The sequence below is a fragment of the Empedobacter brevis NBRC 14943 = ATCC 43319 genome (assembly GCF_000382425.1).
In the GTDB taxonomy this organism is placed as follows: domain Bacteria; phylum Bacteroidota; class Bacteroidia; order Flavobacteriales; family Weeksellaceae; genus Empedobacter; species Empedobacter brevis.
In genome coordinates this window covers 1-57671 of the sequence record NZ_KB908291.1, presented here as the reverse complement: position 1 = coordinate 57671, position 57671 = coordinate 1, and the positions used below count along the sequence as shown (strand labels likewise).

Annotated in this window: 53 protein-coding genes and 1 pseudogene (1 of these 54 running past the window's edge); 27 read left to right on the top strand and 27 right to left on the bottom strand. The window is 31.7% G+C overall.

The genetic code is table 11. The features are described 5' to 3' along the window. Both H277_RS0100290 and H277_RS0100285 read left to right on the top strand, forming a co-directional pair. Positions 1–29, top strand: the 3' end of a protein-coding gene (locus tag H277_RS0100290) for an alanine dehydrogenase (protein ID WP_019973553.1). It extends 1177 nt beyond the left edge of the window; only the last 29 of its 1206 coding nucleotides appear in the window; its start codon lies beyond the left edge, outside the window; it ends in the stop codon at positions 27–29. Between the two features lie 17 nt (positions 30–46). Further along, complete coding sequence (locus H277_RS0100285) at positions 47–406, top strand: hypothetical protein (RefSeq protein ID WP_146810278.1); 360 nt, start codon at positions 47–49, stop codon at positions 404–406. A 275-nt stretch (positions 407–681) separates the two neighbouring features. On the opposite strand, the gene H277_RS0100275 is transcribed toward H277_RS0100285, so the two are convergent. Together H277_RS0100275 and H277_RS0100270 are read right to left on the bottom strand one after the other, a co-directional pair. Further along, entirely contained in the window at positions 682–1896 is a 1215-nt protein-coding gene (locus H277_RS0100275) for a porin (protein ID WP_019973550.1), read from the bottom strand. A 70-nt stretch (positions 1897–1966) separates the two neighbouring features. Then, positions 1967–2497: a YqiA/YcfP family alpha/beta fold hydrolase gene (locus H277_RS0100270; protein WP_019973549.1), complete on the bottom strand. Its 531-nt coding sequence runs from the start codon at positions 2495–2497 to the stop codon at positions 1967–1969. A 676-nt stretch (positions 2498–3173) separates the two neighbouring features. Between H277_RS0100270 and H277_RS0100265 the strand changes: the two genes are divergently transcribed. Both H277_RS0100265 and H277_RS0100260 read left to right on the top strand, forming a co-directional pair. Next, complete coding sequence (locus H277_RS0100265; protein WP_146810277.1) at positions 3174–3722, top strand: hypothetical protein; 549 nt, start codon at positions 3174–3176, stop codon at positions 3720–3722. A gap of 171 nt (positions 3723–3893) precedes the next feature. Then, positions 3894–5771, top strand: coding sequence for an AAA family ATPase (locus H277_RS0100260; protein WP_019973547.1), 1878 nt, complete (start codon positions 3894–3896; stop codon positions 5769–5771). 171 nt (positions 5772–5942) lie between these two features. Here H277_RS0100260 and H277_RS20285 read toward each other — a convergent pair whose 3' ends face one another. Beyond that, positions 5943–6215 (bottom strand): hypothetical protein, encoded by a 273-nt coding sequence (locus H277_RS20285; RefSeq protein WP_169337504.1) that lies wholly within the window; start codon positions 6213–6215, stop codon positions 5943–5945. On the opposite strand from H277_RS20285, the gene H277_RS20610 reads away from it, so the two are divergent. The 9 genes from H277_RS20610 (at position 6111) to H277_RS0100200 (ending at position 14245) form a co-directional block, all read left to right on the top strand. Then, entirely contained in the window at positions 6111–6872 is a 762-nt protein-coding gene (locus H277_RS20610) for a DUF3667 domain-containing protein (protein WP_081623177.1), read from the top strand. The two genes, H277_RS20285 and H277_RS20610, sit on opposite strands and share 105 nt — an antisense overlap. A gap of 509 nt (positions 6873–7381) precedes the next feature. Continuing rightward, complete coding sequence (locus tag H277_RS0100245) at positions 7382–7900, top strand: TPM domain-containing protein (RefSeq protein WP_019973544.1); 519 nt, start codon at positions 7382–7384, stop codon at positions 7898–7900. 139 nt (positions 7901–8039) lie between these two features. After that, positions 8040–8366 (top strand): hypothetical protein, encoded by a 327-nt coding sequence (locus tag H277_RS0100235; RefSeq protein WP_019973543.1) that lies wholly within the window; start codon positions 8040–8042, stop codon positions 8364–8366. After that, on the top strand, positions 8363–8851 hold the full coding sequence (locus tag H277_RS0100230; RefSeq protein WP_019973542.1) for a hypothetical protein: 489 nt from the start codon (positions 8363–8365) through the stop codon (positions 8849–8851). Before H277_RS0100235 ends, H277_RS0100230 begins: the two co-directional genes overlap by 4 nt. A 6-nt stretch (positions 8852–8857) precedes the next feature. Next, complete coding sequence (locus H277_RS0100225) at positions 8858–10297, top strand: S41 family peptidase (RefSeq protein ID WP_019973541.1); 1440 nt, start codon at positions 8858–8860, stop codon at positions 10295–10297. Positions 10298–10528: 231 nt separating this feature from the next. Continuing rightward, complete coding sequence (locus H277_RS0100215) at positions 10529–11065, top strand: hypothetical protein (protein ID WP_019973539.1); 537 nt, start codon at positions 10529–10531, stop codon at positions 11063–11065. A 163-nt stretch (positions 11066–11228) separates the two neighbouring features. After that, positions 11229–12221 carry a phosphotransferase gene (locus tag H277_RS0100210; protein ID WP_019973538.1) on the top strand — a complete coding sequence of 331 codons (993 nt, stop codon included), beginning with the start codon at positions 11229–11231 and terminating at the stop codon, positions 12219–12221. A 203-nt stretch (positions 12222–12424) separates the two neighbouring features. Further along, positions 12425–13525, top strand: a complete 1101-nt coding sequence (locus tag H277_RS0100205) for an alpha/beta fold hydrolase (RefSeq protein ID WP_019973537.1) — start codon at positions 12425–12427, stop codon at positions 13523–13525. Positions 13526–13813: 288 nt separating this feature from the next. Beyond that, positions 13814–14245: a universal stress protein gene (locus H277_RS0100200; protein WP_169337505.1), complete on the top strand. Its 432-nt coding sequence runs from the start codon at positions 13814–13816 to the stop codon at positions 14243–14245. A gap of 408 nt (positions 14246–14653) precedes the next feature. Here H277_RS0100200 and H277_RS0100195 read toward each other — a convergent pair whose 3' ends face one another. Continuing rightward, a complete protein-coding gene (locus tag H277_RS0100195) occupies positions 14654–17536 on the bottom strand; it encodes an alpha/beta hydrolase family protein (RefSeq protein ID WP_019973535.1) in 2883 nt (960 codons plus the stop codon). A gap of 120 nt (positions 17537–17656) precedes the next feature. On the opposite strand from H277_RS0100195, the gene H277_RS0100190 reads away from it, so the two are divergent. Together H277_RS0100190 and H277_RS18375 are read left to right on the top strand one after the other, a co-directional pair. Then, positions 17657–18598 (top strand): MBL fold metallo-hydrolase, encoded by a 942-nt coding sequence (locus H277_RS0100190; RefSeq protein WP_026357315.1) that lies wholly within the window; start codon positions 17657–17659, stop codon positions 18596–18598. 151 nt (positions 18599–18749) lie between these two features. After that, a complete protein-coding gene (locus H277_RS18375; protein ID WP_019973533.1) occupies positions 18750–19184 on the top strand; it encodes a hypothetical protein in 435 nt (144 codons plus the stop codon). A gap of 134 nt (positions 19185–19318) precedes the next feature. On the opposite strand, the gene H277_RS0100180 is transcribed toward H277_RS18375, so the two are convergent. The 6 genes from H277_RS0100180 to H277_RS0100155 form a co-directional block, all read right to left on the bottom strand. Further along, positions 19319–20131, bottom strand: a complete 813-nt coding sequence (locus H277_RS0100180; RefSeq protein WP_019973532.1) for a purine-nucleoside phosphorylase — start codon at positions 20129–20131, stop codon at positions 19319–19321. Further along, on the bottom strand, positions 20115–21155 hold the full coding sequence (gene lpxK, locus H277_RS0100175; RefSeq protein WP_019973531.1) for a tetraacyldisaccharide 4'-kinase: 1041 nt from the start codon (positions 21153–21155) through the stop codon (positions 20115–20117). Before lpxK ends, H277_RS0100180 begins: the two co-directional genes overlap by 17 nt. 117 nt (positions 21156–21272) lie before the next feature. After that, positions 21273–21890, bottom strand: a complete 618-nt coding sequence (locus H277_RS0100170) for a DUF4230 domain-containing protein (protein WP_019973530.1) — start codon at positions 21888–21890, stop codon at positions 21273–21275. Then, entirely contained in the window at positions 21883–22434 is a 552-nt protein-coding gene (locus H277_RS0100165; protein ID WP_019973529.1) for a TlpA family protein disulfide reductase, read from the bottom strand. The genes H277_RS0100170 and H277_RS0100165 overlap by 8 nt, the downstream gene beginning before the upstream one ends. Positions 22435–22470: 36 nt before the next feature. Beyond that, complete coding sequence (locus tag H277_RS0100160) at positions 22471–23628, bottom strand: M14 family zinc carboxypeptidase (protein ID WP_019973528.1); 1158 nt, start codon at positions 23626–23628, stop codon at positions 22471–22473. Between the two features lie 17 nt (positions 23629–23645). Beyond that, a complete protein-coding gene (locus H277_RS0100155; RefSeq protein WP_019973527.1) occupies positions 23646–24770 on the bottom strand; it encodes a hypothetical protein in 1125 nt (374 codons plus the stop codon). 207 nt (positions 24771–24977) lie between these two features. Here H277_RS0100155 and H277_RS0100150 point away from each other — a divergent pair, with 207 nt between their 5' ends. Next, positions 24978–25667: a zinc metallopeptidase gene (locus tag H277_RS0100150; RefSeq protein ID WP_019973526.1), complete on the top strand. Its 690-nt coding sequence runs from the start codon at positions 24978–24980 to the stop codon at positions 25665–25667. Positions 25668–25721: 54 nt separating this feature from the next. Here the strand turns inward: H277_RS0100150 and H277_RS0100145 are convergent, their stop codons facing one another. The 3 genes from H277_RS0100145 to H277_RS18370 form a co-directional block, all read right to left on the bottom strand. Then, positions 25722–27497, bottom strand: a complete 1776-nt coding sequence (locus H277_RS0100145; protein ID WP_019973525.1) for an AMP-dependent synthetase/ligase — start codon at positions 27495–27497, stop codon at positions 25722–25724. Between the two features lie 121 nt (positions 27498–27618). Further along, positions 27619–27855, bottom strand: coding sequence for a hypothetical protein (locus tag H277_RS0100140; RefSeq protein ID WP_019973524.1), 237 nt, complete (start codon positions 27853–27855; stop codon positions 27619–27621). Position 27856: 1 nt separating this feature from the next. Further along, the gene (locus H277_RS18370) at positions 27857–29308 is read right to left on the bottom strand and encodes an MATE family efflux transporter (protein ID WP_019973523.1); all 1452 of its coding nucleotides are present in this window, start codon (positions 29306–29308) and stop codon (positions 27857–27859) included. Positions 29309–29442: 134 nt separating this feature from the next. Here H277_RS18370 and H277_RS0100130 point away from each other — a divergent pair, with 134 nt between their 5' ends. Then, positions 29443–30408, top strand: coding sequence for an NAD(P)H-dependent flavin oxidoreductase (locus H277_RS0100130; RefSeq protein WP_026357314.1), 966 nt, complete (start codon positions 29443–29445; stop codon positions 30406–30408). Between the two features lie 8 nt (positions 30409–30416). Then, a complete protein-coding gene (locus tag H277_RS0100125) occupies positions 30417–31280 on the top strand; it encodes an acyl-CoA thioesterase (RefSeq protein WP_019973521.1) in 864 nt (287 codons plus the stop codon). Between the two features lie 88 nt (positions 31281–31368). Here H277_RS0100125 and H277_RS0100120 read toward each other — a convergent pair whose 3' ends face one another. Genes H277_RS0100120 through H277_RS0100110 form a run of 3 tightly spaced genes read right to left on the bottom strand, consistent with a single transcriptional unit; the run spans position 31369 to position 35317 of the window. Further along, a complete protein-coding gene (locus H277_RS0100120; protein ID WP_019973520.1) occupies positions 31369–32928 on the bottom strand; it encodes an efflux MFS transporter permease in 1560 nt (519 codons plus the stop codon). 6 nt (positions 32929–32934) lie between these two features. Then, positions 32935–33984, bottom strand: a complete 1050-nt coding sequence (locus H277_RS0100115; protein ID WP_019973519.1) for an HlyD family secretion protein — start codon at positions 33982–33984, stop codon at positions 32935–32937. Between the two features lies 1 nt (position 33985). Next, a complete protein-coding gene (locus H277_RS0100110; RefSeq protein ID WP_244874860.1) occupies positions 33986–35317 on the bottom strand; it encodes a TolC family protein in 1332 nt (443 codons plus the stop codon). Between the two features lie 163 nt (positions 35318–35480). Between H277_RS0100110 and H277_RS0100105 the strand changes: the two genes are divergently transcribed. From H277_RS0100105 to H277_RS0100095, 3 genes are all read left to right on the top strand, one after another. Then, the gene (locus H277_RS0100105; protein WP_019973517.1) at positions 35481–36290 is read left to right on the top strand and encodes an AraC family transcriptional regulator; all 810 of its coding nucleotides are present in this window, start codon (positions 35481–35483) and stop codon (positions 36288–36290) included. A 65-nt stretch (positions 36291–36355) separates the two neighbouring features. Then, positions 36356–36883 carry an NADPH-dependent FMN reductase gene (locus H277_RS0100100; RefSeq protein WP_019973516.1) on the top strand — a complete coding sequence of 176 codons (528 nt, stop codon included), beginning with the start codon at positions 36356–36358 and terminating at the stop codon, positions 36881–36883. 91 nt (positions 36884–36974) lie between these two features. Continuing rightward, positions 36975–37520, top strand: coding sequence for an NADPH-dependent FMN reductase (locus tag H277_RS0100095; RefSeq protein WP_019973515.1), 546 nt, complete (start codon positions 36975–36977; stop codon positions 37518–37520). Between the two features lie 76 nt (positions 37521–37596). On the opposite strand, the gene H277_RS0100090 is transcribed toward H277_RS0100095, so the two are convergent. The 4 genes from H277_RS0100090 to H277_RS0100075 all read right to left on the bottom strand — a co-directional run bounded on the left by H277_RS0100090 (position 37597) and on the right by H277_RS0100075 (position 41276). Next, positions 37597–38652 carry a T9SS type B sorting domain-containing protein gene (locus tag H277_RS0100090; RefSeq protein WP_146810274.1) on the bottom strand — a complete coding sequence of 352 codons (1056 nt, stop codon included), beginning with the start codon at positions 38650–38652 and terminating at the stop codon, positions 37597–37599. 5 nt (positions 38653–38657) lie between these two features. Then, positions 38658–39440, bottom strand: a complete 783-nt coding sequence (locus H277_RS0100085; protein WP_019973513.1) for a hypothetical protein — start codon at positions 39438–39440, stop codon at positions 38658–38660. A gap of 49 nt (positions 39441–39489) precedes the next feature. After that, complete coding sequence (locus H277_RS0100080) at positions 39490–40755, bottom strand: hypothetical protein (protein ID WP_019973512.1); 1266 nt, start codon at positions 40753–40755, stop codon at positions 39490–39492. 104 nt (positions 40756–40859) lie between these two features. After that, positions 40860–41276 carry an OsmC family protein gene (locus tag H277_RS0100075; protein ID WP_019973511.1) on the bottom strand — a complete coding sequence of 139 codons (417 nt, stop codon included), beginning with the start codon at positions 41274–41276 and terminating at the stop codon, positions 40860–40862. A 127-nt stretch (positions 41277–41403) separates the two neighbouring features. Here H277_RS0100075 and H277_RS0100070 point away from each other — a divergent pair, with 127 nt between their 5' ends. Together H277_RS0100070 and H277_RS0100065 are read left to right on the top strand one after the other, a co-directional pair. Next, the gene (locus tag H277_RS0100070; RefSeq protein ID WP_019973510.1) at positions 41404–41781 is read left to right on the top strand and encodes a VOC family protein; all 378 of its coding nucleotides are present in this window, start codon (positions 41404–41406) and stop codon (positions 41779–41781) included. A 41-nt stretch (positions 41782–41822) separates the two neighbouring features. Beyond that, positions 41823–42290 carry a DUF6265 family protein gene (locus H277_RS0100065; protein ID WP_019973509.1) on the top strand — a complete coding sequence of 156 codons (468 nt, stop codon included), beginning with the start codon at positions 41823–41825 and terminating at the stop codon, positions 42288–42290. Between the two features lie 3 nt (positions 42291–42293). Here the strand turns inward: H277_RS0100065 and H277_RS0100060 are convergent, their stop codons facing one another. Continuing rightward, complete coding sequence (locus H277_RS0100060) at positions 42294–43490, bottom strand: Pycsar system effector family protein (RefSeq protein ID WP_019973508.1); 1197 nt, start codon at positions 43488–43490, stop codon at positions 42294–42296. Between the two features lie 24 nt (positions 43491–43514). Here H277_RS0100060 and H277_RS0100055 point away from each other — a divergent pair, with 24 nt between their 5' ends. The 4 genes from H277_RS0100055 to H277_RS0100040 all read left to right on the top strand — a co-directional run bounded on the left by H277_RS0100055 (position 43515) and on the right by H277_RS0100040 (position 53142). After that, on the top strand, positions 43515–47237 hold the full coding sequence (locus tag H277_RS0100055) for a metallophosphoesterase (RefSeq protein WP_019973507.1): 3723 nt from the start codon (positions 43515–43517) through the stop codon (positions 47235–47237). 389 nt (positions 47238–47626) lie between these two features. Continuing rightward, a complete protein-coding gene (locus H277_RS0100050) occupies positions 47627–50371 on the top strand; it encodes a TonB-dependent receptor (RefSeq protein ID WP_019973506.1) in 2745 nt (914 codons plus the stop codon). An 11-nt stretch (positions 50372–50382) separates the two neighbouring features. Further along, positions 50383–51600 (top strand): DUF4876 domain-containing protein, encoded by a 1218-nt coding sequence (locus H277_RS0100045; protein ID WP_026357312.1) that lies wholly within the window; start codon positions 50383–50385, stop codon positions 51598–51600. Positions 51601–51615: 15 nt separating this feature from the next. After that, positions 51616–53142 (top strand): DUF6850 family outer membrane beta-barrel protein, encoded by a 1527-nt coding sequence (locus H277_RS0100040; protein WP_019973504.1) that lies wholly within the window; start codon positions 51616–51618, stop codon positions 53140–53142. A 79-nt stretch (positions 53143–53221) separates the two neighbouring features. On the opposite strand, the gene H277_RS18365 is transcribed toward H277_RS0100040, so the two are convergent. From H277_RS18365 to H277_RS20280, 6 genes and pseudogenes are all read right to left on the bottom strand, one after another. Next, positions 53222–53602: a hypothetical protein gene (locus H277_RS18365; protein ID WP_019973503.1), complete on the bottom strand. Its 381-nt coding sequence runs from the start codon at positions 53600–53602 to the stop codon at positions 53222–53224. A gap of 5 nt (positions 53603–53607) precedes the next feature. Further along, positions 53608–53748, bottom strand: coding sequence for a hypothetical protein (locus H277_RS20110; RefSeq protein WP_019973502.1), 141 nt, complete (start codon positions 53746–53748; stop codon positions 53608–53610). A gap of 102 nt (positions 53749–53850) precedes the next feature. After that, complete coding sequence (locus H277_RS0100025) at positions 53851–54228, bottom strand: DUF2750 domain-containing protein (RefSeq protein WP_019973501.1); 378 nt, start codon at positions 54226–54228, stop codon at positions 53851–53853. 705 nt (positions 54229–54933) lie between these two features. Continuing rightward, positions 54934–55794 (bottom strand): annotated as a pseudogene (locus tag H277_RS18360) (RHS repeat-associated core domain-containing protein); the annotation flags it as partial. A 735-nt stretch (positions 55795–56529) separates the two neighbouring features. Then, on the bottom strand, positions 56530–56883 hold the full coding sequence (locus H277_RS0100010; RefSeq protein WP_019973498.1) for a hypothetical protein: 354 nt from the start codon (positions 56881–56883) through the stop codon (positions 56530–56532). Continuing rightward, positions 56880–57671, bottom strand: a 792-nt coding sequence (locus H277_RS20280; protein ID WP_033422489.1) for an RHS repeat-associated core domain-containing protein, incomplete at its 5' end; no start/stop codon positions are given. The genes H277_RS0100010 and H277_RS20280, both read right to left, overlap by 4 nt.

Genomic DNA, 57671 nt, shown 5'->3' with positions numbered 1-57671 from the left:
TTCACGACATTAATTTATTGATCATATGACGTTTACGCAAAGATTTATGAAATATTTGCTGGGAGTTGGAATAGGGATGGTTTTCGTTGCTATGGCATTCGGTCCTCGTGCATTCTCATGTAACTATTTTCCAAATGCAAGAGTTTTAGATGAAGCTTATTCTAAAAGGTTATCGATTTCGCCAGAAGCTCAAGCATTTTTAAAAGCCGAGAATTTAGATTCAACATTCTTAAAAAAAGAATTATTCAAAAGAAGTAAAGTTGACTTCGACAACTCTAAAAAAGATCAGGTTCCGTGTAGAGAATACCTGGCAAATTACAAAAGCAAAGACAATTCAAAAGAGTATGATTTTGTTCTTGAAATTTGCAAAGAAGATTCGAAATTAGTTTCAATTCAAAAGAAATAGCAAAAGCCTCTCAATTGAGAGGCTTTTTATATACTATTCTTTGTTCTTAATTTAAAAACTGTAAAAGGATTAATACTACGATAAAAATGATGATTGATACAATAAGTACATCCTTAAACTGTACTTTTTTTGTCCCAAACTCTACATTTCTGTTTAGGCTTTTTTTCTTTTTATTGGCTGGCATTGGTTGGTATTTGTACCACAAATTTATGCAAATAATTCAAATATCATACTATTATCTTATTGTAAAATAGTTATAAGCACAATATAATATCCTAAATCCCAATTTCTATTTGTAGCCTGGCATACCAATTATTTTTCTTTTCCAGATTATAAAATTTTTGCTGCTCATAGGCTACTTCTGCCTGTAATTTAAAAGCATGCTCCCAAATGTATTTCGTTAATCCCAGACTATATTCGTTGGTATTTGGCGCAAATTCAAAAATTTTATTATCCACTTTTTGTATAGAATATCTTCCGATTACTTCCCAATGTTTAGGAAATGTATATGATCCCTGGAAATCCATTCCGTGACCATTGTACACATAATTAAAATCTGCAGGATCTTCCGGATTGTAAAAAATCGTTTGATCTGAATTCCTATTCAAGTAAGCATACATAAGACTCCAACCACGATACTTGAACATCGCATCAAAAAATAACGATTGAATATTTGCAGTCCCAAACAATTCATCTCCTTGCTGTCCTTTCGTTTTATGTGCATTATTATTGTAACTATACGCTCCTGAAAGCATCAATTTTGGTGTTTGTTCGTGCGATAAATCTCCTTCATAATTACTTCCGTCGTTTGTAAAAGCTCCGAATGGGAATAATTCTACTTTTCCTGTATATGCTAAACCTGTATCATCAAATTTTGTCCAGTTTCTCCCCTCTCCTGTGGAAACAGCTCCTCGAAAAGTATATGAAAAATGATCTTTCGATTTCTTAGAATGTTGAAACTGGAACCCGAAATCGCGGTCGATATTAAAATCTGCGTTATTTATAGAACGATCTGTTAACTGAAGTGCTCCGGAAGAGTTGATACGTTGTCTATTTCCCGGCAGTTTAGTTTGACCAAATCCAAAACTCCAGCGGTTATTCGGATTATAAAAGATCATGGCATCGCGAATAATATTTGTATTCTTACCTTCTTCTGCTTCTCCTACATCTCCTGATGCGAAAGAAAGCTGCAACGAATATTCGAATTTAGGACTCCCTATATAACCATCTAATCGAAGTCGTAAACGTCTTATTTGTGCGTCAATTTTATCTTCTTCATCCTGATTGTCAATATACGTTACCCTATTCTGCATTCTGAATCGAATATTTACCTGATAAAGACTATCGGGAGAAGTGATTCCTAACCCATCTCCATAACTATAATATGGTGACATTAAGTTTTTATATTCCTCCGTCTTAATCGTATCTTTCTTCTGAGCAAAAAGACTACAAGACATTAAAAAAAGTGGCAAGATTAAATAATACTTCATGATATAGCTTACTGCTTTAATTTTGGTGCAAAAATGCAAGTAATAAAATTAAATAATTGTAAAGAGTAAATTAAATTAATGTTAACAATGACTCGAAATTACGAATACGATGATCATCATCCACTTCTATAATTTTGATTTGTTGAGGAAATATATGTTGCTGAATTTCAAAAAATTCTTTCATTTTTTCGAAATCTAGCACTTCATCATGAACAGACAGAAAAACTTTTGTATGCTCGAAACGATTCATATCAACCAAATATTGATGTAGGTTTTCAGGAAAATTATCTTCACGTTTCACAGATACATCAATCAAAGGATTCAACAAAACCAATTCACTTGATTTTCCATTCTCCTTTAGTTTTTGTTGTAACTGCCAACCGAAATTTCCTCCTGTAGAACTTCCGACAATCGTTAAATCCTTAACCAATCCTTTTAAATGGTCATAAGCTTCGAGTAAAATAGCTGATATGTTATCATCAACTTTCCATTCTACACAGGTTGCAGAAGGATGAATTTTTAAAATAGATTTGAATTTAGTAGAATTGGCAGAACTATTTAGTCCATGGATATAAACAATTTGTCGGCTATTCGTATTCATATTCAGCTTAATTAAACCTTTAAATTAAAAATTTTCTATACGTTAATCAAAATTGGTCTGTAAATTTAACAATATAATCGTGTTGCAAGAAATTCTTTCATTAAAAAAGTAACCGTTTTGATCGCTTTTAACTATTTATTCAAACTGGTTAATATATTCATTTAGAATTACACCTTTTATTCTTCCAACAATTCAAAGTTGAATTGCTCATCAATCCTAAATCGTCGGAGTTTCTTCATTCATTTTCAATTTAGTTTTAGTCATTGAATGTTTTTAAATCGTTTCAAATGTTTCATTTTTTATTCATCATTACTTTTTACTTGACTAAAAAAGTAACCAAAAAGTCAAGGCTGTAAATCTCTATCACTAAAAACATTTCCATTCCACTAAAAATTTAAAAAAACCTACGGGCTAAAACCTTTTTAACATTCCACACAAACATTTTCTTCACGTGAGAATTTTAAGACCGTTTTTTTAATCCTTTTTTCAATAATACGTTTTCTTGTCATTCTGAGCTAGCTGGAGAATCTTATACATTTGTCACATTGAGTTTGTCCATTTCAAATAGAATTCTGTGTCCAAAAAGATGAAACCAAAGAAAAGTCTATACAGAATACGCAGTTAAAATTACACTGAAAAACAACAATATACGCTAATTTTAACAAAATATTAAAAAATGATACTCGATATAAAAACTTTCGTATATTTGGGTGTTAGCCGTAATTTTATGACAAACTTAGATCAAATTGATTATTTGAAAATTTTCACAATAATTTCTCCTTTTATTGCAGCATTTATTGCTGCGAGATTAACATTTTTCTTCACACTAAAATCTAAAAAATTTGATATTCTTTATGCAAATAAAATTCCTGCATTTAAAAATATTAATGAGAAATTAATTGAATATAAAATATTCTGTTTAGGTAGAGTTGCATATTTTGAAGGAAATGAATTATCTCCATATTGGAGCGAAGATATTGGAGCTTTTGAGTTTAGAAAAAGTATTACAAAAATATATGAAGAAAATTCAATTTTTGTTTCCAAGAAAAGTAGATTATCAATTGAGAACTTAATCAACAATCTGAGTTTATTATGCAACATGGAAATTCAACTTGTAGATAATGTTTTAGATGAAAGAATTGATTTGAAGGAAACTTACTTTAATGCATATATCGAAGTTGAAAAATTGATACAAATCCTTTATAACGAACTAAATTTAAAGTAAAAACTACGGCTAACATTGTATTGGCAAAATGCGGGCTGAACAGCTTCGTATCAACGGAAGTGCAAAATTCAACTTTCGTTCTTCGTATCAGCATTAGTGCTAAAAATCCCGCCCATCGCCAATACGCAGCCCGTTATCGGCAATTAAAAACGAACAAAACCCAAAATTGAAATGGAGCAACTTTTAGAAGATCTAATAAAAGAATCAACCCTTCATAAAGAAATTTATAATCAATTAGAAATTGATGAAAAGAAATTAAATATTTTTGACACAATTGTTGAAATAGCTATCAAAATTAAAACTCAACTTTTGCAACAAAATATTGATACATCATACAGACAACTGTATAATAATCAAATCTCAGCAATTTTAAGTCAACTACAATACAGAGATCACGCTAATTCAAACTTTGTAATTCATCAAGACGAACATTGGAAGCAACAAAATAAAAATAGCTTTACTCAATATATTTACGATTCAATTAAAGGTTTAACCGATGGGTTTAATTTTCAAATTGATTTTTTTGAAAAAATAGGAAATTTTGATTCTAATATTGTAATTGTTGGAGCTAATGGAAGCGGTAAAACCTCATTATCAGAAAAATTAAAACAATATCTAAACAATAATGGTGTAGTAATTTCAGCTCAAAGAATACTTAAATTACCAACATTTGAAAATATTGGTAATCCTGAAATTACTGCTACCAAACTTAAAGAAGAACAATTAAGAGGTAAAACCTACAAAAATACTGACGATTTTAGATACATTGCAAATGAATTTGAGATCGTTCTAAAACATTTATTAGCAGAAAATATTTCAATCGGAAATAAATACCGAAAACAAGCCATTGAAAATACAAAAAATGAAAAACCAATTGACTCTCCACAAAACACAAATTTAGATGCAACAATCGAAATATGGAATTCACTAATTGAACATAGATATTTAGATTGTGAAGATGGAATAAATATAAAAACGTATGTAAAAGAAACAGATACTCCTTATCCAAGTATTCAGATGAGTGATGGAGAAAAAGTTCTTTTATACCTGATAGCACAAGTAATGTTAGCTCCCGTGAATGGTTTTATTGTAATCGATGAGCCAGAAATGTATTTACACAAAACAATCTTAAAGAGATTGTGGAATATATTAGAATCAAAACGTAATGACTGTCTATTTATTTATTTGACACATGATTTAGATTTTGCAACAAGTAGAAATACAGCAAAAAAAATATGGATAAAATCATATAAATACCCAAACTATTGGGAAATCGAAAATATAGAATCAGAGGAAATTCCTCAAGCTCTACTTTTCGAACTTTTAGGTAGCAGAAAAAATATTTTATTTTGTGAAGGAATCAAAGGTTCTAATGATGAAAAAATATATTCAATGCTTTTTCCAGATTATACAATTACACCTGTTGGTTCTTGTTTCAATGTAATTAATCACACAAAAGCTTTTAATAAATTAAACAATATTAATACTTCCGCAATTGGACTTATAGACTCTGATCATCATTCTGTTGAAAGATTAGATAAAATTAAATTAGAAAATATTTATAGTTTTTCAGTCTCGGAAGTTGAAAATCTATTTCTCGATGAAGAATTTCTAACAAATCTTTCAACACATTTAATGACAGATCCTGAAAAAATCAAACTTATTAAAATAGATGTAATTAAAGAATTAGAAAAAGAAAAAGAATTACAAATCTCTAACTATATTTCCACTAAAATAAACAACATATTTACTGATTCAGATTTGACTAAAGGAAATACTATTCAAAAAGTTAAAGAAAACTATCAAATATTTTTAGACGCTATTAATATTGATAGTTTTTATGAACAAAGAAAAACTGAAATAGAGAAAATAATCACAGATAACAATTACGAAAAAACAATTTCAATTTACAATAATAAAGGATTAAAAAAAATTGTATCAAGACACTTAGCTATAACTGACTTTACGGAAAGATGTTTCAAATTCATCCAAAATAATCCTGACCAATTAAATATTTTGAAAAAGTATTTTCCATCTGAAATAATTTAACTGCCGATAACAAGGGTTTTGCGTCAGGCGGGCTGAAAGTAAACTTTCAGCCCATTTTTTTTCACTCGCAAAATTGCTTTTCTTAAAACAATAAACTAAATTAGTTTTCGAAAAGAGCAATTTGCTTGAACGGACGAACTTGAACTTCGTTCAAATTCTCTCCCGTTCTTCTCAAAGCCCCGAATCGTTGTAGGTAATTTTAACCAAAAAGCCGTTGACAACAGTGAAAAAAGAAGAAAATAAAAACAAATTTTGGAAAACGGCACTTGGAATTACAACAGGAATTATTCTTGCAAAAATATTTTTTGAATATCTTTGGCCTATTATTTTTAAATAGAAATGTCCAATAGTAATCATATCTGTAAAAATTGTAATAATAATTTTAATGGTAATTTCTGCAACTTTTGCGGACAAAGTTCTCACATTCACAAAATAAATTTTCATTTTGTAATCCACGAAATTCAACATTCAATTTTTCACGTTGATGGAGGTATATTTTACACTATTAAAGAATTATTTAAAAGACCAGGAAACTCGATAAGGGAATATATTGATGGAAAAAGAGTAAAACACTTTAAACCTGTCACTTATGTTATTATTCTGTCAATTATATATTTATTTTTGGAGCACAAAATAAACAAAAATCCTTTTATTGAAGATGGATTATTGGGAATTGTTGATGGAATTAAAAATGGGAGAAATATTAATGAAGAAAGTTTTAAGATTTTTGAATGGCTAATTCATAATTATGCTTATACAGCACTTTTATTAATTCCATTTTTTTCTTTATCATCATTTATTTCTTTTAGAAAATCAAAATTTAACTATTTTGAACATTTACTGTTAAATACATTTCTATTTGGGCAAGTCACTTTAATATTTTTACTAACAATTCCTCTATCTCTACTTTTTCCAAATAATTCAAAGACAGAGATAATCAGAGTAGTTTTTTCGATAATTTTTACTTTTTGGGCATATTTTCAATTTTTCAATAATCTCAACAAATTTTCAAGAATTTTAAATACAGTATTGACTTACTTAATTTTTATATTTTTAACCACATTAATTTTGATAATGTTAACACGAATAGCTATAGTCTAAAAATACTGCAACAAACATCGTATTGGCGCAATGGCGGGGTTAAGTGCTAAATTCAGCTTTTGTACTTTTTTCGCCGCCCAATGTGTTTCATTTTTTATTCATCATTACTTTTTTACTTGATTAAAAAAACATTTCCATTCCACTAAAAATTTAAAAAAAACCTACCGGCTAAAACCTTTTTAACATTCCACATAAACATTTTCTTCACGTGAGAGTTTTAAGTCCATTTTTTAAAATCCTTTTTTCTGTAATACGTTTTCTTGTCATTCTAAGCTAGCTGAAGAATCTTATACATTTGTCACGTTGAACTTGTACATTTTAAATAGAATTCTGTGTCCAAAAAGATGAAACCAAAGAAAATTCTATACAGAATACGCAGTTGAAATTATACTGAAAAACAACAATATACGTTGATTTTAACAACATATTAAAATGGTACTCCATATAAAAACTTTCGTATATTTGGGTGTTAGTGGAAATATTTGAACAAAAATTCCGCACAAATCAAAATGAAGAAATTTTTCCCAATATTTATTGTTATACTTTTTGTTTTCGGTTGTAAAACAATCCAAAATGAAACTCAAAAAACAGATTCCCAAAAGACTCTAATAAAAAATGAATTCCCAAAACCATTGGGTTATGTTTCTGATTATGAAAAAGTTTTAACAAATGAAGAGCTAAATAAACTTTCAAAAATTTTGACTGAATATGAAAATACTACAACAAATCAAATAGCAATTATTTCAATTTCTAAAAACTTGAACGAAAATAATTTTAATCAATATGCACTTGATTTATCAAATAATTGGGGAATTGGAACGGCTGAAAAAAATAATGGACTAACAATCGTTTTTAGTAAGCATTTGAGAAAAATCAGAATTTGTACAGGAACAGGGACAGAAAAAATTTTAACGGACCAAATATGCGAAAAAGTACTAAATGAAAAAATATTACCTGAATTTAAGAACGATGATTATTATTCAGGATTGATAAATGGAATAAACGAATTTATAAAGTTGTGGAAATAAAAATACTGCCACTAACATCGGTTTGGCGAAATGCGGGGTTAAGTGCGAAATTGAAAGTTTTCGTTTCCTTATCCGCCAAAAGCTGTTTGCTTTTTTTTAATTTACCAAAAGTCTCCCAGCTTAAATAACAATACAGAAAATGGGACATAAAGTAGTTTGTTTAGATTGTAAAAAATCATTTAGTCAAGGAACTGACTTCAATGACAGAAAGGAAGCTAATTGCTCTGATTATGGAAAACCAATGACACTTTTGCCTCATAGGTTTAGACCGCCTAAAAAGATAGAAGACAAAAAATGGGAGGTCGTTAAGTTTCTAATTGACAATGGATTTTATTATCAGTACATATACGAAATAGTTGAAAATAAAAATGGTGTAACGAACTATCAGAATTATACAAAGTATCCTGACAATCTTCGAGACGCTAAGGAATTTGTTGAACAGTATAAAGACCAAGCACGAAAATGAATGAACGAAAGCTAAATCAAGAAGAGAAGCAAATAGAACTTCAAAAGTATCGTGATTTGGTTTTAGCGACACTTGACTATTACCTGGAAAACAAAGTAATGCAAATCAAGACCGCTGACTTTGATTCTGATGAACACTATAAAGGACTTAAGATACAAACCGAAGAAAATTTTCAAAAAGGTCGACTAACACGACTAAAACAATGGTTTCGGGATTTGACAGAAATGCAAGTAGAAACGGGCGACTTGAAATTCAACAAGTATCTGCAAGACAAGACCAAATATGATGTTGATATTTTTAACTCTTATTTCCTGCGTGTTGATAAAGTAATAGTAAAAGGTAAAATCACAACTGACAATCAATTCTATGACATAACGATAATAGTTGACCAGCTTTGTCAAACTGCCCCAGTTGACAATGAAAAAATAGAAACACTAAATAGACTTTTAAGTGAATATGAACAACGAAAAACAGGAAAACCGTAGCGTAAAATGAATTTAAAATTCCTAATACCGATTATAACACTAACAATCAATTTTGCTTTTGCACAAAATGCAGAAGTGAAAAACGTTTTATTAGAGAAAACATTAAAAAAAGACAGTATTATTTCTGAATTTACAGAACTGTACAATCTGACAAACACCATTCATCCAGGGCAATTTATGTTTTGTTCTAAAAATGAATTTGATAAAACCTATTTGAATTTAAAAAACTCAATTAAATCTGACCTTTCAGTTGTTGAATATTATAAATTAACCGCCACTTTAATGGCAAAAATTAAAGATGGTCATACGGCAGTTGACAGAACCCAAATCATTAAATTGCTAAATGACCGATTGGTATTTCCATTCAGTGTCTATAAAATCAATAACAATTATTATTTGTATAAATCTACTTCCGAAAACAACGAATATGTTGGTTTGCAAATCGTGAAAATTAACGGGAAAGAAATCAATTCAATCGTCAAGGAAATTCGGAAATTTACTCATCTTGAAGGCGAAAATGAGACCGGATTGAATACTCGTTTTAATCATTTCCCTTTTTACTATTTCATTTTTAATCAAACTGATAAATTTCAGATTGAATATATAGACAAAAATAATCGTAAACAAAAGAAAGTATTAAAGGGAATTACTTTTGAAACGTACACAAAAAGTATTGCTGAAAATATTACACCATTACAAACAGAATTTAAAACGAACAATCTTGCAGTTTTAAAATTTCATTCGTTTGCAAATGGTTACGATGAAACTAACAGAAAAATAGCAGAAAAACAATTGGATAATTTTTTTACACAATTAGACAGTTTAAAAACTAAAAATTTAATAATTGATTTAAGAGATAATAGTGGTGGTTCTGCTGATATTGCAAGTTATCTTTTCTCCTATTTAACCAACAAACCTTTCTATTACCTTGATTATCAAGGAGCAAAATACAACACTGTAAAAGACTGGAAGCATTATGCACAAAATCCAACTAATATTGAGGAAATAAATTTGACTGAAACGAAACTAAAAAACGGTCTCAATTGCTATACAGAAACTAACAGTACAAATTGGTGGTTTCAACAACAGCAAAGCAAATCCAATTCTTACAAAGGCCATATCAGTGTATTAATAAATGGCGGATGTTTTTCTACAACAGGGCATTTATTAGCGTTGTTGAGAGAATATAAAATAGGGAAATTTTATGGCGAATATTCTCAAGGTAATAACTATAGCAATGCAGGTGGACAAGCTTTTGTTTTACCTTATTCCAAAACATTAGTTTGGATACCAACTTTTCAATACAAAATGAAAACACCCAATTTTGAATATGACACAAAAGGAATTAAACCTGACATTGAAATACAAATTGAACCTACCGATTTGAAAACAAAATTTGACAGGCAAATGGAATATGTAATAAAAAAAATTGAACAGAATAAATGAACGAACGCCTAACAACAATTTGGCGAAATGCGGGTTTAGTGGAAAATTCAACATTTGTGCTTTCTATCCGCGAAAACCGTTTTTCTTTTGCTTTTTTTGTAATTTAGCAAAAAGAAAAAATGGTTTTGCTTACCGTGTCGTCTAAATCGAAACTTTGATCTTCGATTTTCCGCCACTTCGCAAATCCCCTATCCATTGTCTGTAATCTAAAAAAATTTTCGAAATTAAATTATGTACACTTTTTCTGAATACTTTTCTGAGTTTGTAAAATCTTATAAACCTAAAACTGAATCTCAATATTTTCTAAAAATATTAGAATCTATTCAAATTAATTTTGATTATAACTATTTTAATAAAATTGTTGATCAAAACGGAATTGGCAACCTAAATGATATTAAATTTGAATCTTTAGATCTACTAATTTCTTATGCAGATTTTATATTAGAAGATAATGTAATTTCAGATACTGAAATACAAGATTTCACTTTTCTAAAAAGAATTTTTAAGATTAAAGAAGGTGATTTTAAAAAATATAAAAATTTAGAAATGAATGAAATTCTGAAAAAAGAATTTATCAGAATTTATTCAGACTATTTCGTTAATGAAAAAGAAGCACTTTTAAATCTCAATCTTCAATCTCTTTTTAATTTAAGCTACGACGAATTTGAAGAAATAAAAAAAGATGAAATCATAAAATCGTTAATTCAAGGCGCTAATCCGAAAGATTTAGACATTGCGAAATTGCCAAAAGGATTTACTATTATTTAGACTACAGCTAACATGGTATTGGAAAGATTGCAAATTTTATGGTAAACTCATGTTTCCTTTTCGCAAGATTTTTTATCTTTAACAGAAGATAATCGGTTACGAAGTTCGAACCTCGCAAAACCCCGAACCATTAGTCTCAATTATAAACAAATTCAATCTTTAAATGAAAACTTTCCCGGTAATAGCTTCAACATTATCACAAACCGAATTAGGAGAATTTATTAATGAAAAGTATCAATTAAAGGACCATTTCAATTGTAAACTTTTTAGAACCGGAGTAAATCATACGTATTTTTTATCCAATGTAAATACAAAATACGTTGTTAGAGTTTATTGTCACAACTGGAGAACAAAAGCTGAAATCCAAGAAGAGTTAGACCTTTTAAATTCACTTAAAAAATACAATCTTTCGGTTTCAACCCCGATTCCCGATAAAAATGGAAATTTAATTCAAGAAATTCTTGCTCCAGAAGGTTTACGATATGTAGTGCTGTTCACATTCGCAGAAGGCGAAAAAATGCGTTTTATGACCAATGAAACGTGCTTTGCAGTTGGTTCAATGATGGCAAAAATTCATAATGTAACGGCAACAAAAAAAATCAACAGAATCAATTATAATTCCGATGTTCTTCTATACAAAGCTTATGAGAAGCTAAACCTGTTTTTTTCGGAAAATTTAGATGAAATGATCTATTTAAAACAAATCTCTTCAAAAATAGCAAAGCGTTTTAAAAAAATCCATTTATCTGAACATCAAAAAGGCATCGTTCACCTTGATATTTGGTACGATAATTTGAGTGTAAATAAGGAGAATGAAATTACAATTTTTGATTTTGATAATTGTGGAAATGGTTCTTTGATCTTAGATATTGGCTATTTTTGCAAACAATTATTTTTCATTGAAACGGATAAAAACAAATATGAAACAAAAGTTGAAAGTTTCTTAAACGGTTATAAAAAAGAAAGAAACTTATCTGGGAAGGAACTCGATTTAATCCCTGAATCCGGAGCTTCAATTTTTGTATTTTATCTTGGTGTCCAAGCTCAAAGATTTGATTGGTCAAATATATTTCTAACAGAAAATTATCTTAAAATGTTTGTTGGAAGAATAAAAAATTGGCTGGATTATTACGAAGAAAAAAATAACTGCAGCTAACATGGTATTAGCAATAGGCAGGGTGAAGTGAAAAATTGAAAGTTTCTGCCTCTTTATCCGTCAATACAGCAAACCATTATCTTTTTACATGAAATAGTTTTTTGAAATTTAAGAATCTTAGAGTATATATTATTTAGACGATACTTTAAAACGTATTATACAAGAAAAATAAGTAGATTTATTAAAATTTAATTATACTTTCAATGGGATATAAAACGAAATCAACTACTCAGTTTTTTATTGCTTTTGCAATTTTCTTCATCACTTTTTCTGTGTATGGGCAAACCAAAAAAGATTCATTAAATCAGATGACTCTTTTCAATACATATAAACTTGAGTTTGAAAAATATGAGCAACAATATGGAAAATACATACAGACTAAAAATGCCAAAATGCATTATTTGGAATGGGGAAATCCTAAAAATCCTACGCTAATTTGGATTCATGGTACGTACAGCAATGCGTATGAGGTCTATGAAATTGCTGAGGAACTTGTAAAAATGAATTTACATGTGATTGCGATAGATTATTATGGTCATGGTTTTACAGAAATTCCGAAAAAAAATGTCAGCATTTATGAGGTTGCAGATGATATCAAATTTTTGATGGATGAGCAAAAAATTAAACAAGCAATTATTGGCGGATGGTCAAGAGGCGGAACAATTTCCTCCGCTTTTTATGACAGTTATCCAGCATCTGTACAAGCTTTAATTTTAGAAGATGGCGGTTCTGTTGCATGGGATCACAATGTTAAAGCATCAGAAATACAAAAAGATATTGAGGAAATAAAACAATATTACAGTTCTAAAAAACCATTGGTTTTTAATTCTGAGTTTGAAGCCTATTGGTACATGTACAACAACTGGAGTATAAAAGGAAAGCAAGGTGAAAAATTGAAAAAAGAGATGTTCACTTCATATGCAAGGATTAAGAAAAATGAACAGGGTAAATTTGAAATAAATCCTGGAGCAGAAAAACTTACCGGGGAAAATACTGCCGAAGAAAATATAGCCATTATGTACACGCCTTTTACTTCAAAAACTGCTTTCGGAGCATCTACACACCAATTGAATCCGAAAATTATTTATCGAAATTTGGATAAACCGATGTTAATTTTTGATCCGATTAGTCGCAATGATTGGTTTGATTTTAAAAGTGAAAATGAAAAACTCACAAAGGAACATCCACAATTTATTACCCACAAAGTGTATGAAGAAACATGGCATGGAGTAAAAGATCAAAAAACGCAGGAAGTTTTGAGTGATATTAAACTATTTTTGAAAAAAAATAAGCTCATAAAATAAAACAGAATTCTAAAATAAAGAAAGACCTCTTTTAAAACGATTTAAAAGAGGTCTTTTTGTTTTTACGTGAGACTTTCATTTATTAAGAAACGTTTTCTCATCAGTTAAATCCTAAGCTTTTATAATAAACTTTCAACAAAAATTAGAACAACTATATTGTTGGGGTATTTATCATTCAATCAATTGATTTTGAAATAATTTAAGATAATTTTAAAACTGTTTATGGTAATTTTTTAAATGAATGGCTTTATTTTTAAGAAAATAGAATTTAACAAAAAAAAATTACAAATGAAAAAAGCATTGATAACATTAGATTTGAGGAAAAACAGCGATAAATTAGTACAAGCAGCAATTGAATGGGCAAGAGCTTTTGATGCACACATCATTTTATTGCATGTGGAATTGGTGGATTCTGACAACAAATCACTTGATACTTATTCGCATGAAGACAAAGAAAAAGTCATCATGCGAGATGAAAACATGAAGAAAATTTTGGAAATGGAGCAAAGGCTAACAGAACAAGAAATTAGCTTTGCCCGTATCATTCGATTTGGAAATCCGCAAGATGTTATTTTGGATGTGGCGAAATATGAAGACGTTGATTTGATTTTTATTGGATTAAACAAACATTCTGCAGCGTATAAATTTCTTATAGGAAGTGTTGCAGATTTGGTTGTTAAGAAAACAGAAATTCCGGTTTTACTTATCCCAAATGATTAGTCGTTTCGGATAATTACAGTCTGATTGTATTCGTGATATCATTCAACTTCTTCTCTAGGGTTGTAAACTGTTCGTTCAATCTTATTTATAAAGAACTCCGGTAAAGTTTTGATTTAATCATTTCACTGCTGGTTCCCATATATTCTGCAGTTAAACTCGAACATATTCATTCTAAAATGATACAAAAAGTTATTACAGCAACCTCCCGGACAAATATTCTTCGCATAGAAAAGAGTCTCCTCGCTTAAATAGCTAAACTAGAAATCAATCATTTCTTTTAAATAAAAAATACCCCTTTCTTTCAGGCAAGAATTAAGGGGTATTTATTTTGAAAACCTCCTTTAAACAGATTTATAATGAACCAGAATAAAGTGATGTTAATATTAAATCTGTTTTTTTACTTCATGATTAGTCTTTTACAGCCTCCGTATCAAAGCCCCAATCAATTCCTTTCGAAATTGCAGGAACTCCTTCTGTCATCCATTTCGGAGCCGGTTTATCTTTTAAATAATGATCAAAAAATTGTTGTTGACGTTGTTGAATATCATTTTTATTCGCACGTTTTATCAAATTATGGTCGTCACCGTTATAATTTAATAACCAGGCCGGTTTTCCTAAACGACGCAGTGCCATAAACATTTCAATTCCCTGGTACCAAGGCACAGCTCCATCTTCATCATTGTGCATAATGACAACCGGTGTTGTCACTTTTGGCATATTAAACAATGGCGAATTTTCAATATACAATTCCGGTGCTTCCCACAACGTTTTACCAATTCTACTTTGGGTTTGTTCATATTGAAATTGACGACTCATTCCTGTTCCCCAACGAATACCTCCATAAGCAGATGTCATATTGACAACCGGTGCACCAGTCCAGGCTGCGGCATACAAATTAGTCGCCGTAATCAAATGTGCCACTTGGTATCCACCCCAACTCTGTCCCTGTATAGCAATTTTATCACCATTTATCCATGTATTTTTTTTCAATGCTTCCACTCCTGAGTTGATATAATCTTCTGCTGATTTTCCAGGATGACCAATCGTGTATGAGATATCAGGTGTAAAAACAATGTAATCGTTACTCACAAAATAGGTATGATTTATACGAGAAGGTGTAGGTGCCGGAGCTTGATAACGATTCAAATTATCCGAAAGTTTCTCATAGAAATAAACAATCATCGGGTATTTTTTAGTTGGATCAAAATTCTCCGGTTTGTAGACAACTCCTGTCGCCTCTTTACCTGAATATGTTTTCCAACTCACCAATTCTCCATTTCCCCATAAATAGTCCTTTTGTTGAGGATTGATGGAAGAAACTTTTTTCTCATCTTTAAAATTTGTTGTCACATAAACATCCGGGGAATTTTGGAAAGATTCTTTTGTATAAATGTATTCGTTTCCATTCAACGCTTTTGTCATTTTCTGTATACCCCAGGTATTTGACATGACAATCTCTTCAGGATTTTTAGCTTTAGAAATCACCGTTTGGTAAACACCAGATTGTTTATTAAGCGTATTAAAAGCACTTAAATAAACCAACACATCACGGTTAAGTGTTTTTACATCTTCATTCAATGGATTGATTTCAAATGTAATGTGATGTTTACGCCCAAAACCATTTGTTATATTTTCAGGACGACGATTTCCAGCCAAATCAAATTCCCAAATATCATATCGGTCTTTAATCAGGACAGTTTCATCATTATCCGTAAAATACGCTATTCCATATTCACTTGCTAATGTTGGCGAATCATTCTCTTCATCATAAAACTTCACTTTCAGTTTTTTATTTAAAACTTTGGTTTCCTTCGTTTCAATTGTATAACTCGACCACAAGCCATTCTCAGCATTATAGAAAACGACAAACTTTCCGTTTGGAGATACTTCAACTTTTCCTGCCAATCCTTTTGCAAACAATTCTCTTTGCCCGGTTTTTATATTCACGATATAGTAATCTCTTCGCCCTGTTAAATCCCAGTTTGAAACCAAACGATACGCATTATCAGAAGTTCCTAAAGCAAAATTGGAATTACCTTCATTTAAAATCTCAACCTGATTCATATCTAAATCAGCCAACTGTGTTACTTTTTGAGGATTTGACAGATCGATTACTCCCAAATAAGAACGTTTTTTCTCACGATCAAGATTCTTTAATTGTTGAGGCTGAATAAAATCATCTTTATAACTCCATATGTCTACTTTAGCATAATCTTCAGCAATTAGCGCTGTATCTTTATCCGCTAGTTTTGGCATCAAACCAATAAACAATGAATTTCCGTCTTTACTGAATTTAGGTTGACGATTTTCTGAAACCTGCCAATCTTTCTTTAATCCTGATAATTCCGTTTTCTTTATTTGTTGCGGGTTATTTGTAGATGTATAATAGAGGAAATAGGTTTTATTTTCTTTCTTTTCTTCATCAGAAGTTCCTACAAAGGCTATTTTATTCGCTGCCTCATCGAAAACAAATTGTTTAAAATCTCCTATTGTATCCACCAATTGTTTTTGAGCGAAAGTAGCTGTATTCACCAAGAAAACGCCGTATTTTGTTTTATCTAAACTGTCTTTCTTCTCTTGTTTTGTCGAAAAAATAAATTGTTTACCATTCTCACTAAACTCATAATTCACGACATTTTTGAATGATTTTTTCTGACCGGAAATCAAATTTCTTAGAACCAATTCAAGAGGAGTATCTTTCTTGTCCTTTCCTTCTGATTTAGCCGATTTATCTTTCGATTTTACAGAATCTTGATCTTTTTTATCTTTCTTCAACTCTTCTTTTTCCAATAGATACGCTAAGAAAGAACCTCCTTTTTTAGGTGTTTTAAATGATTTGATGCTTGGTAATTTTTCAACTTTATTGGTTGCTAAATTTAAAATTCCAATTGAATCTTTCGCAATTTCATTTTCCTTCTTCTTTTTAATTCGAACCAGCTTTAAGTCCTTATAGAAAGGTCTAATCTTAAAAATTGCAAATTTCGAATCGGATGTAAAAACACTTTGTTCTCCACGATGAAAGCTTAAATCCTTATCCGTTTTTAATCCAAAAAAATGTAGTGTATTATCACTTTCCTGTGCATTTACCTGGTAAGCCACCCAAGATCCATTGTGAGACAATTCTTTCATCCCGATTGATTGCCATTCATCAAAAACAGTTAAATCAAGCGGTTTCTTTTGCGCATCAACATTTGTGGCCAATAAAGCAATTGCCATAGCATACATCGCTTTTTTTGTCATCAGTTGTGTCGCATAATTTTTTAAAATTTTAGTAGATAATTTCGATTTCATTCTAACTATATTATATGCGTTTATTTTAATAGAAGCGTGAAAATACTAAAGTTTTTACAAAGTATGAACATCTTCTGGTTTAATAAAATTACGGATTGTATTTTTGTTCAAATTATTTTCATGAAAAAATATCTATTAAGTATAGGTTTGGGAATCTCTCTGATTGCTTCTGCACAGAACATTCAAATTGTTCCTCTTGGTGTTTACGGAGGAAGTAATGAAAGCAACCTTTCTTCTTATTTGATTGGAGAAGAAAAAACAACAAGTTATTTGGCTTTGGATGCAGGAACTATTTATTCCGGGATTAATAAAGCAATAGAAAAAGGGACTTTTGAAGAGGAAAATCGTAACATCCTAAAGAATTATATCAAAGGATATTTTATTTCTCATGGTCACTTGGATCATCTTTCCGGATTGATTATCAATTCTCCGGAAGATTCGAACAAACCGATTTACGGGACTTCTGAAATGATTGATGTTTTAAAAAAGAAATACTTTACGAATGATGCCTGGGCTAATTTTGCAAATGAAGGCGAATCGCCAATCTTAAATAAATACCGTTACAACTATGCTGAAATTGGAATTCCTTTTGGCATTGAAGAAACTAATTTCACCGGAACGGTTTACGAGTTAAGCCATGTAAATCCATTAAAAAGTGCTGCTATTTTAGTTGAAAATAATTCGAACGCTGTTCTTTATTTCGGAGATACAGGTGCCGATAGAATTGAAGGCACAAAAAATCTGCATAAAATCTGGAAAGCGATTGCGCCAAAAATTAAATCAGGTAAGTTAAAAACATTCATGTTAGAAGTTTCTTTTCCAAATTCTCAACCAGAAAAATTATTATTTGGCCATTTAACTCCTAAACTTATGAATGAAGAATTAGGTGAGCTTGCCAAAGAGGTTGGAAAAAAACAATTGAAAGGTTTAACCATTATCGTCACACATATAAAGCCAAAAGGAGATCATGAAGCAAAAATTAAAGATGAATTAATAGAAAATAATCCTTACGAAATCAATTATATTTTTCCAAAACAAGGCGAACGAATTATTTTAAAATAAATAAAATTTAATATATTTATCATTTACAGACTAAATAATTTTTATATATTTATTTTAGTCGGTCAATTTTTACCAGTTTGATAAAATAGCTCGGTTGATTTTTTATTTATTGGAATGCCTATTCTACATTTGAATAAACCATTCAGAAAAAATGACTGCACAAATAGGAGAAATTTTATTGATCGATCATCAACAATATATTATTGCCGAACAGCCTTTACATAATTATTTCAAAAAATTAGACCATCCTCCTTATTTTACTCCTCCTTCACCAACATGTTGGAGAGGATATTATGGAAAGTGGGAATTGAGAGATGATGAATTATTTCTCATTAATTTCAAAGGATATCTGGATGATTTGAATGAAGTTGATTTAGCGTATCTTTTTCCCGGACAAGAAGACGTTTTTGCAAAATGGTATTCAGGTATTGTAAAAATTCCTCAAGGAAAATTAATCAACTTTAATCAATTAACACATACATCTATTTATGAAGAAGATCTGATGTTATGTTTTGAAAATGGAAAACTAATCGATTATATCGTTCATAGTAATTGCACAAATTCTGAACGAGAAGTTGAGATCTAATCAATCGCTGCTTCAAAACTTGTCGGTGAATTCGTCTTGTTATTTGACCTTATTATTCTTCGAATTCACCGATTTTAATAAAATAAAAAAACCAACTTCTCAGTTGGTTTTTCTTTTTTATTGAAATTTATTTTCTAGCAATTCTCAATGACGCTTTTTACCACTTTAATGACATTTGGCATGGCATTATTCGCAGCATTCAATACATCTTCATGCGAAACATCAAACGAAATTTCTGGTCCGCCTAAATCTGTAATAATAGAAACGCAGAACACACGCATGTCCATGTGTCGAGCGACAATTACTTCGGGAACAGTGCTCATCCCGACGCAATCTCCTCCAATAAAACGAACCAATCCGTATTCTGACGGAGTCTCAAAAGTTGGTCCTTGTAAACCGACATAAACACCTTGATGAACTAAAATATCATTCGCTTTCGCAAATTCTACCGCTTCATTCAGCATTTCTCTGTCATACGCCTTAGACATATCAACAAAACGTGGCCCTAACTCATCGATATTTTTTCCTCGCAATGGGTGTTCCGGCATCATATTAATATGATCTTTTACCAACAAAATATCTCCTACCTGGAAATCAGGATTCACACCACCTGAAGCATTTGATAAAATAACTTTTTTGATTCCTAATCCGTTAAATACACGCATTGGGAAAGTTACTTCTTCCATCGAATATCCTTCGTAATAGTGAAAACGACCAGCCATCATCAAAACCTTTTTACCCAAAATAGTTCCATATACTAAATGACCTTTATGACCTTCTACTGTTACTTGAGGAAAGTTCGGAATCTCTTTGTAGTTGATCACAACTTTGTTCTCTACCTCATCTTCTAGTTTTCCTAATCCAGATCCTAACACAATTACGAATTCTGGTTGCTCTGGCAATAAATTATTGATGTACTTTACAGCCTCATTAATTCTTTCCAACATACTCTAAAATAGTTTGATTAAATTTTTCTTTATCGTTAATTTCAATACTGATCGGAATATAATATAAATCGTCTTTTACCATCGACTCTTCCATCAAACGCATATAATCTTTCTCTGTTGTCATGATGATTTTGTCAAAACGCTTTCTTCCTTCTGTATCTTCGTATCGTTTGTAAATATACTCAATTTCTGATTGACTAAAATTATGATGATCCGGGTATTCTAAATGTAAAACATTTGCAAAATTTTCTTCTGCAAATTTTACCAAATCATCTGTTTTTGCAATACCTGTCACTAAAATAACATTCAAATTTTTCCAAGTAGATTTCTCAACATTATCTAATCGACCAATTAATTTATTGTCATAAACAATTTTTGAAAAAAATAATTGCTGATGCGATCTCAACTTAATTTTATTTGAAATTTCCTTGTGTTTTTCTTCCGAAATACGATCAGGACATTTCGTAACAATAATGATATCAGCACGACGAACCCCACTTCTACTCTCTCTTAAATCTCCAGCCGGCAACAAAAAATCTTTGTAATAAGGATTATTGAAATCCGTCAGTACTATATTAAAGCCTGCTTTTATCGCACGATGCTGATAAGCATCATCCAACAAAATTGTTTCTGCTTTGTAATGGTTAATCAATTTCTGTGCGCCAAAAACCCTGTCCTCACAGACGGCAATCAAAATTCTGTTCTTGAAACGTTGAAAAAATTGCATCGGCTCGTCTCCGATATCATATACTTTTGAAGAATAATTTGCAATCAGAAAACCTTTTGTTTTTCGTCCATATCCTCTACTCAAAGTACTGATCAATTTTTCATCTTTCAATAAATCAATTAAGTACATGATATGAGGAGACTTCCCTGTTCCGCCCACAGACAAATTACCAACATTAATAATGGGTATATTGAATGATGAAGAACGCATCATTCCTACATTATAAAAAAGATTTCGAACCGAAGTTCCTATCCAATATAAACCAGAAAATGGAAGTAAAAATCTACGCCAATTCATTTTTATTTTTAATATTAAGCGAAAATACTATTTTCAAATTTAATTCTAAGAAAAGAACGTATTCATTTCTTTATTTAACAAAAAAAAAACCTACTCTTTCGAACAGGTTCTTTTGTTTTAATCGTATAGTTTATTCAATTCATTTGCATAACTTGTCTTATCCTCAATCTTCCAGCCATATGTTTTGGCTAAAAAATATAAATCTCCAAGGTTCTGAATGAGCTGTTGATGTGCTTCTTGCTTCAGTTTAGTTTGATCCACCGTTTTCTCTACGTGCTCTACTGCTCGTTTTTTTATTCCGTTCAAATCATCTTTACTAAATTTATTGAAAACACTTTGATCCATATCGTAAAAACTAACATCTGGATACACCTTGATTTCAACCGGAGGAATTGACTTAATGATGATTTTCTTATTCACCGAATCCAATTCAATGTCCATTTTTTTCAAGTCATATGTTGCTTGCACCTTCGCTTTTACTAAAAGCGTTACTTTTTTATCAGCGGAATAAATATCTGCAAATCCCGGCAAGGATTTTTTGGAAGTATGGTTGTATAAATCTGAATAAGTTTGTTCAGCTACAATCATTTTATTCATTCGTTCTATCTGATAAGCAATCACATGTGATTGTTCCGTGTAGCTTTCAGTTTTAAATTTATCCATGATGAAATACGTCATCATCACACCAAAAACAAAAGCTACAACGGCGAGAATTATTTTCTTTAAATTATTCATTTGCATAATTTGGAGTCAATGGCGTACCATTCACAATCTGTGCCAAATCTTCTTCTAAATACCCGGAAACAGGAGATTCTACAATTCTTCCAACTTCTTCTTTTTTATTATTATAAACGATAATTGTTGGAACGTGTGTCACATTTTTATTGATTTCTTCTCCATTGAAGCTTTTCTTTTCTCGGTTCATCCCAATCACTTTCAATCTGTTTTGAGGAAATTTTATATCATCTAAAATTTTGTACAAACGCGGTAATTCACGACGAGAATCGGGACACCAAGTCCCGACAAAAACTTCCAAACGATAATTACGTAACCCTTTTAGAGATTTCAATTTACTTTTCTCTACTTCGTAAGAATCATATTCCGTATGGTACCACTCTTTAAAATCTGCTTTCTCTAATGCTTTTCTCTCGAATTCTCCTGTCAACATTTTCGTACCGTTTTCGGTTGTAATGGTACGATTCAAAACTTTTTGCTGAGCAAAACTATGTGTAGAAAATCCTAAAATTGCAACAACTGCAATTGCCACTATTTTTTTCATTGTATTTTTAATTTATGATTTTAAATGTATAAATAATTAATCAATGATTTCTCCATTTTTCATCTTAATTGAACCTATTTCAAATGTTGCAATTTGATTCAATACCGGATAATTTTTATTGATTCCTTTATACAGCTGCTTTTCTGCATCAATTTCAAGATGGCCAATAAATTTTCTCAAATCCCCGATCTCACTAATCTTCGCAATTTGCTCCACCGAATTTGCCTGTTCATTGTATTCATCTTCAAAATAAATGCCCAAATCCACAACAGAAGAATTTTCTCCATTTCTGATTTGAACATGATGCACAATAATATCCAAATATTTTTGTCCATTTTGAGGAATCGATAAATATTCATCAAATGGAAAATTCTCCTGCGTTGCTAAAGTCCACAAACCAGCTAAAATAGCCAATGCATTGTATTTTCTGGTTGTATTGCGTTGGTAATCATTTGGAAAATGTCCGGCTTCAAACAACACACACGGATATCCCATTTTCGTGAAATTATCTCCAGTTGACATAGGATAAAATTCTGATGTATAACGTCCTACATGTCCAGGAATTACTTTTTGCAATTCTGTATTCATTGCTTGAATAATACCCATTGTTTTTTCACGAACATCGTTCACATCTTCTTCTACATTGTAAGAAGGAGCTAAAAAGGACAATGTCGCAGGTTTCGCCGTCTGTCCGACATTGAAAATTGTTCGCTGATCATGTAAATTGAACAATGTTTGATATTCCCCTTGCTCAATTTGATGCAGTAAAACATGAATTTCAGTTGATTCTTTTGCTAAAAAATCGCGGTTAATGTCAATCCCAACTGCATTTCGACGTGTATTAACATTTGCACCATCAGGATTTAACATGGGAATAAAATCAATCGTAAGATGAGATAAAATGAGTTGCACCAATTCAGATTTTTGTTCAAAAAAATTGATTACATCAAACATCGCACGAGTACCTGAAGATTCATTTCCATGCATTTGAGACCAAATCAATAACCGTTTTTGTCCTGTTCCAAAACTTAATTTATAAATTTCGTTTCCTAAAAAAGATGTTCCGATTTGTTCTTTCTGTAAAGATTTTTTTGAAAAATAGTTTTTTAGGGCTTCAAAATTTAACCATTTAGAATCAAAACCTTCTTGTCTGAAAGTCGAATATTCTCTATCGAGTTGATGAATATCAAACATTTATTATTTTTTTATGCTTATTGAATTGACTTTCTATATGTCTTACGTCGTTTGTGGTTAACAGGCGAATATGCTTTCCATAAGACCTGAATACTTTCATTATCTGCTAACTCCGGATTCGTTTCTAAAAATTCAATATTATTTCTATTAAATGTATCGAACATTGCACTAAAAATCAACGCTGTCACACCTTTACCTTGGTATTTTGGATCAATTCCGATTAGATAAAACTGAGCTGAATCGTTCTTTTTACTCGCTTTCATCAAATGCCACCAGCCAAACGGAAAGATTTTACCTTTTGCTTTTTGCATTGCTTTCGAATAGGAAGGCATTGTAATAGCGAAGGAAACCATTTTCCCATTTTCATCTATGATACAATTTACAAAATCAGGATTGATAAACGGAATGTATTTCTTTTTATAATATTCTATTTGGTAATCAGCAATAGGAACATAGGTATCCAATTCACTATATGTTTTATCCAACAGATCGAACATTTCATCTACATACGGAAGAATTTCTGAAGTTTTTGTAAACTTCAATTCTCTCAATTTATAACGCTCGCGAATAATTTTATTGAATTTCACCACCTTTTCAGGTAGTTCAGTTGGTGCCATTAATTCATATTCTACCCATTCATTTGCCATTTCAAAATCTAACGACTCTAAATGTTGTGCATAATATGGAAAATTATACAAACCAACCATTGTAGCCAGCTTATCAAATCCTTTGGTCAACATTCCGGCCTTTTCCAAATTCGAAAAACCAACAGGACCTTCAATGTAGTCTAATTTATTTTCTTTTCCTATTTCTTGAACTTTCGTCAAAAGAGCTTTTGTTACTTCAATGTCATCAATCATATCAAACCAACCAAAACGCATCTTGCGCTTTTGCTGATTGTTGACTTCTTGCCAATTGATAATTGCTGCAACACGTCCGACTATTTTTCCTTCTTTTTCAGCTAGAAAATAACGTGCCTCTGCATCCTTAAAAACGGGATTTTTAGAAACATCTAATGTTTCCTTTTCCTCATTAATAAAGGGCGGTACGTAATACTGATTATCCTTATACAAATTCATTGGAAACCTAATAAATGTCTCCAAATCATGTTTTGATTGTACTTCTTTAATATGAATACTCATAGCCTACAAAGGTAATGAGTTTTGCAATTTCAATTGAAAATATTTTAACAAAAATGTCAGTTCTTCAGCATATAAGTTATATGATTTAATATAGAATTCTGCCAAAAAGCCAACAATTCTATTATTTTTGTCCCTATTCACTTATTGGAATACTTTTTGAAATTTAATAGTAGTATTAAAAACGATTAAAAAATAAAATAGAAATAGATGACAGGTTATTACATTATTATTGGACTATTTATGCTAATTAGTTGGTTTGTCAGCAACCGACTGCAAAGTAAATTTAAATATTATTCGAAAGTACATTTAGCAAATGGAATGTCAGGTAGAGAAATTGCAGAAAAAATGCTTTCTGACAATAATATTCATGATGTTCAAGTCATTTCTACTCCAGGCCAATTAACTGACCATTACAATCCGGCAGATAAGACCGTTAATTTATCAGAAGTCGTTTACCATGAACGTAATGCAGCGGCGGCCGCAGTTGCAGCACACGAAGTAGGACATGCAGTACAACATGCCGTAGGATATAGCATGTTACAATTTCGTTCGAAAATGGTTCCTATGGTAAATATCGCTTCTCGATTGAATCAATGGATTTTAATGTTAGGTTTGGTTGTAATGGCAACTTCTAAAAATGCAACCTTATTATGGATTGGTATCTTTTTATTCGCTGTAACAACTGTTTTTGCTTTTGTAACATTACCGGTAGAATATGATGCTTCTAACAGAGCTTTGGCTTGGTTAAAAGGAAATAATATGGTGATGCCAAACGAATATGAAGGTGCAAAAGACTCTTTAAAATGGGCTGCCAGAACATATGTTGTAGCAGCAATTGGTTCATTGGCCCAATTACTTTATTTTGTCATGATGGCCATGGGTGGACGAAGAGAATAGAAGAATAGAAATAAAATAAAAAAATCCCTTCAATTTTGAAGGGATTTTTTTATTTTATTTCTTGTCGTATAATTTATTATACAAATCCTGATATTTTGCTAATACGTTTTTGCGTTTCAGTTTTAATGTAGGTGTCAATAGTCCATCATCAATCGTCCATTCTTCAGGAGTTAGTTCAAATTTCTTTATTTGTTCCCAATGACCTAATCCTTTATTCATTTTTTCAATTTCCCGACCAATAATATCTAAAATTGCCGGTTCTTTGATTAAATCGGAATTAGAAGCCGGTTCTTCAATTCCTTTTATTCTCAGGTAATCTTTCAATACTTGGAAATTAGGTTGAATGATTGCGCAAGCCATTTTTTCTCCTTCCCCAACTACCATTACTTGTTCTATAAAACGAGATTGTTTAAATTTATTTTCTATAATCTGCGGTGCGATATATTTACCTCCGGAAGTTTTGAACATTTCCTTTTTACGGTCCGTAATTTTTAATAAACCTCTTTCTAATACACCAATATCTCCTGTTTTGAAATAACCATCCGGTGTAAATGCTTCAGCCGTTTTCTCAGGATCTTTATAGTAACCTTGTGTTACATTCGGGCCTTTAACCAAGATCTCTCCATCTTCAGCAATTTTAACTTCAATTCCTTTTAATGGCGCACCAACAGTTCCTATTCCGAAACCTTCTTTTTTCATACAGTTTACCGAAATTACAGGCGATGTTTCTGTCAATCCATATCCTTCCAAAATAGGAATTCCTGCACCCCAAAAAATATGATTAAGACGAGCAGCTAAAGGTGCTGATCCTGAAACCATACACACAAGATTCCCTCCTACTCCTTCTTTCCATTTACTGAAGACCAGACTTTTCGCTATTGAATGTTTTAATCCAAATAATCCACCTTTCGGATTAAAAGGATCATAATCTTCAACAAGACTTAAAGCCCACATAAAAATTTTAGTCTTAAGTCCTCCGGTAGAAGCTCCTGTATTGTAAATTTTATCGTAAACTTTTTCAACTAAACGTGGTACAACAGTCATCACATGAGGTTTAACCTCTTTCATGTTATCTCCCAATTTATCGATGCTTTCTGCATACCAAATCCCAATATTCAAATGTTGATACAAATAAATCAGCATGCGTTCAAAAACATGATTAATAGGAAGAAAACTTAATGCGATTGCCTGATCAGGGAAATTTGGAATACGATCCACAGACATCAAAACGTCGGATACAATATTTTCATGAGTCAAAACAACTCCTTTTGGACGACCTGTTGTTCCTGATGTATAAATTAAGGTAGCCATATCCGATGGCTTAATAATTTGTTTGATGCTTTCTACTTCATGTTGTGTTGAATTGTCCGCTCCTAAATCTAAGATTTCTTTATAATTAGGTACCCCGGAAATTTCTTCAAAACTATAAATACCAACCAATGTAGAAACCTTATCTTTTACAGCTGCTACGGTATCATATAGACCTTTATCAGAAACAATAATAAACTTACATTCGGCATTGTTCAAGATATATTCAAAATCATCTTCGGAAAGTGTGGGATATAACGGAACAGAAATTGCACCAACTTGCTGTATACCAATGTCACAAATATTCCATTCGGTACGATTAGTTGAAGTTACGATTGCAATTTTATCTTGTGGCTTGATTCCTAATTGTAATAATCCTCGACTAAATGCATTTGCTTTGCCAACGTATTCTTGTGTAGATGTTTTCACCCAAGTTCCGTTCACTTTAGACACTAAAGCATCCTCTCGAGGATTATTTTCTAATTGATTTTGCGGAAAATCAAATAATCGTTTTATTTCCATGGTTTTGAATAATTTTCTTTAGTTGCAAAATACTAATAAAAAAATTATAATGCAAGCATATAAATTATTTCTAGTGTAAATTTAACACTAATAAAACCATGTGATTTTATTTATTTAAGACTTACTCTTCTTCATCTAATAAAGACATCTCTTGATCATAAAAATCTAATGCGTCTTCTATTAAATTGGCCATTTCAGTATTAAACTCTTCGTTGTCTTCCTCTTCAGAAATATCTTCAAACCATTCGATATCGTCAGTTTCTACATCTAATAAAAAGCGTGGATATTCTGTGTGTAAAATAAAGATTTTGTCTGGCATTGTTGAATTATCTGCCAATAAAAATTTTGGTAATTCCATTTTATATATTTTTTAATTTATCTTCTAAAATTATATCAGAATTAGGATTTTCCCTAATCATTTTATTCGTTTGACGATTGTATCTGATCATCAAAAATATTGCCGAAGCAGTTAATCCAATTCCTAATCCAATCCACATTCCAAACGCACGCATTTCGAAAACAATTGCCAACACAACACCGATTGGAATCGCGATCAACCAATACGAAATAAAGGTAAGAATTGAAGGTATTTTTACATCTGTCATTCCTCTCAATGCTCCTAATAAGACTAATTGTATACCATCTGACATCTGGAAAAGTGACGCGATAATCAAAAGTTGAGCTGCCAGATTAATTACATCAGGGTTGTCCAAATAAATAGTCGGCAACTGATAACGGAATGCAATAAATAGAATTCCACATAGAATCATAAATGAGAGTACCATTAAAATACATGACCAACCAGCTTCCCGCAATGTTTTATAATCTTTCAACCCTAATTGATTTCCTATTCGAACCGTTGCAGCAACTCCAATTCCTGTACACATCATAAAGGTCGTTGAAGCAAGATTAATTGCAATTTGGTGGGCTGCTAAATTAACTTTTGCCAATTCTTGATCTGCAATAGAATTTGTAAAGGTATAGCCGCAAACAAACGCCGCTAAAGAGAACGCGCTCATTTCGAAGAAGGATGTTAAAGCTGTTGGAATTCCTATGCCAGCGATTTTCCTAAAAATAACTTTTTGAAAATGATTTGCTTTGAATTGCGCTTCTTTTAAAACCGACTTCGTCTTTTCAAAATTCATTAACACTACAACAAGGAATACCATCATCACCAAACGTGCGACAAATGTTCCCCATGCTGCACCAGCCACTTCTAAACGAGGAAATCCCCAGTTCCCATAAATCCAGCCATAATTTAAAGTAATGTTAACGATGTTACTTAAAACTGTTGCAATAGTAACCGGAATGGTTAATGATAAACCTTCGGATAACTGACGAAACGTTTGAAAAATCATCAATGGAATCATTGAGAATGTCATAATTGTCAAGTATGGGATACACTTTTCTACCACATCAGCAGGCTGTCCCATATAGTACATCAAGGGTTTTAAGAATGTTATCAGTAAGAATAAACAAATTGATAAGGTTACATTCAACACCAGACTATGAGAAAAATAATTCGCAGCCATTTTTTTATCTCCTTTCGAATCTTCAGCAGCGATTAATGGAGACAAAGCAAAACTAAATCCAAAAGCAAATACCAAAACTGCAAAAAACAATGAATTTCCTAAGGATGCAGCAGCCAAAGCTGTTTTTCCTAAAACCTCATCTTCTACATTATCATATTTTCCTCCTAGACCACCAACCATAATGTTATCTATAATGTTGACAGAAATTTGTCCCATTTGAGTAATCATTACCGGAAATGCCAGTTTAATATTGCGTCTTAAGTGTTCTTTTAAATCCAATGTCAAGAAATTTAGAATTGCAAAGATACATCAAAGGTTTTGCTTCTACATTTAGAAATTATAAAGGAATTTTAATTTCCGTAAAAATAATTTATAACTATATTGCATCACATACCACATTAAAAAATTTTAGTATGACCCTACAAGAATTTAAAAATAGTTTAGACCTCCCTTTGATTACTTCTCCTATGTTTCTTGTTTCTAGAACTGAGTTAGTTATAGAATCATGTAAAAATGGAGTATGCGGAACTTTCCCTTCTCTCAACGGAAGAAGCGCAGAAGATTTTGAACAAATGTTAATTGAGATTACTTCTCAATTGAAAAAATTTGAAGAAGAAACCGGTAAAAAAGCGGCTCCTTTTGGTGTTAATTTAATTGTTAATAAGACCAATCCTCGTCTTGAAGGAGATTTGGCGCTATGTGCAAAATATAGAGTTCCTCTGGTTATTACTTCACTTGGCGCAGTAAAACAAGTTGTAGATGCTGTTCATAGTTACGGCGGGCTGGTTTTTCATGATGTTATTAAAAAACGTCATGCCGAAAAAGCTTCAGAAGCCGGTGTGGACGGGATTATTGCCGTTGCTTCCGGTGCGGGCGGACATGCAGGTACTGCAAATCCTTTTGCTTTAATTGATGAGATTCGCACATTTTATGATGGTTGTTTAATTTTAGCAGGTGCAATGAACAATGGAAACGATATTCTAGCTGCTGAAAATATGGGAGCTGATTTCGCTTATATCGGAACGCGTTTTATTGCAACAAAAGAAGCTTCAGCTGATGAAGAGTACAAGAAGATGCTGGTCGACTCTACTTTCGAAGATGTTCTTTACACAGATGGAATTTCAGGTGTTAATGCCAATTTCTTGAAACCAAGTATTCTTCATTCAGGAATAAATTTAGATGAAAAGAAAGAAGAAGATTTTTCAAAATTAATTGGCGGGGAAGGACATAAAGCATGGAAAGATATCTGGTCTGCCGGACATGGAGTTTCAGGTATTCATGATGTGATTTCTACGAAAGAGTTAATCACCCGGATGAAAACAGAATACAAAACTGCATTGGAACAAAATGTGCAGAAATTAAATAATTTGAAATTTTAGACTTAAAAATGAAAACGACTCAAGAACTCATCGAATTGATTTCATTAAAAAAATTAGAAGAAAATCTATTCGAAGGGAAAAGTTCTTTTATGGGAAGTCCAAACGTTTTCGGAGGACAAGTGGTAAGCCAAGCGTTGCATGCAGCCTATCAAACTGTTCCTTCAGATCGTTTTTGCCATTCCCTTCATTCCTATTTTATTTTACCGGGAGATTTAGAAAAACTTATTTATTTTGACGTTGCAAACCTTCGGGATGGAGGAAGTTTTAGCACACGTGTCGTTACAGCTAAACAGGATAATGTTCCTATTTTTGTAATGGCATGTTCATTTCAATTGAAACAGGAAGGATACGAACACCAGGATGAAATGCCTGTTGTTACCCCGCCTGAAGAATTAATGAGCTGGAATGATGTCGCAGAGCAATTTGGTTCGGTTTTACCAAAATCAATCATGCGGTTTGTCTTAGCAGAACGTCCGTTAGATTTCAAGCCGGTTGAGTTTGTCAACCCTTTTGATAAAAAAGATTATCCTAACAACAGCAATGTTTGGTTAACATTTAATGATGTTCCGACAAATTTACCATTGCCTCTTATTCATCAATTAATTGCATATAGTTCAGATTATAACTTATTATCCACTGCTATAAAACCTCATGCTTCCAAAGCGCACTTTGGGAATACACAAATGGCCAGTTTAGATCATTCGATTTGGTTTCATCGTGAACCAAATTTGCATGACTGGATTTTGGTAAGTGTCGATTCGCCTAGTGCAAATGACACAAGAGGTTTTACGCGAGGCAATTTATTTAATCGTTCAGGTGAATTGATTTGCAGTGTAGCGCAAGAAGGTTTGATTCGACCAATAGTCAAATAAATTTTGGTTGAAATAAAAGAAAAATAAAACATATAAATAAGAAAGGTTAGTTTAATGGCTAACCTTTCTCTATGAAAAACCGCTAAAATTAACGATGTAAAAGTCTATTTTTTAAGGGACGATAAATTACAAAAAGTAATACTAAAGAAATTCCAAGAACAAATAATGTTCGAAAAACTTCTATGTTACTTACCAATAATGCTTGATTAAATAACTTTGTCTTCAACACTGTTGTCGAAATTATTTCCGCTTCATTCGATAAATTTGATGCACTATTTTTATTCAAAAAGCTATTCCATTGCTCTTGGAAAATCGGATTTGTTTGATCCAAGTTTTTTGTCATCAAAAATTGATGTTTTGTTGTAAGATAAAGCAGCACATTCTGCATAATAGAAAAACCTATTGTTGTTGACCAAAACCGCATTGCTGTTCCTACCAAAGAAACGTTTCCCGAAATAGTAGGATGTACTGAACCTACCATAAATAAAACCAAAGGCGTAAACACAATTCCTTGTCCTACACCTTCTAAAAATAAAGGCGGGATTACGGCTTCTGTCGATGTATCCGGGAAAAATAAATAACTAAACCATAAAATACTGATTGATAGTAGGGTGAATCCTATTATGAAAATAATTTTAAAATCTACCTTTTTCATCAGCATAAATGCAGCTACCAGAACACCTGCAATAGTTCCTATAACATTGTTATACTGAATTTGTAGAACATATTCCCATGGCCATTTCCATACCATACCCATGACTTGATAAAGATTGCTCATACATGATCGCATGACATAGAAGACAAAAAAGATGAAAATACCTAGGAGTACTCTTTTCGATTTGAAAACCTCAAAATGAAATAAAGGACGTTTCGTACTTCTTTGATGAAGAATAAACATTCCTCCAAAAACTAACATCAAGCAAAATGCTGTTAGAATCAAAGGAGATTCGAACCATAGAAACTTTTTTCCGTACACAAAGAAAAAGGCGCCTGAAATCAAAGAAATCAACATCAAGAATATTCCGCCTAAGTTCAATTGATACAAAGGCATTTTTGGGAACATTCTATTTTGATTAAATAGAAAAAGATAAATTGCCAGAGCAATCATATGAAACGACATAATAACATATACCATCATATTGTGATCATAATTTTCAATCGCAAATTTCACCATAGAAGTCGCAAATTTATCTCCTGTTAGCATAAATCCATATAAACACGAATAAGCGATAATTCTTGCATGTTTAGTATTGAGAGCCGACATAATAATCGGTACCAAAATACTTCCTTCTAAAAGTGTCAATGGTCCTTGCAAAAAACGAAGCACCAAAATCAATTGTGTATTTGTCGTTAATGTCATTCCAAACAAGATCAGGATGTTTAGACTTGTCATGAAGAGAAGGAGATTCCTGATATTGAAGAAGTGAAAGAAACGTACATGTACAAATAAACTACACACAATTGCTGCGTAAGCCAAAGAGAATAAAAATTGTAAATCATCTACTTCCAGATCCAAGAAAGACGCTGTAAATGTACTGTTCATATTGAAGATGGTCAATAACATCATATGTGGAAACAGTGCCATTACCAAAATCGGTATGATTAACTTTTTGGGCACCCATTTATTAAAAATAGTTTGTTTTTCCATGATGAATTAGTTTTCCAATTTTTCAGTAGAAACAATAACATTCATCCCTGAACGTAGTTTTTCATTATTTTTTGAATCTTTCAACATTATTTTTATTGGAAACCGCTGTTCTATTTTCACAAAATTTCCGGTTGCATTATCTGGTTTAATCAAAGAAAATTCTGATCCGGAAGCGGGAGAAAGAGATTTTATTTTTCCTTCAAATTCAAGATTTTTATACGCATCCGCTTTAATTATAACCGGTTTATCCATATCTATTTCACCAATTTGTGTTTCTTTAAAATTGGCAATAATCCATTTTTCTTTAGAGACAACCTGTACCAGTGCCTGGCCTTCTTTTATCAATTGACCTTGCTGAATATTTCTTGTTCCAACCCAACCGTCATAAGGTGCAATAATATAGGTATAAGACATGGTCAGTTTCGCATTATTCAGCTGTGCTTTTCGTTGCAGGATTTGCGTTCTTACAGGAGCAACTTTTGTTTGCTCTGCAGACGTACTTACACTGACAGCGTTTCGCTGTTGTTCCAAAGCACTTAAATTGGCTTTCGCTTGTTTGTATTTTGCTTCTATTTCTTCAAATTGTTGCACAGTTGCTGCATCTTCTTCAACTAAATTTTTGAAACGATTGTAATCTTTTTCCGTTCTCCAAACTTCTATTTTAGCGGCTTCTATATTTGCTGTTACTATGCTTATGTCACTCGCTTTGGTTTCTACCGCTTTTTCATAAGTCAGAACAGATTGCGCAGTAGATGCTAAATTCGCTTCCGCCATATCGATTTGATTTTGAAACTCACGCCCATCAATTACAATAAGCGTATCTCCTTTGTGGACAAATTGATTTTCGTCAAAATTTACTTTTTTTATAAAACCAGAAACTTTGCTCGATACCGGTGTGATATATTGACGAACTTGGGCATCGTTTGTATTGACATGCGATCTGGAAAAGAAATAAAACCATGCGATTGCTAAAATTCCTATGGTAATAAAAATCCAAGCGACCACAGAAAGCATCCTATTCATTCGTTTTTCTCCTTTTGTCTGTTGTTTTCCCATATTATAAGTTTCCTAAAACGTATTGTAATTGATAGTATTTTAATTGTTTATTGATTTGCAGTGAAATCAAATTCGATTGTGCTTCCAGGTAAGCATTATCAGCATCGATTAATTCTGTAATCAGACTTAGCTTATTTACATATTTTGTTCGCACAATACGATAATTTTCTTTAGCTTGGTCAATTGCTTCTTCGGCAATTTTTATCTTGTCAACCGACTCTTCTAACCGTTTATTTGCTGTATAAACCTCATGTCGAAGCCGTTCCTCTTTTTCTTCTATTTCCAATTTCGCAATCGAAATACGACGATCAGCCATTTGCAATTTTTGTTTATTTTTGAAAAAATTACTTAAAGGAATCGATACATTGATTCCAATCATCCCGTTACGATTCAAGTATTTTTCCGGAGGAAAAAACATAAAGTTGGGATAATTATAACCATATTCTGCTCCAGCCGTTATTTTAGGCAATGTATTCGCTTTCGTTATTTTCTTATCCAGTTCTTTCAGGTTCAAATCATCTTGTGCAATTTTTAAATTTTCACTATTGCTGATTGCTTCCAAAATCATTTCATCAACCAGTCCCAAATGTGTTTCATTGGTAAACAAATCATTGGTATCTATATGTATTTCTTGCTTCTCCGGCAATGAAAGAATGGTTTTGATTTGATGTTCAATAATCAAAATTTCATTTTCCAATTCTGTAAAAGACATTCTATGGTTGGACAATTGTAACTCTGTTCTCAACACTTCATTATATGTTACCAACCCATTTTTTTTCAATGCTTCTGTTTGTTTAATCACAACCGAATCTTCTCTTATTTTGTCAGAAATCAGCTTCTGTTGTTCCTGCAAATGCAATGCTTGCAAATAAGCTGTGATGATCTGCATTCTCAATTCGCGCTCGTCTTTACGCATCTGTAATGTTGAAATCTCAGTTTCTATCGTTGCTTTTTTCTCTTCATTTTTAATTCTTCCTCCTAGGTAAACAGGAATCTCTGCAGAAAGTGTAAAATCATATTTTACTCGTGGTGTGCTGTATTTAGTAGAAGGTTTCAGAAAACCATCTTCGTATTGACGCAAATTACTCAGTACATGAAAACCTGTATGAAAATCGACATCCGGAAGTTTTTCATTTTTTAAATCGTTTTCTTTTAATTCGGCAAGATTCGTTTTTAAAGCACTTATTTGTATTTTTTTATTGTTTTGTCGTCCAATTTCAATTGCTTCATTTAGTTTCAATTGGTTATACTCTATTTCATTTTGCGCATACCCCCATCCACTCAACATTATAAAAAATGTAAGCAATTGATATTTAATTGATTTAAATATCATTTTCTAGTAAATTCTTAAGTCTATTATTGATTTTATGATGCAAATGTACATTCAAAGTGAATGAACCTAATTGATAAAATAAGAAAAAGATTTGCTCATTTACGCCAAAATGAATTAATTTGTTCTTACAATACATTCCATTAACATTACGCTCAATAGTTAGATGAAGTTTGATCAGTTTTTTTTTAATGAAGTAGACAAAGCAACTGTACATTTTTATATTCAGCATGCACATTTAGATACGATAGGAACCGGCGTTCACCAACATAAGAAAGCTCAGTTATTATATGCAGAAGGTGGTATCGTGCATATTTTTGTAAATGACAAACACTGGTATCTTCCGGCAAGATGTTTCATGTGGATTCCTGCCAATACACCACACTCTATTTTAACAAATAGTAAGTCAGGAGATTTGTACAATTTTTATTTCAGAACTGAAACTGAAGAGAACGATTTTTACTCCATTACAAATATTTATTATGCGGGGGATTTACTGAGAGAAATGATTCTTTATACAAAAAACTGGAACGGAAGTGTTACTCAGAAAGACACAGCTAAATATGATTTCGTGAAAGCGATTAAATCAATTTTACCGGAAATGGAGTCCAATAGATTACCTATCATGATTCAACATCCGTATCCGAAAGATGAAAAATTAATCGAAATTGCCAGATTTCTAATGCGAAACATTGAAAAGAATTATACATTGGAAGAAATTGCAAAACATTTCGGATTGAGTACAAGAACACTTTCAAGAAAGTTTAAAGATTCGATGGGAATGAATTATGTTCGGTTTTTACGCTCATTACGCATTACAAAGTCATTAGAACTAATTGCAGAAAATCAGTACAACATGTACGAAATCGCCATGATGGTTGGTTATAATTCATTGTCTTCGTTTTCCAATATTTTCCAGAAAGTTTCCGGTATTCGCCCTACGGAATATGCGCAACTGATTAGTCATAAATCGTAATATGTTTTTTTGTTCAAAACAAAAAAAACATATTATATTACAACTTCATTAAAAGCAGTAAACAAATGAAAATTATAGCCTTTGCAGGAAGTAACAGTTCAACTTCTATCAACAAACAACTTGTGATTTACGCCTCTTCTTTATTGAATGAGGATCAAATTGAGATTTTAGATCTGGATGATTATACTATTCCGACTTTTGACATTGATATCGAGAAAGCACAAGGTTTCTCTGATGAAGTCAAACGGTTTTACCACAAACTTGTTGAGGCTAACGTTTTACTTATTTCATTGGCAGAGCACAATGCTTGTATTACGGCTGTTTTTAAAAGCTATATGGACTGGTGTTCAAGAATTAATTCTAAATTTCTTGAAGGAAAAAAAATCTTCGTCATGAGTACTTCTCCCGGTGGTTATGGTGGAAAAAATTCGTTGGAAGTAGGTTCTAAACTGATTACAAAATTAGGCGGTGAAATTCTGGTTGATTTCTCTTTACCTAAATTCAATGATAATTTTGTGGAAGGTCGAATTACAAATCAGGAATTAAACGAAGAGCTCGTTATTAAAGTAAATGAATTTAAAAATAAATTATAATCTTTTTATCATTTCCTAACATAGGTCAATGAAATTTGATTGAGACGATAATACTTTTGTTTCATCAAAAATAAAATAACCCAATAGGAATATGAAAATTTTAGCATTTGCTGGTAGTAACAGCAAAACATCAATCAATAAACAATTATTAAATTATACTTTAAATCAAATTGAAAACGCAGAAATCGATTTAGTTGATATCAATGATTTCGAAATGCCTATCTATTCAATTGACCGCCAATTAGAAAATGGTTTTCCTCAAGAAGCGCATGATTTTCATCAAAAAATTCAAGCTGCTGATGGGTTAGTGATTTCGTTGGCTGAACACAACGGAAACTTTTCTGTTGCTTTAAAAAACATTTTAGATTGGGTTTCTCGTATTGATATGCCTTATTTAAAAGATAAAAAATTGTTGTTATTAAGTACTTCTCCAGGTGCATATGGAGGAGGAAATGTGATGGAAGTGGCTACAAAATATTTTGGAATGTTTGCAAGTGGAGAAGTTGTAGCAAGTGCTACGTTTCCTTCTTTCAACGATAATTTCCAAAACAATGAAATTGTAAACGAAGAATTAAAAAATAAAGTATTGACTCAGGTGAATACGTTCCAAAAAGCTTTAGCTGCTGTTGAAGTTTAAGTGAAAATTTAAGTCAACAAAAAAGTCGTTCAAAATGAACGACTTTTTTGTTGACTTAAATTTAGACGTATGTCTATTATCTATTTTTTATTAAGATAGAACCTGATTTGGTTTGATTCTCATTCAGTTTAATGACATACCAATAATTATCTGTCGGGACAGGTTTCCCTCCTATTTTTCCATCCCAAATGAAATGATCTGCTTGTGTAATCGTTTTTACATTTTTCCCGAAACGATCATAAATCTCTACCACAGCATTTGGATAACTGTTTAAAAATTTACTCAAATCCCATTGATCATTTATTCCATCATTATTTGGCGTAATCACATTTGTAATCACCAATGCTTCAGCAGGAATTTCGGTCAAACATTCCCCATTTTTCGATTTGATACGAACATCATATTTTCCCGGAGGTACATTTCTGAAGGTATTCGAATCTTGCCAAGGATAAATAATTTTACCTTTTTCATCTTCTAATTGATATTGAACAGATGTATTTCCTCCACTTGCGACAATAATCATCGAATTATCCAAATCAGTATTGATCAGTATTGATGGAAACTCAACTAATTGAACTTCCGTTTCACTAGTTGCTCTGCAACTACCTGACGTCACTTCTAGTCTGTATTTACCCGGCTGACTGGCTATAAAATCTTGAGATGAAGAAACAAGTGTATCATTTTCATCAAACCATTTATATGTATCATATCCGTTCGGAGCTTTGATTAACATCGAATTAAAATCTGGACAAAAATAATGTATAGGCGCCAAATCTACTGTTAATTGTTCTCTTACCGTAACCTGCAACGTCTGAACAGAAGATCCACAACTGTTGGTTTCCGTCACTTGTAACGTATAACTACCGGAAGGTGTATTCTGCCAATCAATTTCTACTTGATTTCCGGATGTTGTAAGCGAAGTATAATTTCCTGAAAAATTACTTTCTAAAACTTTCCATACATAAGTAGAACCAACAGTTCCGTTACCTGAATTTTCGAGTTCATCTACTTTATATCTATGCTTAGCTCTTGGACACAATTGTTGCTGCCCGAATAGACTGCTTCCCGAAAGAAGCAGTAAGCCTATTAAGACTATTTTATTTGAATGATATTTTCGGAAATTAAAAATCAATTTATTTAGAATTCAATTGGAGACACTTTTGGTGCTGAACCTACAACAATTTTAATTATATTATTATCAGTAGTTCCTGCATTAAACGCAATATCAGTTCCATTAGTTTTTGTTTGAAAATTAGGATTAGCCAATGAAGGTTGAGTTTTAGTATAAACTACATCATCAATTCTTACAACTATATCTCCACCAGTAGGAGTTATAATAATTTCTTTTTTACCATTTACATCAAATGTTATTGCACTTGTAGTAGGAGTTCCTCCTGAAATTACAGTAAAATTAACTGTAGCTTCTGGTGTACCTTCTAAATCGATTTGAACATCAGGAGTTGTTGTCCCTATATAACAAACATTACTTGCTGCTGTAGAAATTTTTAAAATATCTGCCTTAACTAATTTAACGTCTATATTAGTAGTATTATCTGTAGAAACTGCAGGTGGACAAGTTGAATTTTCTACTACTGTAATAGTGTAATCTTTGATTAAATCCATTGGGTTTCCTCCAGATACAGGCCAAGCTCCTGGATTCCATTTAACTACTGCAATATTATCATCATTAATTGTATTTCCTGGTTCTGTATTAGGAAAATCAGGTGTTGCTCCAGAAAAAGTGGAAGTTGCTGTCCAAGTATATGTAGAACCTGGAGAACCAATTGATGTTTCATTACCTGAACCTTTTGTAGGATCAGTATCTACAATCAGAGATTTTGTAGCATTCAATATTGTACCATCAGCATAATATTGTGCTTGTGCTTTAAAACCTAACAAAGTGAAAGCAAATAAAGCCATGCATTTAAGAGTAAAATTTTTATTCATTTTTGTATGATTTTCTATTGAATTAATTCATTTCTATTGGTGCTATTTTAGGTAATGGGGTTACTTTTACTTTTATGTAACCAGAGTTAACAATATTTGTAGATCTAGCTTCAGAACAATTACTTGTGTTATTATTCGTCTGGCAATTATTCCATTTTAGTTGATACGTTATTTTGCAATAGTAATAATATGTTCCAGCAGTTGTTTCTTTATAGTTACTTAACTCTCTACCTACACCTATTGATGTTCCTCCCGTATTTGTAGGTGTAACAACTCTAAACCACTCATAATTAATTTGTATACTATTAGAAGTATTATCCAACTCAACACTTAAAGGAATTGTTTCGTCAGCACATTTTTCAAATTCATCAAGTTTATCTATAATTGATATACTATTAGTATTAATATTATTTTGAAAATTGCTACAAGTACTTTCATTTTTCCAGTTATTCGGATTTAACAATCGTATTAGCCATTCATTTTTAGATGTTGCAGTTCTTGGTCCATTATAATATGAAAATGAAAACTCTTTAGGATTTGTTTCAATTTTATTTGGTGTAAAATGATGTCTTCTTAAATCATTTTGATCAATATTTGTATAATCTGTAGATGCATTATCATAACCTGGTAAAGCAGAGTTTTGAGTTTCCGTACTTGAGGGAGTTGGTAACTTAACCCAATCATGAATAGCATTGAATGCATAAAGATAATTCCCCGTTAAACTACCATTGTGTTGAGATGTTCCATTCCAAGAGGAATTACTAGAAGTAATAATCAATTGATCTTGTTTAGCAAAATTAACAGACATACCAGATTGCATAATACTTGTATTCCACTTAGGATTTGCACTACTTAAATAAGATGCATTATTAGAATTAACAGGAATTCTCAACTCAATTACCTGACCTTTACTAAAACTATTACCGTTTTTCAACGTAAATTTAATAACTCCTTCTGTTGTTCCAAATTTTCCTGCATTACGTCTTTCAAAACCATTATCAGTTATAACAAATGATGTACCTTGACTAATATCTACTAATGGCATTAAATAAATAACATCTGAAACAATATTTGCCGAACTATTTATAGCACATGCAGTTGTTTTATCTGGATCACCTGAATTTGTATTAAAATTGTAATTCACTCCTACCACAACAATATCCCCTTTACTCAAAGTCTGAGCAACAGTATTCTGTATAAAAAAGAAAAAAAGTAATATAAAAAAGAAAATTCCTTTCAATGGTTTTGTCTTTATCGTTTCGCAAATATTGTCATATTTTTTTAACATAAAATTTAGAAACACATTATCATAATGTTAATTTTTTAACGTTTATTCCAACAAAAAAACCGGGCTTAAAAGCCCGGTTTTTTTGTTGGAATCATCACAGATACTTAATTGACATTTATTTCGTATGTTATTTCTATTCCGCCATTGGCAAGCATATCATGTACGCTACAGTATTTTTTAACGGCTAATTCTGCAGCCTTATTTGCTTTATCAAGATCAATAGTTCCTTTTAAGTAAAATTTAATGTGAATATTCGTGAAAATATTCGGAATTTCATCACGACGCTGTCCTTCTACTTCCACTTTTATATCCTCAATTTCTTGACGTTGTTTCTTCAAAATTTCTCCTAAATCAAAAACACTACAGCTTCCCAAAGCGATTAATACCAATTCCATTGGACGAACACCTTTTCCCTCTCCTCCTATCGATTCTGGCCCATCTATATTTACTTTCACGGAAGAACTTGGCGCAATAGCTTCATAATGCGAAGCTTGATTTACTCTATTTAATTCAATTTTCATTTTGTTTGTTTTAAAGCATAAAAATAATCATTCTCAAAAGATTTCTTTTCAAAAATTAGTTGAATAATGAAGCATAAAACAAATTTTACACTAAATTTAAATCGTATAATTTAAAAACAAACCACAGATGAATCGTATCGTTTATTTTGAAATTCAAGCAAATGATATCCAAAAATGCATTGATTTTTACAGCAATGTTTTTGGATGGAGTTTTATAAGACAAGAAGGTTTACCAATTGAATATTACCGCATCAATGCTTCTGGAATGGAAGGTGGAATGTTTAAACGTCCAGCTGACACACCCCCTCTCAATTGTGGTACAAATGCTTTTACATGCACCATGCAGGTGGAAAACTTTGACAAAACCGCAAGCAAAATAACAAAAAATGGTGGAGTGGTTGCCATGCCAAAATTTGCTATTCTCGGAATGTCCTGGCAAGGTTATTTTTTGGATACAGACAACAATGTTTTTGGTATTTTTGAAGCTGACCCAAATGCACAATAAAAAGCCTGATCTTTCAACTAAATTATTAAAATCCCTTGACGATGAAACAAATTTCTCTCTTAATTCTCTTTTCCTTTTTAATAAGTGCTTGCACAACGAATACGGCTTCGATAAATACGCCTGATTTTAATTTTTTGATTGGAAAATGGATCCGAACAAACGAAAAAGTAGATCGAAGCACTTACGAATACTGGAAAAAATTGGATCAAAATACATTTTTAGGTTGCGGATTTACAATCAAGGATAATGATACCATCTGGCAAGAACATACGACTTTGACAAAAACCAATGGCAAATGGTTTTTGAAAGTAAAAATGAACAAAAAAGAAAATCAAACAACCGATTTCGAATTGATACATTTCGAAAAAAACTCTTTTACATTAGAAAATAAAGAAAATGACTTTCCCAAAATTATAACGTATTTTAAAGAGGGAAATCAATTAAAGGCAGAAATCAGTAACGATGATTCAAATAAAATTTTATTTGATTTTGAGAAATTGAAAAAATAGTGTTTACTGCGAAACATTTGTTAAAGTCGCATACGCAAACATTAAAACAGACAATATTGTTCCAATCATAAAGATTGTATATGTAATGCTCAACAAACGATATTTTCTTTCCAAAACTTTTCCTAAATAATACAAATCTCTGGTCATCGAATTATACAAATAATCGCGGTCTTTCATCAATTCCTGCATTGCTTCTTCGTAAGCATCAAGTGACATCTGGTAAAAATTTCCAAAGAAAAGCAAATTCACTTTTTTATTTTTTACATCTTCGTCATTAAAACTTTCGTACGTTACATTTGGTTTTGTCGCCAAAATCGCAAATACGATCGAAACGACACTCGATAACAGCATCACGATTGAAGGCAAAAGTAAATACTCATTTTTAGGACTGCCCAATTTTGGAACCAATGTTGACAATGCAATAGAAATGACAATCGCATTAACAGATAAAAGGATATTTGCTTTGCTATCTGCAATATCACTCAAACGAGTATGATTATTCAATGTCACACGAAAAAGTGTATCTACTCCACGTTCGGGTTGTTGAATTTTATCATTTTTCTTTTTCTTTAACTCATACTTATTTGGGATATCACCAATCAACTCAATCTCTTTGATTTTATTCAGCGTAAAAATTAAATTTTCTTCTTTTCCTTTTTGCCAAAGCCTTTTTGCAGCATCTGTATAAAAATGATGAACATTCAAAAAGAAGTTCCTGTTTTCGATATGCCATTCATAATCCGAGAATTCTTTGTGGCAGATTTTCGAAATTTCATCTCGTAATAATTCAGCTATTTTAGGATACTCGGCTTGCCCCAAATGGTAATTATCAGCATCTTTTATAATTGCTTCTCCGATATTTTTCGGAACACGCCCTATAATTGTTATTCGAATATAATCTTCCACTTCTTTGATGTATTCCTCATCATACAGAAGTTCAGTCAAATAATCTTTTGCAATATTTGCGCTCTCATTTTCATGGCCTTGCACCATTTTTGTATAACCTGTATCATGAAACCATCCTGCAATTAATAATTTTTCTTTTAAATCTGCAGAAACTTCTTCTTCAATACACAACATTTTTATGGCTTCAACAACTTTTACAGTGTGCATAAAATTATGATACGTAAAATCTAAAGAAAGATTATCTTTGAACAGATTGAAAACATAGTTTTCTATATTTAATAACAATTGGTTCATCACAAGTTTTTAACGCTTAAATGTATGAAATTATTACCAACACTGAAAAACAAAAAATTGAATTATCCTTTTTTAGCTTTAGTAGGTTCGTGTCTCTATATGACCTCTTGTGCGACGCAACATCCACAATATGGAAAAAATATCAAGACAGAAAAAACACAGAAAGTTGAAGGCAATAAAATTCAATCGATTTATTTAATTGGTGATGCCGGAGATTTAGACCAACCAAAAAATAAACAGAATTTAGAGATTCTTAAAAATGAATTGGCAAAGGCAGACTCTTCTTCCTATCTTTTCTTTTTAGGTGATAATGTTTATGAAAATGGGATCGTAACCGATTCAACAAAAGCAGCCTATAATACCAGCCGCAATAAACTTCAATTTCAACTCGATCTAGCCAAGCAATTTAAAGGTAAAACTCTTTTTATTCCAGGAAATCATGATTGGCGAAACGGTGTAAAAGGGTTGAAAGAACAAGAAAAATTAGTCAAAAAACAATTAGGTAATAAAAAAGCATTCTTGCCAAAAGATGCCTGTCCTATCGATAAAATTAATGTAAATGACAGTATTGGAATTATTGCGATAGATTCTGAATGGTATTTACAGGATTGGGATAAACATCCCGGGCTAAATGAAAAATGTGATATCAAATCGCGCGAAGCTTTTTTTGAGGAATTAGAATCGCAATTGAATAAATATCAAAACAGGACAACAGTTCTTACCATGCACCATCCGTTGTATTCGAATGGAACACATGGAGGCCAGTTTGATTTAAAAAAACAACTTTACCCCTTTGGAGAAGATTTCAAGGTTCCTTTACCTGTAATTGGTTCTTTTATCAACCTGTTACGAAGTACAACAGGATTAAGCCCTCAAGACGTCAACAACTTCAAATACAGAGAAATGGCCTCTCGAATTGCCACACTTATTGAGAACAGAGATAATGTAATTGTTGTTTCGGGGCATGATCATAATTTGCAATACATTCAACAAAATAATGTAAAACAAATTATTAGCGGTTCAGGATCTAAAAAGGAATCTGCCAAAGCTGTTGGAAAAAATGATTTCTCTTACGGAGACAACGGATTTGTTATTTTAGATTTATATGACAATGGAGCTTCTAAAGCCAATTTTTATGGTTTCAAAGACAGTCAGGCAGAATTATTATTATCAAAACAGGTTACAGAAAAGAAAAAGCAGTATTTGGCCCAAGTTTATGATGACAAAAAAATGCCCAAAATAATGGAGACGAGTGTTTATCCGCTAGAAGAGACTCGAAAATCTGACCCATACAAATTCTTTTTTGGTCGTCATTATCGCAGAACTTATGGACAGACCATTTCTGCAAATACCGTTAATTTAAGTCAATTGAATGGCGGACTAACTCCTGTCAGAATGGGTGGAGGACATCAAACGCAAAGTTTGCGTTTAGTGAATAGTAAAGGGGAAGAATACAATATGCGTTCTGTGAAGAAAAGTGCAACCCAATTCATCCAGCAAGTGGCATTCAAAAATAAATATGTAGCAGATGAATTTGAAGATTCTTTTACAGAAAAATTTTTGATGGATTTTTATACCACAAATCATCCTTATTATCCTTTAGCGGTAGCGAATCTGATGAAACCAATTGGTATTATGCATGCTACTCCGAATTTGTATTACGTTCCGAAGCAAGAAGCATTGAAAGAATACAATGAAAATTTTGGAGATGAACTCTATATGATTGAAGAGCGTCCAATGTCCGGATACCAAGATGGTCTTTTTGGAAAGCCAAGTGATATTGTAAGCACAGAAGACATGCTAGCAGCAATTCATAAAAATAAAGATGTTGGTGTAGATAAGCAAGCCTATATTCGTGCCCGACTTTTTGATATGTTGGTTGGAGATTGGGACAGACATTCAGATCAATGGCGCTGGGGAGTTTATAAAGAAGAAACCAAAACAGTATACAGACCTATTCCTCGCGACAGGGATCAGGCATTTCCTCGATACGATGGACTTTTCTTCAGTCTGATTATGAGAATTCCTCCTTTGCGACATATGCAGGATTATAAAGATGATATCAAGAATGTAAAATGGTTCAACCGTGAACCTTATCCTCTGGATTTAGCTATTTTAGAATCATCTGATCTTGAACAATGGAAAAAAGAAGCACAATATATACAAGACAACTTGAGTGATGACTATATAAGACAATCATTCGAATTGATTCCGGCCGAAACCAAACAAGATTACGATGATGAAGTCATTAAAAATATCATTTCACGAAAAGCGAAACTAGAAAAGTTTGCTGAAGAATATGATAAAGTACTTCGTAAATTAATTATCTTAAAAGGAACAAATGAAAACGATGAATTTGTTGTAACACGTCTCCCAAAAGGTAAAACAAACATCAAAATCTATTCAGGAAAAGATCATACCTTGATTTTAGATCAGGATTTTGATAAAAAAGAAACAAAAGAAATCCGTTTGTATGGTTTAAACGGAAAAGATAAATTTACAGTTGAAGGAAAGCCAAGTAATGCCATCCTTGTTCGTATTATTGGTGGAATTGATGATGATTATTACGAAGTGAAACGTTCTGCAAGAGTAAAAGTTTATGATTATGCAAACGGTAGTGATGCTTCAGAATCAACCTTCTTAACTTCCAAAAATTTTGTCAACGATTATGAAGTGAATACATACGATTACAAACAACCGATGTATAACTTCTTTACCATGTTGCCTAATATCGGTTACAACCCGGATGATGGAGTTAAAATTGGGTTATCTCCAACCTATACTGTAAATGGTTTTGATCGCAAACCTTATTCCCAACGTCATAATTTACAACTGAGTTATTATTTTGCAACAAATGGCTGGGATGCAAAATACAAAGGAACATTTACGAAAGCTTTAGGAAAGTGGAATTTAGATTTAAATGCAGCCTATACGAGTCCAACCTATAGTACAAACTTCTTTGGATTAGGAAACGAAACAGAAAATAACCAAGCCCAAATTGGAATGGATTATAACCGTGTGAGACTTGAAAGTTATAGCATTGGACCCTCGATATTCAAAATTATGAACAACAATGGACGTTTGGATTTTTCTGCGATCTATAGCTATAAAAAAATTGAAGAAAACCAAGACCGTATTGTTGCTGATTTCCCACTCATTAACCGAGATGTTTTTAAAGGGCAGCACTTTGGTGAAGTTGGTGCAAAATACTTATTCAAAAATTATGACAACGAATCTTTGCCCAAATTAGGCATGTCATTTTTAGCAAATGCAAAATGGATTTCCAATTTAACTGATTTCGAACGTAATCATTTTTACACAGAAATTAACTTAGGTTTTACACATAAAATTTCTGCAAATGGACGTTTAACAGTAGCGTCAATGTTAAAGGGAAAAGCAGTTTGGGGCAATTTTATGGAATTTTACCAAATGGCAAATTTAGGTGGAGATCAGGATTTACGCGGTTACCGTTTAGGGCGTTTTTCTGGAGATAAAGTTTTCCTTCAAACATCTGATTTACGATTTGATGCATTAAGATTCAAAGCTGTAGTACCACTACGCTTGGGGCTTTTTATTGGAGCCGATTATGGACGAGTTTGGTTGAGCGGAGAAGATTCAGACAAATGGCACTCATCTATGGGTGGTGGGCTTTGGATAAACGGAGCTCAATCTGTTACAGCTACAGTTTCATACTTTAAAGGAGAAGATCCAGGCCGAATTGTTTTTGGGTTAAACTTTGGATTTTAAAATTACAGCGTCTTAAAAGATTCTTTATTTTATATTTAACATACAAATCAGATTAAAGGTTTCTTTAATCTGATTTTTTTTATCTAATATCTAAACCTAACCACTACTCCTATCCTCTTCATTTTTTATATATGATTACACGATGCCATATTTTTGGGAATACTTATATTGTAAGAATCAAAAACAACAACATTTAGTCCAATAGAGCTATTTCAAGTGGAAATCTGCCGGCCATTCTTAAACGTTAAGATGAACAAAAACGACGAATTCATTTCTTATTAAAGTAAAACAAAAATAAAAATTACATTTATTTAGATTAAATAAAAATAATATATACTTTTGCACAAATTAATAAAATCTAAATGAAATTTTGTTTTTACACTTTTCTAATGACATTTTTAACAATCTCTGTCAATGCTCAAGATTACTCTTTGGAAATTAAATTAGAAAATGAAAATCGCTCTTTAGTTTCGAACATTCAGGTTACTGTTGCATCATCAGAAAATGGAAAAATAACAGGATATTCGGATGAGCACGGCGTTTTCAAAATAAATAAATTGAAAAAAGGTAAATATTTACTTACCATTGAATCGATAAAAATTTCATCAATCAACGAATCATTAACGGTATCGTCTTCAACAAAAAAAGTATACCAAATAACACCGAAGATAACCGAATTAGAAGAGCTTGTCGTAACAGCAAAAGAGTCGAAAGGGTTGACCAGCGTTTCTATCATTGATCAAAAAGCCATGCAGCATTTGCAACCTTCCAGTTTTACAGATTTGTTAGAATTATTACCGGGAAGACGCTCTGCTGACCCTGTTTTTAATAGAGCAAATAGTATAAAATTACGGGAAACAGGAATTGCAGATTCTCAAAATAATTATGCTACTTCTTCTTTGGGAACTAGTTTTATTATTGATAACATTCCTAAAAATACAAATGCAAATTTACAATACACAGAAGGACAATCTTTAGTCATTAATTCCGGTAACAGTACGGGATATGCAGACGAGAAAAGAAATAGTAGCGCAAAAGGTGTAGACATGCGTGCCATATCAACCGACCAAATAGAACGTGTAGAAATTGTAAGAGGTATTCCATCTGTAGAATATGGAGATTTGACAAGTGGATTGGTCAAAATTATTCGAAAAAGAGGGCAGTCTAATTTAGAAGGACGATTCAAAGCAGATGCCTACAGCAAAATGTTTTATGTAGGAAAAGGAATTGAATTAAAGAATAAGCTGAACTTTAATTTCGGAGTAGATTTCTTGGACGCAAAACCTGATCCTGTAAATGATTTCGAAAATTATAAACGGATTACAGCCTCTTTTCGCGCATACAAAAAGTGGATGAGGAAAGAATCAGAAATTGATTGGAATCTGAACCTTGATTATACAGGTTCTATTGACAATGAGAAAACAGATCCGGATAATTCTTATGGACTTATAGATCGTTATAAATCGACATATAATGACATCAGTATTTCAAGTGTATTCGACTGGAAATTTAAACAAAACAGTTTCATAAAAGGATTAAATTTTTATTCCTCTATAGCCCAACAATTCGATCAAATAAACCAAACCAGACTTGTCCAATTGAGCTCTGCAGGAGCTGTTCCTAATTCTACTTCAGAAGGAGAATCTTATGGTGTTTTTTTGGAACCTAAGTACATCTCTCATCTTAAAGTAGATGGTAAACCAATTGACCTTTATTTAAAGTTAATCGGAAAATTTGATTGGGGATGGAGTAATTTAAGAGCCGGTGTGGAATGGAAATATGCTAAAAATAATGGAGAAGGACAAGTATATGATCCTTTACGTCCTCCGTCAGAAAATATGACTTCCCGAAATCGTTCATATAAATCTATTCCTGCAATACAGGACCTTTCTTTCTTTTTAGAGACGAACAAGAAGTTTAAGATTCAAAAACATCAAGTTGAGATTCTAGCAGGATTAAGGAATATCACTTCTCCCGGGATTGACAAGAAGTATCGTTTACATGGTAAATATTATGTTGATCCGCGTATTAATTTGCAATGGAAATTACCTCATTTCTATATTAACAATAATTTATTGAAATTGGAAATAACCACAGGATATGGAGTACATACAAAATTACCAACATTAAATATGCTGTATCCGGAAAATAAGTATGTTGATTTTGTACAACTCAATTATTTCCATGAGAACCCGGCTTACAGAAGAATTCATTTGAAAACATATGTCATTGACAATACAAATTATGAGCTGGCTGCAGCGGTTAATAAGAAATGGGAAATAAGAACCGATTTAGAATACAAAAACATCAATTTTTCCTTTACCTATTTTGAAGAACAAATGAGTTCAGGTTTTAGAAACATGAGCGATTATAAATTATTTTCTTACAGAAAATTCTCAACAGAAGCAATTAATCATAACACAATTAATCAAGCTCCTGATGTAGAAAATTTACCTTTTACAATAGAATCTCAATTGGGAACATATTCGAAACAAGCCAATGGAAGTTCATTCAATAAAAAAGGAATAGAATTTCAACTCAGTACAAAACGATTTTCCATGATCAATACCAGAATTACCATGAATGGTGCATGGTTTAAAACGCAGTATAAAAATAGTCTGCCCGTTTACATGAGAAATGATAAAATCACGATCAATGGAAAACCGACACCTTATCTGGGAGTTTACCTGAATGATGATGGTTATCAGGGAGAAAGACTAACAACAAATTTAATGGCAGATACTTATATTCCTGTTCTTAAATTAGAATTTTCTACTTCTGTACAAGTGATGTGGTTTTCTTCTTCCAAAGCATTGCCTAAAAATGGAACTCCTATCGCATACATTGATCAAAGTGGCACTCGGCATTCGTACGAAGAAGCAGATAAAAGTGATCCGAATCTAAAATGGTTGAACTTGTCATACAATGACAATGCGTTTCGAAAAATGACAACCCCTTTTGAAATGAATGTCAACTTTAAAGTCTCAAAAGTTTTTTACGAAAATTTCCGCGTATCAATGTTTGTCAATCGACTTCTAAATTATTATAAACAATATGAAGTAGATGGAAAAATAATTGGAAGAGCCGGACTTACTTCTCCTTACTTCGGAATGGAACTTAATATTAAATTTTAAATATATAAACTATGCAAAAATTACTTAACAGATTTAGCTTATTGATGCTCTTCTCTGTGTTTTTACTATTTTCTTGTAACAATGATGACGATGATTTTAAATCAATTCCTTCATCTCTTATTTTTACAAATAAACTTCCGGAAGGACTACAAGATGCCACTATTATTGAACTGAATTACACATTCAAAGAATTGAATACCGGTAAAGTTACAGAAGCATCGATTCGCGGAACAAAAGAATTGACTCTACAACTGCCTACAGGTTCTTATGAAGTATCAGTTACAGGACAAATCAACTATCAATTTGAAGGAAATTCATTCACAAAAGATGTTGTAGGATACAGTGCAGCAGAAGCAATTACAGCAGAAGATAAAAATAAAACAATTCAATTATTCATCAAATCTCCAAAAGGAGACCTGCTTATAGAAGAATTATTTTTTACAGGAACTTTGACACCGGAAGGAAAGCAATACAACGGTGACAAATATTTCAAAATCTATAATAATTCTGACGAAGTATTATATGCAGATGGTTTATTAATTGTGCAATCAGAATTCTTAACAGTAGAAAAGCAAGAGTACAGACCTAATATTATGGCGACAGATTTTGCTGCTGGATCAATTATTATGTTACCTGGAAACGGAAAAGAATATCCTATAAAACCGGGAGAACACATTATTATAGCAGATGACGCAATCAATCACAAGGAATATAACTCAAATTCGATTGACCTTACCAAAGCAAATTTCGAAATTTATTATGATGAAATGGATGATGTAGATAATCCTGCTGTCAAAAATACAATTCCTGTTTTTTCGACAATGATTATGCATAACAGAGGTTTTACAAGTTATGCTTTAGCCAGATTACCGGAAAATCTATCGGTTAGCCAATACATGGCTCAATACGAATATGAATACGAATATGATTTTGTATTTAACGGAGAAGTTTACCCATATAGTAATGAAGCCTATAGAATTCCAAACAGCTGGATTATCGACGCGGTTAATTTAAGTGTAAGTACACAATTCCAATGGATTTTAACAGCGCCTTCTCTGGATACAGGTTGGACATATAGCGGAACAACAGATCATGACAGTAGCCGATATGGAAAAGCCGTAAGAAGAAAAACATTATCTACTTCTACAAATGGTAATAAGATTTTAGTGGATACAAACAACTCTACATTAGATTTTATGCCACAGATAAAACCATCTTTATTCAACTAGATAGCATATAATGATATGATGAACTTTCGTTTCACTTTCAGTTTCTTCTTATTTATTGGTGGATTTTTATTTATACAAGCACAGAATAATGCTGTAGATAGGTACCTAAAAAACAGTTTACCAAGTAACACATTCTTTGATTCGATCAATACAGGAGTCGCTGATCAAATTTTAAGCGATAAAGAAAATTATACCGCATTGAGTGGAAATTTTTATCATTCTTTAGAAAAGAATTTAATCAAACAAAAAGGAGACGGTATAACTGATCTTTCTTTTAAAGTGGTCTCAAATTTCTTAATCGATTCTGCGAATTATGTTTGGGGAAATGTACATTATAAAAATGGAAAAAGAAAAAATGTAAAGTGGAATGAAAGTTCTGATTACGATAAAATATATCCTTATTTAATGGCCGATTCTATTGGAGGAAATTTTTCTACAGAAGAATATTTTGTTCAGGGAGGATACAATCGAAAACTCAAACAATTCAATTTTGGAATCCTGGCAGAATACCGTGCATTATTAGAGTATAGAAATCGTGATCCTCGTCCCAAGAATACGATTTCTGATTTGAATGTAGGACTTGGTATTTCATCCGCTATAGCAAAGAATAAGCGGATTTCATTGAATGTGTCACTGAATAAGTATACGCAATCAAATGTTTTAAAGTTTTTTAATCAATTAGGAAATCCGGAAGTCATTCATTTTTCAGGAATGGGAATTTATAATAATTTATTCAAAAGCAATAATAAAAGAGCTTATTACGATGGAAGTAGAAGTGAATTTCAACTCGCTTATTTAAATACAACTAAAAAAGGATTAATGGCTTCTGCCGGTTTTTCGTCCTTATCCATCGATAAAATTATGCTCGATTTACAAGGAATTATTGCTAATAATATAAATGAAAAACGATATAAATTTAATGTGTCTTATTCAACTCCCGATCTTTCTTTTTTTAAAGGCATAAGAATTTCATCGGAAATAAGAAAAAGAAAAGGAACAGAAGGAATATTCTATAATGAAACATCTTCCAATTATAAAAAAATAGGGGAAGCAACACGTTATTACCATGACAATAACAACATTCGATTAGTTTCTCTTTTTGAACTCATAAAAACAAAAAAAATACGTAATCTCTCGTTAGCTCCTTTTGTAAATTATTTTTCATCCAATGAACGATATACAGAGCCTTTTATTCAACAAAAAATTGAAAAAGTGACGGTCGGATTTGAGACTGATTTATTGTATCAAATAAGTAAAAAATCATTAATCAACATTGGTTTTGAATTAGGAACAACTAAGAACCTGACCAATAGCTGGAATTCCAATTATAGCTACACCAAGCAATCGATTCAAGAATTGATGGAACAGAATTTTAGTTATTTATCTTCCAATAACTATTATATGAATCTTTCTTACCGACAAGATTACTCAATCAACGAACAGTACTCTATTTATATTGATACCAAGTATGGGTATACGAATACGACGATTGACAAAAATTACAATACCTATTTAGAATTATCGGTGGGAATTTCATTTTAAGAAAATAGTTACACTTACAGCATTTATAGACTTTTTCTTTATAAAATAATAAAAGGCAAACTTACGTTTGCCTTTTACTTTATTGTTTTTTTAGAACTTCTTTTACTGTTCCATCTAAATTATAAGTTTTACCTTCACATTCCCACTCATGAGAAATAATCGTATCTTTTTTGTGAATATTGAACGTTAGTTCATCTTTTCGTTTAATAATGGTATCTCCTATTTCTATTTCATTTCTATATATTGCCCACCATCTGTTTTTTTCATTACAATCACATTTTTCTTGTGTGAAAGGATTAATTCCTTCCATTGCTAAATTTCCACCTGTCCCCAAATCTTTTTTCTCTACTAAGAGAAAACATTCGCTATTTTTTCTTTTTAAAAAAAAAGCTTCACAATTTGAAGATTGATCGCATGAAATAGTAGAAATTAACATAATAAATAATATTGTTTTTTTCATTTCTTTTAAAAATTTGGTCTTAATAAATTAGAAGGTGGAGTTAATGCTTGTGATGTAGTATTTTTGATATTAGAAATAGCTTGAGAAGCATTTTTAAGTCCATTACTTAACTTATAAGATCTAGCTTCAGCAACTCCAGAACTCATTCCGAACCCTTGTCCAATTCCATAGAAACGAACCCCAAGTCTACCTTTTATGGTATTGTGAATGTTGGTTTGAAATAATTTGTTTGGAAAACTACCATAACTCTAGTAATTATCTAATTCATTTTTCAAATCTAGAGTAAATTCTTCTAATGAAACTACAAATCCAGTTCGATCAATAGGAAATACATTTATAAGCAAATTATTATTATCAATAAAATCAAATATTTCTATTTCTAAGTCATCAAAATTTAATTCTTTTAAATTACAGTTATCCCACCCATTAGTTTTTGCTAGTAATGCAAATTCTTCTGCTGACCATACAGGGAATAAATTATGATTATCAATAGTTGATATAGCATAATTACCATCGGGGAATGTTAGTGTATATAGTTTTTCTTTATCTGCAATTCTTTTTAAAAAATACTGATACCTTTCAAAAGGAGATAAAGAGATTACTTTTTCAACTTCTTTTATATGCATTTTTATTATTTTACAGGTCTTTCTTTGTGCCTACGTCCATAGTTATCATATTTGTGTTGTTATCGATGATCTTTTCTATTTTGAAGATTAGAATATTTATAATAATAGCCTTTTCCTGCTTCTTGAGAATACTGAAAACCATTCATATAATAAGTCGTCTCAACATTTGATAGCAGGTTCTTCTGTACATACTTTGCTAATTTTGCACCGGTAGCATCATATGCATAGCTGATCTTATCTCCTCTGCGACAATCTGGCTCGTTCGTTAAAAATGTTTACAAAACATTTTATTCACACTCCATCCTCCAAAGAACTTCCGTAGGTAAATTTAGGAAAATAGGCCCGTTTACAGAAGTTTATAGACTTCTTCTTTATAAATAACCAAAGGTAGACAAACATCTACCTTTGGTGTTATTGTGAATATTCTTACATTTAATACATTGATTTATAAAGCATTCATAAATCACTATTACAAATTTATTTTTTTGAATAGAATCCTATATCATAATCTTTAATGATAATTAAGTATTGACCAAAACAGATATAAAAATTTTCTTTATGGAAATTTTCATATAATATATAATCTCCAATATTTACACCTCTACTATATTTCCATTCTTTATTATCTAAATAAAAATGAGAATTAAAAAAAGAGAACATTAAAAGTAGAATTATAGAGCCTATAAACAATATTTTTTTTCTCATTTAATTTTTTTTTTGAGTACCAGGCTGAAATGAAGATTCAACTTTCTTTCCATTTTTGTATATATTCATTTGATTGGCATAATTAGTAAGCCATCTTCCTGTTAAACCTAATGGAGGTCCTGAAACCATATATACGTTTAGTTTATTAAAATCGCCTTCTCTCATTCTGGAATTTGTTTCTCGAACATTTGTAAATTTAGACGGATATGATGAAGTTGGTTGCCCCCAAATTTCAACATTATTAAAATTAGATTGCTTTGAAATATTCTTTGTAAAAGAATATTTTTTACTATCATTTCCTGTGTTACATCCCATAAAATATGCTCGAGAGTCAGGTGCCCAATTGAAATCAATATTACTCCAACCTTTTATACTTAATTGAGAAGAATTATTATTTGCGATATTTCCATTACCTCTATCATCACCTCTATTATATAAAGCATCTTTTGATGCTGGTTTACTTCCTATAGGACCATCAAGACCAGCATGAGACCATATTCCAAATTCTTTGGTTTTTCCATATTCTGAACTATATGAACTAACAATATCTCCAACCTTTTCATCTAACTCTTCTAAATCAGAGACAGCTTTAAAAACAGCTATATCACCTTCTCCTAATTCACCTGAATTTAACAAATCTCTTGCATGAGTTAATGCTGCATTCCAAAACATACTGTTATCTTCTTTTTTATCCGATTTAACAAAGAAGTGTATATATACATCTTCTCCATCTGGATCTATAAAGTTTATTGGATTATTTAAAGTAAAATTGTAAGGAGAATATGAGTTCCATTTACCAGCCATTGGATCAATATTAAACCATCTTCCAATACTAGGATCGTAGTTTCGTGCACCGTAGTCGTATAAGTTTAAGTTTAATCGTCTTGCAGCTCAGCACTTCGTGCGGTATGTTCGTCAAAAGTTTATTTAAACTTTTTTCTCCATAATCATTGTATTTGTATTTATAGTTAGGATTCGCAAGATTGGTATTATTGTACCCACTATGCTTTAAACCAAACGGATAGTAATTGTTTTCTTCTAAAACTTTTAGAGTGCCATTACTTTCCTTTTGATAGCTAAGACGTACACTCGCTTCCCTCGGGTCATTTCATGAAAAGCTTTATCAAAGCTTTCATTCATGAATCAAAATGGTCAGTGTAATTGCACACATAATTAAAGGTTGTGCCTCCAGTTACACTCACATAACCTTCTGTTGTCGGGAAAAATTCAAGTCTTTTAACTTGTTTACTCGTAGGAGATTCTACTTGTTTGTACTGAAAACCATTTATATAATCAGTTGTAGTTACCCTTACGCCTTCTCCCTCTGTTACAACTTTTGCTAACTTTACACCGCTAGCATCATATGCATAGCTGATCTTATCTCCTCCGCGACAATCTGGCTCGTTCGCTCACAATGTTTACAACATATTTTATTCACACTCCATCCTCCAAAGAACTTCCGTAGGTAAATTTAAGAAAATAGTTTCGCTTAAAGTATTTATAGACTTCTTCTTTATAAAATAACCAAAGGTAGACCTGCGCCTACCTCTTGTTTTATTGTGAATGTCTGAGATAACAATATATCTATATATAAGCTTACCTCCATTTAATATCATTATAATTTAAAGAATCTAACAATTCTCCATTTCTATATATTTTCAAAAATAAATCTCCTTTTTGTTTAGATATGGAGTCATTAATTTTAACTTTAGAATCCCATGAATATGGAAGAATTATGTTTTTATCATTTGAATACATAGTCAGAGCATTATGATTATTTTCATTGTTTTTTATTAATATTATTTTTCCTTCAAAATATTTATTCGATTGATTATCTAAAAAAATATCTCTAGGATTTTTAGAATTAAGATTGACATATAAAACTATTATAGTTAATATGATAAAAGGTAAAACAATAATGAATGTCAGTAATATATTTATTTTTTTCATTTTATTAACCACGTTTTTCCATTACTAAACATTGCTCCAATCTTTGTTCCTGGTCCAATTCCTCCCCCAAAACTTTGAGTAGTATATCCATTTTTATTTTGACCAAAATTATTATAATCCATTTTATTCAATCCTGTACCAAATACAGAAGTGTCATAACTTCCTCCTGAACCTACACTTATAGGAGATCCAGGTATGCTTAAATTATATTGACTTCCTTCTCCTTGAAAATCTTTTAATTCAAATCTACCGCCTAGAGTTGTAGGTGTAATACCTCCATACTCAAAGCCGCCGCCGCCGCCATATCCTGCATTTCCATTTACTGAAAAGTACCAGCTACTTTTCCCATATGAGTCAGTAACATTCCCAAATGCAAAACCAAAACCTCCAATTGCAGCCCAATTAAAGTTTATCTCTGAATACGTCCCTTTTCCGTGATTACCAGCCATTACTAAATGACCACTTGCAAAACCAAAATCTTCTGTGGTATTTTCTATAGATTGAGTTGTATTACCCATTGTTAGAGATGCTGTACCATTTTCATTAAGATTTAATGAACCTGTTTCTCCTGTAGCCTTGTTATCAACATTTATAGATGCAGAGGGTCCTAAATATGTTTCATCTTCTGCTAATTTTGTAGAAGCATTTTCTTTTGTTAATGAAGCATCATAAACATAATTCCCAAGTCTGTCTTGTTTCCAATCTTCAGCAGCCATCCCATCAGGGTCAATAAAATAAACAGGATTATTTAACGCATAAGTATAAGGAGAGAAGCGTCTTGATTTTTC

Coding starts and splice junctions, on each gene's coding strand:
- H277_RS0100140 (WP_019973524.1), bottom strand. CDS start 27,855: ATGGAATTACCAAAATTTTTATTGGCAGATAATTCAACAATGCCAGAC.
- H277_RS0100155 (WP_019973527.1), bottom strand. CDS start 24,770: ATGAGTATTCATATTAAAGAAGTACAATCAAAACATGATTTGGAGACA.
- H277_RS0100105 (WP_019973517.1), top strand. CDS start 35,481: ATGAAGTTTGATCAGTTTTTTTTTAATGAAGTAGACAAAGCAACTGTA.
- H277_RS0100010 (WP_019973498.1), bottom strand. CDS start 56,883: ATGAAAAAAATAAATATATTACTGACATTCATTATTGTTTTACCTTTT.
- H277_RS0100160 (WP_019973528.1), bottom strand. CDS start 23,628: ATGTTTGATATTCATCAACTCGATAGAGAATATTCGACTTTCAGACAA.
- H277_RS0100060 (WP_019973508.1), bottom strand. CDS start 43,490: ATGAACCAATTGTTATTAAATATAGAAAACTATGTTTTCAATCTGTTC.
- H277_RS0100245 (WP_019973544.1), top strand. CDS start 7,382: ATGAAGAAATTTTTCCCAATATTTATTGTTATACTTTTTGTTTTCGGT.
- H277_RS0100125 (WP_019973521.1), top strand. CDS start 30,417: ATGAAAACGACTCAAGAACTCATCGAATTGATTTCATTAAAAAAATTA.
- H277_RS0100100 (WP_019973516.1), top strand. CDS start 36,356: ATGAAAATTATAGCCTTTGCAGGAAGTAACAGTTCAACTTCTATCAAC.
- H277_RS0100145 (WP_019973525.1), bottom strand. CDS start 27,497: ATGGAAATAAAACGATTATTTGATTTTCCGCAAAATCAATTAGAAAAT.
- H277_RS0100235 (WP_019973543.1), top strand. CDS start 8,040: ATGGGACATAAAGTAGTTTGTTTAGATTGTAAAAAATCATTTAGTCAA.
- H277_RS0100260 (WP_019973547.1), top strand. CDS start 3,894: ATGGAGCAACTTTTAGAAGATCTAATAAAAGAATCAACCCTTCATAAA.
- H277_RS0100080 (WP_019973512.1), bottom strand. CDS start 40,755: ATGTTAAAAAAATATGACAATATTTGCGAAACGATAAAGACAAAACCA.
- H277_RS0100055 (WP_019973507.1), top strand. CDS start 43,515: ATGAAATTATTACCAACACTGAAAAACAAAAAATTGAATTATCCTTTT.
- H277_RS0100285 (WP_146810278.1), top strand. CDS start 47: ATGAAATATTTGCTGGGAGTTGGAATAGGGATGGTTTTCGTTGCTATG.
- H277_RS0100210 (WP_019973538.1), top strand. CDS start 11,229: ATGAAAACTTTCCCGGTAATAGCTTCAACATTATCACAAACCGAATTA.
- H277_RS0100275 (WP_019973550.1), bottom strand. CDS start 1,896: ATGAAGTATTATTTAATCTTGCCACTTTTTTTAATGTCTTGTAGTCTT.
- H277_RS0100095 (WP_019973515.1), top strand. CDS start 36,975: ATGAAAATTTTAGCATTTGCTGGTAGTAACAGCAAAACATCAATCAAT.
- H277_RS18375 (WP_019973533.1), top strand. CDS start 18,750: ATGACTGCACAAATAGGAGAAATTTTATTGATCGATCATCAACAATAT.
- H277_RS0100205 (WP_019973537.1), top strand. CDS start 12,425: ATGGGATATAAAACGAAATCAACTACTCAGTTTTTTATTGCTTTTGCA.
- H277_RS0100190 (WP_026357315.1), top strand. CDS start 17,657: ATGAAAAAATATCTATTAAGTATAGGTTTGGGAATCTCTCTGATTGCT.
- H277_RS0100085 (WP_019973513.1), bottom strand. CDS start 39,440: ATGGCTTTATTTGCTTTCACTTTGTTAGGTTTTAAAGCACAAGCACAA.
- H277_RS0100025 (WP_019973501.1), bottom strand. CDS start 54,228: ATGCATATAAAAGAAGTTGAAAAAGTAATCTCTTTATCTCCTTTTGAA.
- H277_RS0100110 (WP_244874860.1), bottom strand. CDS start 35,317: ATGATATTTAAATCAATTAAATATCAATTGCTTACATTTTTTATAATG.
- H277_RS18365 (WP_019973503.1), bottom strand. CDS start 53,602: ATGAAAAAAACAATATTATTTATTATGTTAATTTCTACTATTTCATGC.
- H277_RS20285 (WP_169337504.1), bottom strand. CDS start 6,215: ATGAAAATTTATTTTGTGAATGTGAGAACTTTGTCCGCAAAAGTTGCA.
- lpxK (WP_019973531.1), bottom strand. CDS start 21,155: ATGAATTGGCGTAGATTTTTACTTCCATTTTCTGGTTTATATTGGATA.
- H277_RS0100270 (WP_019973549.1), bottom strand. CDS start 2,497: ATGAATACGAATAGCCGACAAATTGTTTATATCCATGGACTAAATAGT.
- H277_RS0100120 (WP_019973520.1), bottom strand. CDS start 32,928: ATGGAAAAACAAACTATTTTTAATAAATGGGTGCCCAAAAAGTTAATC.
- H277_RS0100065 (WP_019973509.1), top strand. CDS start 41,823: ATGAAACAAATTTCTCTCTTAATTCTCTTTTCCTTTTTAATAAGTGCT.
- H277_RS0100050 (WP_019973506.1), top strand. CDS start 47,627: ATGACATTTTTAACAATCTCTGTCAATGCTCAAGATTACTCTTTGGAA.
- H277_RS0100230 (WP_019973542.1), top strand. CDS start 8,363: ATGAATGAACGAAAGCTAAATCAAGAAGAGAAGCAAATAGAACTTCAA.
- H277_RS20110 (WP_019973502.1), bottom strand. CDS start 53,748: ATGAGTTCTGGAGTTGCTGAAGCTAGATCTTATAAGTTAAGTAATGGA.
- H277_RS0100215 (WP_019973539.1), top strand. CDS start 10,529: ATGTACACTTTTTCTGAATACTTTTCTGAGTTTGTAAAATCTTATAAA.
- H277_RS0100045 (WP_026357312.1), top strand. CDS start 50,383: ATGCAAAAATTACTTAACAGATTTAGCTTATTGATGCTCTTCTCTGTG.
- H277_RS0100200 (WP_169337505.1), top strand. CDS start 13,814: ATGAAAAAAGCATTGATAACATTAGATTTGAGGAAAAACAGCGATAAA.
- H277_RS0100195 (WP_019973535.1), bottom strand. CDS start 17,536: ATGAAATCGAAATTATCTACTAAAATTTTAAAAAATTATGCGACACAA.
- H277_RS0100225 (WP_019973541.1), top strand. CDS start 8,858: ATGAATTTAAAATTCCTAATACCGATTATAACACTAACAATCAATTTT.
- H277_RS0100265 (WP_146810277.1), top strand. CDS start 3,174: ATGATACTCGATATAAAAACTTTCGTATATTTGGGTGTTAGCCGTAAT.
- H277_RS0100040 (WP_019973504.1), top strand. CDS start 51,616: ATGATGAACTTTCGTTTCACTTTCAGTTTCTTCTTATTTATTGGTGGA.
- H277_RS0100070 (WP_019973510.1), top strand. CDS start 41,404: ATGAATCGTATCGTTTATTTTGAAATTCAAGCAAATGATATCCAAAAA.
- H277_RS20610 (WP_081623177.1), top strand. CDS start 6,111: ATGTCCAATAGTAATCATATCTGTAAAAATTGTAATAATAATTTTAAT.
- H277_RS0100075 (WP_019973511.1), bottom strand. CDS start 41,276: ATGAAAATTGAATTAAATAGAGTAAATCAAGCTTCGCATTATGAAGCT.
- H277_RS0100165 (WP_019973529.1), bottom strand. CDS start 22,434: ATGAAAAAAATAGTGGCAATTGCAGTTGTTGCAATTTTAGGATTTTCT.
- H277_RS0100170 (WP_019973530.1), bottom strand. CDS start 21,890: ATGAATAATTTAAAGAAAATAATTCTCGCCGTTGTAGCTTTTGTTTTT.
- H277_RS0100180 (WP_019973532.1), bottom strand. CDS start 20,131: ATGTTGGAAAGAATTAATGAGGCTGTAAAGTACATCAATAATTTATTG.
- H277_RS0100150 (WP_019973526.1), top strand. CDS start 24,978: ATGACAGGTTATTACATTATTATTGGACTATTTATGCTAATTAGTTGG.
- H277_RS0100115 (WP_019973519.1), bottom strand. CDS start 33,984: ATGGGAAAACAACAGACAAAAGGAGAAAAACGAATGAATAGGATGCTT.
- H277_RS0100130 (WP_026357314.1), top strand. CDS start 29,443: ATGACCCTACAAGAATTTAAAAATAGTTTAGACCTCCCTTTGATTACT.